This window comes from Ruoffia tabacinasalis, assembly GCF_042652985.1.
GTDB classification, from domain to species: domain Bacteria; phylum Bacillota; class Bacilli; order Lactobacillales; family Aerococcaceae; genus Ruoffia; species Ruoffia tabacinasalis.
In genome coordinates, this window is the sequence record NZ_JBHSHQ010000046.1 from 1 (window position 1) to 57,159 (window position 57,159).

At 38.2% G+C, this 57,159-nt stretch carries 61 protein-coding genes and 1 other annotated feature (1 of these 62 only partly in view); of the genes, 21 read left to right on the forward strand and 40 right to left on the reverse strand.

Translation table 11 applies throughout. From position 1 onward, the window contains the following. Nucleotides 1–99: 99 nt before the first annotated feature. Nucleotides 100–438: a hypothetical protein gene (locus ACFO5Y_RS07650; protein WP_197104189.1), complete on the reverse strand. Its 339-nt coding sequence runs from the start codon at nt 436–438 to the stop codon at nt 100–102. Next, nucleotides 416–1,735 carry a DUF1576 domain-containing protein gene (locus tag ACFO5Y_RS07655; RefSeq protein ID WP_231606858.1) on the reverse strand — a complete coding sequence of 440 codons (1,320 nt, stop codon included), beginning with the start codon at nt 1,733–1,735 and terminating at the stop codon, nt 416–418. Before ACFO5Y_RS07655 ends, ACFO5Y_RS07650 begins: the two co-directional genes overlap by 23 nt. Nucleotides 1,736–1,907: 172 nt before the next feature. Here ACFO5Y_RS07655 and ACFO5Y_RS07660 point away from each other — a divergent pair, with 172 nt between their 5' ends. Next, nucleotides 1,908–2,447, forward strand: coding sequence for an LOG family protein (locus ACFO5Y_RS07660; RefSeq protein WP_138404498.1), 540 nt, complete (start codon nt 1,908–1,910; stop codon nt 2,445–2,447). Nucleotides 2,448–2,825: 378 nt separating this feature from the next. On the opposite strand, the gene ACFO5Y_RS07665 is transcribed toward ACFO5Y_RS07660, so the two are convergent. Beyond that, nucleotides 2,826–3,794 carry an aromatic acid exporter family protein gene (locus ACFO5Y_RS07665; RefSeq protein WP_197104190.1) on the reverse strand — a complete coding sequence of 323 codons (969 nt, stop codon included), beginning with the start codon at nt 3,792–3,794 and terminating at the stop codon, nt 2,826–2,828. An 80-nt stretch (nt 3,795–3,874) separates the two neighbouring features. On the opposite strand from ACFO5Y_RS07665, the gene ACFO5Y_RS07670 reads away from it, so the two are divergent. Then, a complete protein-coding gene (locus tag ACFO5Y_RS07670; RefSeq protein WP_197104191.1) occupies nt 3,875–4,306 on the forward strand; it encodes an acyl-CoA thioesterase in 432 nt (143 codons plus the stop codon). Nucleotides 4,307–4,416: 110 nt separating this feature from the next. Here the strand turns inward: ACFO5Y_RS07670 and efp are convergent, their stop codons facing one another. After that, nucleotides 4,417–4,974 carry an elongation factor P gene (gene efp, locus ACFO5Y_RS07675; RefSeq protein WP_197104192.1) on the reverse strand — a complete coding sequence of 186 codons (558 nt, stop codon included), beginning with the start codon at nt 4,972–4,974 and terminating at the stop codon, nt 4,417–4,419. Between the two features lie 152 nt (nt 4,975–5,126). Between efp and ACFO5Y_RS07680 the strand changes: the two genes are divergently transcribed. Beyond that, complete coding sequence (locus ACFO5Y_RS07680) at nt 5,127–6,305, forward strand: pyridoxal phosphate-dependent aminotransferase (RefSeq protein ID WP_197104193.1); 1,179 nt, start codon at nt 5,127–5,129, stop codon at nt 6,303–6,305. Nucleotides 6,306–6,433: 128 nt separating this feature from the next. After that, entirely contained in the window at nt 6,434–7,171 is a 738-nt protein-coding gene (locus ACFO5Y_RS07685; protein ID WP_197104194.1) for a DUF4386 domain-containing protein, read from the forward strand. Here ACFO5Y_RS07685 and ACFO5Y_RS07690 read toward each other — a convergent pair. The 5 genes from ACFO5Y_RS07690 to ACFO5Y_RS07710 all read right to left on the reverse strand — a co-directional run bounded on the left by ACFO5Y_RS07690 (nt 7,139) and on the right by ACFO5Y_RS07710 (nt 11,328). After that, entirely contained in the window at nt 7,139–7,744 is a 606-nt protein-coding gene (locus tag ACFO5Y_RS07690) for a Crp/Fnr family transcriptional regulator (RefSeq protein ID WP_209494311.1), read from the reverse strand. The genes ACFO5Y_RS07685 and ACFO5Y_RS07690 overlap by 33 nt on opposite strands. Nucleotides 7,745–7,809: 65 nt before the next feature. Beyond that, complete coding sequence (locus tag ACFO5Y_RS07695; RefSeq protein WP_231606859.1) at nt 7,810–8,700, reverse strand: SIR2 family NAD-dependent protein deacylase; 891 nt, start codon at nt 8,698–8,700, stop codon at nt 7,810–7,812. Continuing rightward, a complete protein-coding gene (locus ACFO5Y_RS07700) occupies nt 8,700–9,476 on the reverse strand; it encodes a protein-ADP-ribose hydrolase (RefSeq protein ID WP_231606860.1) in 777 nt (258 codons plus the stop codon). The genes ACFO5Y_RS07695 and ACFO5Y_RS07700 overlap by 1 nt, the downstream gene beginning before the upstream one ends. Before the next feature lie 104 nt (nt 9,477–9,580). After that, a complete protein-coding gene (locus ACFO5Y_RS07705; protein ID WP_138404508.1) occupies nt 9,581–9,913 on the reverse strand; it encodes a glycine cleavage system H family protein in 333 nt (110 codons plus the stop codon). A gap of 251 nt (nt 9,914–10,164) precedes the next feature. Continuing rightward, the gene (locus ACFO5Y_RS07710; RefSeq protein WP_197104196.1) at nt 10,165–11,328 is read right to left on the reverse strand and encodes a hypothetical protein; all 1,164 of its coding nucleotides are present in this window, start codon (nt 11,326–11,328) and stop codon (nt 10,165–10,167) included. 89 nt (nt 11,329–11,417) lie between these two features. Here ACFO5Y_RS07710 and ACFO5Y_RS07715 point away from each other — a divergent pair, with 89 nt between their 5' ends. Further along, nucleotides 11,418–12,041 (forward strand): NUDIX hydrolase, encoded by a 624-nt coding sequence (locus tag ACFO5Y_RS07715; RefSeq protein ID WP_197104197.1) that lies wholly within the window; start codon nt 11,418–11,420, stop codon nt 12,039–12,041. 51 nt (nt 12,042–12,092) lie between these two features. Here the strand turns inward: ACFO5Y_RS07715 and epsC are convergent, their stop codons facing one another. The 8 genes from epsC to ACFO5Y_RS07755 form a co-directional block, all read right to left on the reverse strand. Beyond that, nucleotides 12,093–12,662, reverse strand: coding sequence for a serine O-acetyltransferase EpsC (epsC, locus tag ACFO5Y_RS07720; RefSeq protein WP_197104198.1), 570 nt, complete (start codon nt 12,660–12,662; stop codon nt 12,093–12,095). Then, entirely contained in the window at nt 12,646–13,566 is a 921-nt protein-coding gene (gene cysK / locus ACFO5Y_RS07725; protein ID WP_138404512.1) for a cysteine synthase A, read from the reverse strand. The genes epsC and cysK overlap by 17 nt, the downstream gene beginning before the upstream one ends. Nucleotides 13,567–13,880: 314 nt before the next feature. After that, the gene (locus ACFO5Y_RS07730) at nt 13,881–14,108 is read right to left on the reverse strand and encodes a hexameric tyrosine-coordinated heme protein (protein WP_197104199.1); all 228 of its coding nucleotides are present in this window, start codon (nt 14,106–14,108) and stop codon (nt 13,881–13,883) included. Between the two features lie 170 nt (nt 14,109–14,278). Beyond that, a complete protein-coding gene (locus ACFO5Y_RS07735) occupies nt 14,279–14,545 on the reverse strand; it encodes a type B 50S ribosomal protein L31 (protein WP_197104200.1) in 267 nt (88 codons plus the stop codon). A 211-nt stretch (nt 14,546–14,756) separates the two neighbouring features. Next, complete coding sequence (locus tag ACFO5Y_RS07740; RefSeq protein WP_138404520.1) at nt 14,757–14,945, reverse strand: glycine zipper domain-containing protein; 189 nt, start codon at nt 14,943–14,945, stop codon at nt 14,757–14,759. Between the two features lie 36 nt (nt 14,946–14,981). Further along, a complete protein-coding gene (locus ACFO5Y_RS07745) occupies nt 14,982–15,383 on the reverse strand; it encodes a GNAT family N-acetyltransferase (RefSeq protein ID WP_197104201.1) in 402 nt (133 codons plus the stop codon). Nucleotide 15,384: 1 nt separating this feature from the next. Further along, nucleotides 15,385–15,606 (reverse strand): YdbC family protein, encoded by a 222-nt coding sequence (locus ACFO5Y_RS07750; protein ID WP_197104202.1) that lies wholly within the window; start codon nt 15,604–15,606, stop codon nt 15,385–15,387. A gap of 15 nt (nt 15,607–15,621) precedes the next feature. Beyond that, on the reverse strand, nt 15,622–16,071 hold the full coding sequence (locus ACFO5Y_RS07755) for an aminoacyl-tRNA deacylase (protein WP_138404523.1): 450 nt from the start codon (nt 16,069–16,071) through the stop codon (nt 15,622–15,624). Between the two features lie 197 nt (nt 16,072–16,268). Between ACFO5Y_RS07755 and ade the strand changes: the two genes are divergently transcribed. Further along, nucleotides 16,269–18,008 carry an adenine deaminase gene (gene ade / locus ACFO5Y_RS07760; RefSeq protein ID WP_197104203.1) on the forward strand — a complete coding sequence of 580 codons (1,740 nt, stop codon included), beginning with the start codon at nt 16,269–16,271 and terminating at the stop codon, nt 18,006–18,008. A gap of 306 nt (nt 18,009–18,314) precedes the next feature. Here the strand turns inward: ade and rho are convergent, their stop codons facing one another. The 3 genes from rho to ACFO5Y_RS07775 form a co-directional block, all read right to left on the reverse strand. After that, nucleotides 18,315–19,580 (reverse strand): transcription termination factor Rho, encoded by a 1,266-nt coding sequence (gene rho, locus ACFO5Y_RS07765; RefSeq protein ID WP_197104204.1) that lies wholly within the window; start codon nt 19,578–19,580, stop codon nt 18,315–18,317. A 128-nt stretch (nt 19,581–19,708) separates the two neighbouring features. Beyond that, a complete protein-coding gene (locus ACFO5Y_RS07770) occupies nt 19,709–20,980 on the reverse strand; it encodes a UDP-N-acetylglucosamine 1-carboxyvinyltransferase (RefSeq protein WP_197104205.1) in 1,272 nt (423 codons plus the stop codon). 10 nt (nt 20,981–20,990) lie between these two features. Further along, nucleotides 20,991–21,821 carry a hypothetical protein gene (locus ACFO5Y_RS07775; RefSeq protein ID WP_197104206.1) on the reverse strand — a complete coding sequence of 277 codons (831 nt, stop codon included), beginning with the start codon at nt 21,819–21,821 and terminating at the stop codon, nt 20,991–20,993. Nucleotides 21,822–22,093: 272 nt separating this feature from the next. Between ACFO5Y_RS07775 and ACFO5Y_RS07780 the strand changes: the two genes are divergently transcribed. From ACFO5Y_RS07780 to ACFO5Y_RS07790, 3 genes are all read left to right on the forward strand, one after another. Then, complete coding sequence (locus ACFO5Y_RS07780; protein ID WP_197104207.1) at nt 22,094–22,801, forward strand: TraX family protein; 708 nt, start codon at nt 22,094–22,096, stop codon at nt 22,799–22,801. Between the two features lie 10 nt (nt 22,802–22,811). Next, complete coding sequence (locus ACFO5Y_RS07785; protein ID WP_197104208.1) at nt 22,812–23,399, forward strand: hypothetical protein; 588 nt, start codon at nt 22,812–22,814, stop codon at nt 23,397–23,399. 307 nt (nt 23,400–23,706) lie between these two features. Beyond that, nucleotides 23,707–23,898, forward strand: a complete 192-nt coding sequence (locus ACFO5Y_RS07790) for a hypothetical protein (protein WP_197104209.1) — start codon at nt 23,707–23,709, stop codon at nt 23,896–23,898. Nucleotides 23,899–23,977: 79 nt separating this feature from the next. Here ACFO5Y_RS07790 and fba read toward each other — a convergent pair whose 3' ends face one another. The 7 genes from fba to ACFO5Y_RS07825 all read right to left on the reverse strand — a co-directional run bounded on the left by fba (nt 23,978) and on the right by ACFO5Y_RS07825 (nt 31,228). After that, nucleotides 23,978–24,835, reverse strand: a complete 858-nt coding sequence (fba, locus tag ACFO5Y_RS07795) for a class II fructose-1,6-bisphosphate aldolase (RefSeq protein WP_197104210.1) — start codon at nt 24,833–24,835, stop codon at nt 23,978–23,980. A gap of 517 nt (nt 24,836–25,352) precedes the next feature. Beyond that, entirely contained in the window at nt 25,353–26,630 is a 1,278-nt protein-coding gene (locus ACFO5Y_RS07800; protein ID WP_197104211.1) for an MFS transporter, read from the reverse strand. 78 nt (nt 26,631–26,708) lie between these two features. Further along, nucleotides 26,709–27,347, reverse strand: coding sequence for an orotate phosphoribosyltransferase (pyrE, locus tag ACFO5Y_RS07805; protein WP_197104274.1), 639 nt, complete (start codon nt 27,345–27,347; stop codon nt 26,709–26,711). Nucleotides 27,348–27,372: 25 nt separating this feature from the next. Further along, nucleotides 27,373–28,089: an orotidine-5'-phosphate decarboxylase gene (pyrF, locus tag ACFO5Y_RS07810; RefSeq protein ID WP_197104212.1), complete on the reverse strand. Its 717-nt coding sequence runs from the start codon at nt 28,087–28,089 to the stop codon at nt 27,373–27,375. Between the two features lie 259 nt (nt 28,090–28,348). Continuing rightward, nucleotides 28,349–29,962, reverse strand: a complete 1,614-nt coding sequence (locus ACFO5Y_RS07815; RefSeq protein WP_197104213.1) for a CTP synthase — start codon at nt 29,960–29,962, stop codon at nt 28,349–28,351. 155 nt (nt 29,963–30,117) lie between these two features. Beyond that, nucleotides 30,118–30,768 carry a DNA-directed RNA polymerase subunit delta gene (gene rpoE / locus ACFO5Y_RS07820; RefSeq protein WP_197104275.1) on the reverse strand — a complete coding sequence of 217 codons (651 nt, stop codon included), beginning with the start codon at nt 30,766–30,768 and terminating at the stop codon, nt 30,118–30,120. 40 nt (nt 30,769–30,808) lie between these two features. Further along, nucleotides 30,809–31,228 carry a DUF1934 family protein gene (locus tag ACFO5Y_RS07825; RefSeq protein WP_197104214.1) on the reverse strand — a complete coding sequence of 140 codons (420 nt, stop codon included), beginning with the start codon at nt 31,226–31,228 and terminating at the stop codon, nt 30,809–30,811. A gap of 99 nt (nt 31,229–31,327) precedes the next feature. Here ACFO5Y_RS07825 and ACFO5Y_RS07830 point away from each other — a divergent pair, with 99 nt between their 5' ends. Together ACFO5Y_RS07830 and ACFO5Y_RS07835 are read left to right on the forward strand one after the other, a co-directional pair. Further along, nucleotides 31,328–32,182 carry a lipoate--protein ligase family protein gene (locus tag ACFO5Y_RS07830; protein WP_197104215.1) on the forward strand — a complete coding sequence of 285 codons (855 nt, stop codon included), beginning with the start codon at nt 31,328–31,330 and terminating at the stop codon, nt 32,180–32,182. 10 nt (nt 32,183–32,192) lie between these two features. Continuing rightward, on the forward strand, nt 32,193–33,590 hold the full coding sequence (locus ACFO5Y_RS07835; RefSeq protein ID WP_197104216.1) for an HD domain-containing protein: 1,398 nt from the start codon (nt 32,193–32,195) through the stop codon (nt 33,588–33,590). A gap of 792 nt (nt 33,591–34,382) precedes the next feature. Here the strand turns inward: ACFO5Y_RS07835 and ACFO5Y_RS07840 are convergent. From ACFO5Y_RS07840 to ACFO5Y_RS07860, 5 genes are all read right to left on the reverse strand, one after another. Then, nucleotides 34,383–35,573 (reverse strand): M20 metallopeptidase family protein, encoded by a 1,191-nt coding sequence (locus ACFO5Y_RS07840; protein ID WP_197104217.1) that lies wholly within the window; start codon nt 35,571–35,573, stop codon nt 34,383–34,385. A gap of 38 nt (nt 35,574–35,611) precedes the next feature. Next, a complete protein-coding gene (locus tag ACFO5Y_RS07845; RefSeq protein ID WP_197104218.1) occupies nt 35,612–36,484 on the reverse strand; it encodes a MetQ/NlpA family ABC transporter substrate-binding protein in 873 nt (290 codons plus the stop codon). Nucleotides 36,485–36,589: 105 nt separating this feature from the next. Continuing rightward, nucleotides 36,590–37,504 carry a MetQ/NlpA family ABC transporter substrate-binding protein gene (locus tag ACFO5Y_RS07850; RefSeq protein ID WP_197104219.1) on the reverse strand — a complete coding sequence of 305 codons (915 nt, stop codon included), beginning with the start codon at nt 37,502–37,504 and terminating at the stop codon, nt 36,590–36,592. A 23-nt stretch (nt 37,505–37,527) separates the two neighbouring features. After that, the gene (locus ACFO5Y_RS07855) at nt 37,528–38,460 is read right to left on the reverse strand and encodes a MetQ/NlpA family ABC transporter substrate-binding protein (RefSeq protein WP_197104220.1); all 933 of its coding nucleotides are present in this window, start codon (nt 38,458–38,460) and stop codon (nt 37,528–37,530) included. A gap of 28 nt (nt 38,461–38,488) precedes the next feature. Continuing rightward, nucleotides 38,489–39,412, reverse strand: a complete 924-nt coding sequence (locus ACFO5Y_RS07860; RefSeq protein ID WP_197104221.1) for a MetQ/NlpA family ABC transporter substrate-binding protein — start codon at nt 39,410–39,412, stop codon at nt 38,489–38,491. Between the two features lie 98 nt (nt 39,413–39,510). Beyond that, nucleotides 39,511–39,775 (reverse strand) — a binding site (T-box leader). 101 nt (nt 39,776–39,876) lie between these two features. On the opposite strand from ACFO5Y_RS07860, the gene ACFO5Y_RS07865 reads away from it, so the two are divergent. Next, the gene (locus ACFO5Y_RS07865) at nt 39,877–41,046 is read left to right on the forward strand and encodes an aminotransferase class I/II-fold pyridoxal phosphate-dependent enzyme (protein ID WP_197104222.1); all 1,170 of its coding nucleotides are present in this window, start codon (nt 39,877–39,879) and stop codon (nt 41,044–41,046) included. A gap of 495 nt (nt 41,047–41,541) precedes the next feature. On the opposite strand, the gene ACFO5Y_RS07870 is transcribed toward ACFO5Y_RS07865, so the two are convergent. Together ACFO5Y_RS07870 and ACFO5Y_RS07875 are read right to left on the reverse strand one after the other, a co-directional pair. Then, the gene (locus tag ACFO5Y_RS07870; protein ID WP_197104223.1) at nt 41,542–42,693 is read right to left on the reverse strand and encodes an NADH-dependent flavin oxidoreductase; all 1,152 of its coding nucleotides are present in this window, start codon (nt 42,691–42,693) and stop codon (nt 41,542–41,544) included. A gap of 30 nt (nt 42,694–42,723) precedes the next feature. Next, nucleotides 42,724–43,728, reverse strand: a complete 1,005-nt coding sequence (locus tag ACFO5Y_RS07875) for an LLM class flavin-dependent oxidoreductase (RefSeq protein WP_197104224.1) — start codon at nt 43,726–43,728, stop codon at nt 42,724–42,726. Nucleotides 43,729–43,905: 177 nt separating this feature from the next. Here ACFO5Y_RS07875 and ACFO5Y_RS07880 point away from each other — a divergent pair, with 177 nt between their 5' ends. The 3 genes from ACFO5Y_RS07880 (at nt 43,906) to ACFO5Y_RS07890 (ending at nt 45,992) form a co-directional block, all read left to right on the forward strand. After that, the gene (locus ACFO5Y_RS07880; protein ID WP_138404912.1) at nt 43,906–44,625 is read left to right on the forward strand and encodes a YebC/PmpR family DNA-binding transcriptional regulator; all 720 of its coding nucleotides are present in this window, start codon (nt 43,906–43,908) and stop codon (nt 44,623–44,625) included. Nucleotides 44,626–44,784: 159 nt separating this feature from the next. Next, nucleotides 44,785–45,264: a hypothetical protein gene (locus tag ACFO5Y_RS07885; RefSeq protein ID WP_197104225.1), complete on the forward strand. Its 480-nt coding sequence runs from the start codon at nt 44,785–44,787 to the stop codon at nt 45,262–45,264. A 131-nt stretch (nt 45,265–45,395) separates the two neighbouring features. After that, nucleotides 45,396–45,992, forward strand: coding sequence for a nitroreductase family protein (locus ACFO5Y_RS07890; protein WP_197104226.1), 597 nt, complete (start codon nt 45,396–45,398; stop codon nt 45,990–45,992). 44 nt (nt 45,993–46,036) lie between these two features. Here the strand turns inward: ACFO5Y_RS07890 and ACFO5Y_RS07895 are convergent, their stop codons facing one another. Together ACFO5Y_RS07895 and ACFO5Y_RS07900 are read right to left on the reverse strand one after the other, a co-directional pair. Then, on the reverse strand, nt 46,037–47,365 hold the full coding sequence (locus ACFO5Y_RS07895) for an MATE family efflux transporter (RefSeq protein WP_171031332.1): 1,329 nt from the start codon (nt 47,363–47,365) through the stop codon (nt 46,037–46,039). 164 nt (nt 47,366–47,529) lie between these two features. After that, entirely contained in the window at nt 47,530–48,555 is a 1,026-nt protein-coding gene (locus ACFO5Y_RS07900) for an alpha/beta hydrolase (protein ID WP_197104227.1), read from the reverse strand. A 201-nt stretch (nt 48,556–48,756) separates the two neighbouring features. Between ACFO5Y_RS07900 and rpmG the strand changes: the two genes are divergently transcribed. From rpmG to ACFO5Y_RS07915, 3 genes are read left to right on the forward strand one after another with little or no spacing between them, the layout of a single operon-like run. Beyond that, nucleotides 48,757–48,909: a 50S ribosomal protein L33 gene (gene rpmG / locus ACFO5Y_RS07905; RefSeq protein WP_138404917.1), complete on the forward strand. Its 153-nt coding sequence runs from the start codon at nt 48,757–48,759 to the stop codon at nt 48,907–48,909. A gap of 15 nt (nt 48,910–48,924) precedes the next feature. Continuing rightward, complete coding sequence (rpsN, locus tag ACFO5Y_RS07910) at nt 48,925–49,194, forward strand: 30S ribosomal protein S14 (RefSeq protein ID WP_197104228.1); 270 nt, start codon at nt 48,925–48,927, stop codon at nt 49,192–49,194. 22 nt (nt 49,195–49,216) lie between these two features. Then, nucleotides 49,217–49,327: a putative metal homeostasis protein gene (locus ACFO5Y_RS07915; RefSeq protein WP_197104229.1), complete on the forward strand. Its 111-nt coding sequence runs from the start codon at nt 49,217–49,219 to the stop codon at nt 49,325–49,327. 126 nt (nt 49,328–49,453) lie between these two features. Here the strand turns inward: ACFO5Y_RS07915 and ACFO5Y_RS07920 are convergent, their stop codons facing one another. The 4 genes from ACFO5Y_RS07920 to ACFO5Y_RS07935 form a co-directional block, all read right to left on the reverse strand. After that, nucleotides 49,454–51,172, reverse strand: coding sequence for an ABC transporter ATP-binding protein (locus tag ACFO5Y_RS07920; RefSeq protein ID WP_380706405.1), 1,719 nt, complete (start codon nt 51,170–51,172; stop codon nt 49,454–49,456). A gap of 76 nt (nt 51,173–51,248) precedes the next feature. Continuing rightward, on the reverse strand, nt 51,249–53,012 hold the full coding sequence (locus ACFO5Y_RS07925) for an ABC transporter ATP-binding protein (RefSeq protein WP_197104231.1): 1,764 nt from the start codon (nt 53,010–53,012) through the stop codon (nt 51,249–51,251). A 173-nt stretch (nt 53,013–53,185) separates the two neighbouring features. Beyond that, on the reverse strand, nt 53,186–54,262 hold the full coding sequence (locus ACFO5Y_RS07930; protein WP_197104232.1) for a HAMP domain-containing sensor histidine kinase: 1,077 nt from the start codon (nt 54,260–54,262) through the stop codon (nt 53,186–53,188). Then, nucleotides 54,259–54,933: a response regulator transcription factor gene (locus ACFO5Y_RS07935; RefSeq protein ID WP_197104233.1), complete on the reverse strand. Its 675-nt coding sequence runs from the start codon at nt 54,931–54,933 to the stop codon at nt 54,259–54,261. The genes ACFO5Y_RS07930 and ACFO5Y_RS07935 overlap by 4 nt, the downstream gene beginning before the upstream one ends. A gap of 589 nt (nt 54,934–55,522) precedes the next feature. Between ACFO5Y_RS07935 and ACFO5Y_RS07940 the strand changes: the two genes are divergently transcribed. The 3 genes in view from ACFO5Y_RS07940 to ACFO5Y_RS07950 are tightly spaced (at most 10 nt apart) and all read left to right on the forward strand, a layout consistent with a single transcriptional unit that may run on beyond the window. Continuing rightward, a complete protein-coding gene (locus tag ACFO5Y_RS07940) occupies nt 55,523–56,194 on the forward strand; it encodes a TetR/AcrR family transcriptional regulator (RefSeq protein ID WP_197104234.1) in 672 nt (223 codons plus the stop codon). Nucleotides 56,195–56,204: 10 nt separating this feature from the next. Further along, complete coding sequence (locus ACFO5Y_RS07945) at nt 56,205–57,107, forward strand: ABC transporter ATP-binding protein (protein ID WP_197104235.1); 903 nt, start codon at nt 56,205–56,207, stop codon at nt 57,105–57,107. Nucleotides 57,108–57,110: 3 nt separating this feature from the next. Further along, on the forward strand, nt 57,111–57,159 hold the beginning of the coding sequence (locus ACFO5Y_RS07950; RefSeq protein WP_197104236.1) for an ABC transporter permease. The gene runs 1,544 nt beyond the window's last position; 49 of the gene's 1,593 nt are visible here — the first part of the coding sequence; it begins with the start codon at nt 57,111–57,113; its stop codon lies beyond the right edge, outside the window.

The following is a 57,159-nucleotide window of genomic DNA, read 5'->3' on the forward strand; positions in this document are numbered from 1 at the left end:
TCGTTACTAACATTTTACACGAACCTGTTATGGGTTTCTTTATTTGTCGCACTTAATTTTACAATTCATCGTAAAAAAAAGAAGCCTCTGGGCTCCCTTTTAGTGATGCTTGCGTATCGCTTTCAGCATCATAATATTGTCTTCAAAATCATATTCGACAACATCGATTAGTGCTGATAAAATATCGACATGGAATTCGTCATCTCTTAAACCTAATAGGTCTTCGTAATACTCTTCCACTTCGGGTTGTTGAGTTGCTCGTAACTTTTCGATAACAAAATCGAGGTCGGAAGGTTCTGATTCGATCTGACCTGTGATTGTTATTTCACTTTGATGATCAAAGAGACCAAAGTGAATGTTTGCCTGTGTCATACCACTGTTGTAAAAGTAATCCAATAACTCATTCATAATCAACTTAATCTTTCGATATTCCCTCACGCATCTCATTCCTTTCCCTAATTCCGTCTAGGACAGGTACAACAGTAGCTGCCACGAAACCTCCAGCAAAGCCATTGTTATACAAGTTTAAACCTGCATGAGTTATACCCGTATTTGGAACTAACCCTGCATGTAATAATCCTACCAGAAATCCGGCCTTCCATCCATAGTGGCCTGCGATTGGAGCCAAAGTTGTCCCAAATAAGGCCGAAAGAAGTGATGCTGTTGAACTAGGTTCGTCTACTGCCATCATGACTTGCATGGCGAATATCCCAATTACAACGGGTGTTACGTTAAAGATATGCTTACCAAACGTACCAAAACCAATAACCGTTAAAACGCCACCTATCACGGCTCCTTCAAGCGTACCTCCTACAACCCAAACATAAGCTAAAGAGGCTAGACCTAAGACACCCATATTAATAAAGGTTAAGCCAACTCCATAATCCGTCACGAAGTCTGAGATTAAACGGCCTGAATCTTTCTTAAATATCCCATATCCTTTGAAAGACTTACCATTTAACATGAAACCAATAACAAGTAAAAAGAGTGAAAAAGCCACGAAGAATGCTTCAACTTCGATAATGGAATGAGTTTGTATAATCGGATCATAAGTCGTCGTTAAGTCAAATACTCGCATAATACTCGCGATAATCATACCTAAAACTCCAGCCGTAAAGCCCATATTATACAAATTATATCCTTGGTGAAAACGTAAGAAACTTGATCCCATTGGATGAATCGTAAAACCAATGAAGACTCCAACCAAAACTCCTAAAGGAACACTAACCCAATATGACAAACCTTGTCCAAAGGTAATAATACTTACAACTGGTGCTAAAGTCGTCGCAAATAACGATGTAAGTAGAAAGTTACCTATCGGCATATTCCGATATTGACTATAAAGCAGTGTTCCTAGTGTTATCGGAATTGAATTATATAAATTCTTACCAAAAAAGGCGAAGCCCATAACTGTAAATAAAGCCGCTACTAATGGGCCAGTTATCTTTGTAGAAAATCGCTTAATTGCCATCGCATTAATCAACATCAGTAAACCAGCGTTGACAAAAGTTGCACCGATTCCCCCTAATTCAAAGTAATCCGTAATCAGATTACTCGGTGAGGTTAAAATAGCTAAGAAACCATCCCATACTTGATTTAATGGATCTACTAACAAACCAAATAGGATAAATATTAAAGAAACTAAGTATAAAAAATTGGCCTTGACTGAATCTTCAGTGAAAAAATATTGAGTTATCTTTGCATTCATAACTGTTTTTTCAACCTCTTCTGCCATCCGAAACCTCCCATAAAATTCTAATACAAATATATTACCAATTCTCTATCTTTATCACAATAATTAATTATTAAAAAACACTAAATAGACACTTTTAAATTTGCTTCATATTTTCGGGGTATTTTCGTTATAATGAGGTTACGTATTTTATGCGAAAGAAAGGACGATGAGAATGAACATTACAGTTTATTGTGGCTCGAATCCTGGTAAAAATCCAAACTTTAGCTTAGCAGCCACTAAATTAGGAACTTGGATTGGACAACAAGGCCATGCGCTTGTTTACGGCGGTGGTATGAATGGTTTAATGGGAATTGTTGCGGACGCAGTGTTGGAAGAGAATGGTGATGTCCAAGGAATTATCCCAGAAGTGTTGCGAGGGATCGAAGTGAAGCACCCCAACGTTCAGAATATGGAGATTGTTCAAACAATGCCCGAGCGAAAAACTCGGATGATTGAGCTCGGCGACGCCTTTATTGCCCTCCCTGGTGGGGTTGGGACTTTAGAAGAAATTTCCGAAATCGTCTCTTTAACTCGCATTGGCCTCGTGAATAAACCGACAGTGTTTTACAATGTTGACGGATATTATGAGTCCTTGAAGGATCAGTTTGACCGGATGGTGCAAGAAGAGTTCCTCAAACTTGAAGTTCGGGAAATGTTCCTCTTTTCCGAATCACTTCAAGAGATCGATACGTTTATTCGTGAACATTCATAGGGGATGATGTGTCCTTGGGAATTTCTCAAGGACATTAAAACGCAAATCGTGGCCCTGAGATTTTCTCAGGGACATATAAACGCGAATCGTATCCCTGAAATTTTCTCAAGGACATATATACGCAATTCGTGGCCCTGAAATTTTCTCAAGGACATATATATGCGATTCGTGGCCCTGACATTTTCTCAAGGACATATAAACGCAATTCGTGTCTCTGAAATTTTCTCAAGGACATATACACGCAGATCGTGTCCCTGAAATTTTCTCAAGGACACTTCATCCTCAAAAATTACAATTATCCAAAACAAAAGACGACTCAACACTACAATTGTTGAGCCGCCTTGTTTTATACGCAGAGTTTGGCTGTAACCTCACTGATTAAAATTTGCGAATATGTTTATCTAAGTAAAATTTATGTTTAATTTCTAAAAAGCGCTCGAATTCAATCAGTATATGATATAAGAGTGCGCGTGTTTCAAATTCTTCTCGGTTTTTGGGTAAATCGCTGCTACGGTAATAGCTATACAATTCACTAATACTTTCTAATAAGCCTTTACCACTATTCGTTTGCGCAAATTCATCCGATGTGAGTTTAAACATATTTGCTAAGGTTGTATTTTGTTCTGTTCTTAATGAAATGTGATGTAAGGAATCAATCATCCGTTTTAATACATCTGCCTGTCTAGATCGCATTTGAGCGTAGCGAATGACGTAATCGTCTTTAGTGAATAATTGATTCTCATATTCGGACAAAGCCAGCTGTCTGAAATCTTCTATAGACTTGTCGACATGTTCTACTTCTGCCCGAATTAAAGGAATATCAAAATCATTTTCAAGTAATCTTTGATTAATTAATTCCAATACTACTCGGAAATTTTCTTCAATTTCTTTAATTCCTTTTTTTAATTTAGGTTTTTGATTTGGCATCCATAAATTAAATAAAATCGCCATACCAGCGCCAATTACCATAATTAACACACCGTTGAGTTGCCACTGCCAGGACACACTTTCTGCAATGACAAAGTGCGTGACCAAAACTGAAATCGGTGCGATCGCTGCTTGGAGATTCATGGTGTAAGCCACCGGTATAAAAATAAGTAAATACAGACCGAATGCCCATACTTGATACCCAAATATTAAAAATATGATGGTCGCAATCGCAAAAGCAAGTACCGTAGCGATTAAATAAGTCAGGGAAATCTGACGAGACGCTTTACGTGTATCTAGCAAAGTTAAAATCGTAATAATTCCTGTCGCCAGTGAGTTTTCTAAGCCGATAAATTGTGCGATGTAAATCGCGATGGTGGCCGCCAGTGTTATCTTTATTGTCCGAAGTCCAAGTGACATTCAATCCCTCCATTACATTCTGACTTTCTTTTATATATAATAGCATGTATACCACATTTTAAATAGGAGAGGTACTTACAATGATTTTTGAATATGAACATTTAATTCAGTTTTATGAAACAGATGCAATGCGCATTGTGCACCATTCCAATTATTTGCGTTGGTTTGAAGAAGCCCGTCTCGTTTGGCTATCTGATATTGGCTACAGTTATAAGCAAATGGAAGACGAAGGCATCATGATTCCAGTACTTTCTGCTCAAGTTGAATATAAACAAATGCTTGCTTTTGGCTCAACGGCTATCATTCGATTGCGAATATCTCACTTTACACCTGTAAGAATGACTGTTGAATATAAAGTATATAATAAAGAAACGGGCGATTTAACAACGACAGGATCAACGTCGCATTGTTTCCTAGATGCCGAAACTCAGCGTCCACTTTCTTTAAAACGTAAACATCCAGATATTCTTGCAGCATTTGAAAAAGCACAAGCGGATTCAAAAGAGGATTAAAGATAGTAAAAGAATAGCGCTCAGCATGAGACCATCCGGTACCATTGCTGGGCGCTTTGTTGTATTAGAAAAAAAAGACGAATCCGAAGATCCGCCTTAACTATTATTATTTACGCACGTTTTTGGTAAGTTCCTTCAGACGTGTTGATGATTAACGCTTCGCCAACTTCGATGAAGTCAGGAACGTTGACTACTAAACCTGTTTCCATTGTTGCTGGTTTACCAGATCCTGTTACTGTTGCACCTTTAATTGATGGTTGTGTTTCTTTTACCTTTAAAGTAACCGTTTGAGGTACTTCAACCCCGATAACTTCAGAACCGTAAAATTGGATTTTTACTTCCATATTTTCTAATAAGTATAATAACTCATCTTCAATTGAATCTACTGGTAATTCATATTGTTCATATGATTCTAAGTCCATGAAGAAAGCTGTTTCGTCCATGCTGTATAAGAATTGAACATCTCTTGTTTCAAGGAAAGCACGTTCGAATTTTTCGTCTGGACGGAAAGTTGTATCATAAGTCGCCCCAGAGCGAACGTCACGTAATTTCATACGCATAACTGTATTCCCTTTACCTGGTTTATGGTGACTTGCGCTTAATACTCGAATTAATTTTCCATCTTGAATAAATGTCATACCTGCTTTTAAATCTACTGCAGAAATCATTTCACATTCTCCTTTTATTATCTCTAAAATATTCCTTCTCATTATAGCATAAAATTTCTTATGGTATCGCTATCCTATAAAAATTCATTTAATAACCGCTAAAATTATGATAGACTATCTAAAAATGAACTTTAGATGAGGGATATATTAAAATGGAATTAAATAATTTATTCAATACTAACTTAACTAAAATTAAACCCAATGCCATTCGTGCCTTTGATGAAAGTGCCTCTCAAGTCGAAGGGATTATTAAATTGACTTTAGGCGAGCCAGATTTCAATACACCTGAACACGTCAAAAATGCCGGAATCAAAGCGATTCAAGACAACCAAACCGGTTATTTATCGACACCTGGAGATAACCGTTTACGCCAAGCAGCTGCAAATTTTGTTAAAGAAAAATATGACTTAGATTATCAATGGGAAGACGAAGTCATTGTAACTGTTGGGGCGACCGAATCGCTATCGACGGCACTTCAAACGATTTGTAATCCTGGAGATAAAATTATTGTTCCCTCGCCTTACTTTACTTTATATTCTTCAATTATTTACTTAGCTGGTGGTGAACCCATCGAAGTAGATACATCTGCCAATGATTTTGTTATGTCACCTGAGATGTTAAAAGATACGTTAGAAGAACATGGTGATGCTGTTAAAGGAATCATCTTAAATTATCCAACGAATCCAACGGGAGTAAACTGGACGGAAGAAGATGCAATAGCTTTCGCAGATGTCCTACGTGATCGTCCGATATTTGTCATTAGTGATGAAGTATACAGCGAATTAGTTTACGAAGAAGAACACGTATCGATTGCGAAATACATTCGCGAGCAAATAATTGTGATCAATGGCGTATCCAAATCCCATGCGATGACCGGCTGGCGTGTTGGCCTTCTGTTTGCCCCATCAAATATTATGAGCCAATTAGTGAAAGTCCACCAAAATCTTGTCACCACAAACTCAACGATTTCTCAATTAGCTGCTCGTGAAGCGTTGGAGAATGGCGTGAACGATGCCCAACCGATGCGAGAAAAATATATGATGCGCCGTGATTATATTTATGACTTTATGACACGCTTAGGTTTCAAAATCGTTAAGCCAAGTGGCGCCTTCTATATGTTCGCGCGTATTCCAGAAGATTTGGAACAAAATAGTATGGACTTTTGTCTAGACTTAGCCCACTCAGCTGCCGTTGCTTTCGTACCGGGCTCTGCCTTTGGTATCGGCGGCGAAAGTCATGTTCGCCTCAGCTATGCTGCCAGTATCGATGATATTAAAGAAGCGATGCGACGTTTAGAAGTCTTTGTCAAAGAGAAACGCGAAAACAAATAATAAAATAAAAGATGACTAGATTGAGAGAATCCTCTTTTCTAGTCATCTTTTTTCTATCTTAACTTAAGTCAATGCTCGGTGCCCTCTTTACTTGTAAACTGAATCTATACAATAAAGGAGGAAATAACATGCAAACAACACAAAAACGAGAACTATCGATGCGGCAAATAAGTCTCTTCATTGGTGTGACTTTAATCATTATGGCAATTGCTTCAGGCATCGCTTATGGTTATTTACATCCTACGATTTTTCAGGCAGATTCACAGTCTTTTAGTCCCGAACGCGTACAACCAACTTTAACTCTCTTAAGATTTGAAATACTTCTTTGGGTTGTCGTAATTGTCACGGATATCATCGTTGCTTGGGCACTTCATTTATATATGCGCCAATTTCACGAAAACCTCTCACTGCTCGCAGCTTGGTTGCGACTACTTTATACAGCTACTTTAGCAATGTCGATCGGTTATGTACTTCAGATTAGTGTCAGTTTAGAAAGTGTCGTTACCCAATCAAACGCGAACTTGGACGCTTTACTGCCGTCAATCGCTGCCGGGGAACAGGCTTTTAGCTTAGTTTGGGGCTTTGGCTTAATTATTTTCGGCTTGCATTTATTAGTTCTAGCTTATGTCGTATTGAAAGCAACACCGATACATAAAGTAATTGGTTATTTATTATTACTGGCTGGTGTGAGCTACATTATCATCCATACTTTAACTTTACTTGGACCAGACATGACAGCTCTGGCTTCACAATTAGAAGGCTTTTTAGCGGTCCCGATGGCTTTAGGCGAATTGAGTTTAGCACTTTGGTTTATCTTCAAAAAAGTCTCGGATTTAAAGGTTCAACCGGCGCTTAACGCGGCTTAATGATTCTGGTTTCATTCCAAGTAAACTAGCCAATTGATGTTGGGGAACGCGGTCAATGAGATTAGGACGAGTATCTAATAAATTTAAGTAGCGTTCTTGAGGTGAGGCACTAATGAAGCGGGCATTATTGTCTTGAATGTTTGCTAGGTCTTCTTCCATGAAGCCTCGCGTAATTTCAATTAATTTAGGGTATTTTTGAAACATCACATCTTCATTAATAAAATCACCGACGATCAATACAGAATCTTCGACACATTCAATTGAGTATTCTGAAGGTATTCTCTGGGTGTAACTTTTATAATTAATCGCTGTTTGTTTCTCCGTGTAGAAATTATAAGTGTTTTCTTCACCGGCTTCATCAATCGCAAACTGCCTTAAACAGCCTTGTAACACGAAGTAACATTCTTTAGATACATCACCTTGCCTAAGGAGTATTGTTCCTTGTTTATATGTTCTTACATCGATTTCGGAGCTTAGTTGTTCGACTTCTGCTTGAGTTAAAGTAAATCCTTTCAAAAATTCGGTTAAATAATCAGTCATTCCTTCACCTTCTCCCATTCTATATTCACCCATATATTACCACATTCAAATGCTAAAAAGCACTCGCATCACTGGGATACGAGTGCTTTATTCTATGTTTATTTGACCGCATCTAAGTCTTTAGCTTTGTGAATCGTATTAGCGATATCATGGGCTAAATGAACCGTTTGCGGGCGAATTGCTTTTGGAATTCGGTAATTTTTCTCATTCATTGTAACAAATAATGCTTTCTCGTTTGCTTCCGTCATTTCTTGGAAGGGATGTTTAATGAATTGAGGTGTTGTGTGTCCCACGCCAATTTCTAAAAAGACTACTTTTTTGCCTTCATTTTCTTTTAGAAAAGCTTCATAGCGGTCTTTTTGTGCATGGAAATCGCCATCTTCCACCATACCTTTTTCTTCATTTCGCTTGTTAATTTCAAAAGGTGCACCACATTCTGGACAGTGTGGTACTAATTCAGACGGAACTTTCATATTCGCTTGTTGCTCCACCATCTCACGAATTACTGAATCGTCGCGGTAAGTTTGTTGATGACAGTGTTTTGAACATTGCCATAAACCATACTCACCTTGAATGTGAAAGACATGGTCACTATCATAATCGGCTACATCAAAGGCATTATCAGCATTTGTTGTAATAATATGGTAATTGCGACCTTCTAACATGTCTTTTAAATCTAAGTAAGATTGCCCTACAGGTTGATCTAAATAGTTTAAGACAACGAAGCGACTTTGAAATGCCCAGTACTCTTCCACACTTTCAAAGTCGAACAGACTTGCTTGTAACATATCTAGTAGGCCGTACTTTTCAATGAAGTCAGGAAAGGCATCTGTAAAGCGCGACCCAATATATTTAAAGCCGTCTGCTGCTGACATTCCAGCTCCAATACCTACAACAATGGCGTCCGCTTCATCAAGCAATCCTTGTAACACTTGTCCATCTTCTAAAGTTCCTTGCTCTGCTTCAAGGGTCTTCCAATAATTTGTCATCATGCGTCTCCTTTAATTAATTTCTTTTGATATATCGCTTCATCTTCGTCTTCATACACATTGAATATCACTTTTAAATCTGTCTCATGTTCACTTAAATAATCACGAACCGTCTTAATCGCAATTTCCGCTGCTGGCTCATTCGGAAAGCCGAAGACCCCGGTTGAAATACAGCAGAAAGCAATACTTTCAAGTTGGTTCCGATCGGCCATCTCTAAACATGCTTGATATGTTTGGGTAAGTAACTTTTGATTGATTCTTGTCACTCTGCCACTGGCAGTAGGTCCAACAGTATGAATAATATAGTTGGCTGGTAAGTGATAGGCTGGAGTCAATTTTGCTTTACCTACCGGTTCCTTCTTCCCTTGTTCAGTTATAATTTCGTGACATGCAAGTCGTAAACGAATGCCCGCCTTTGTATGAATAATATTATCAATACAATTATGATTTGGGATGAAACATCCTAACAGCTCTGAATTGGCTGCATTCACTATACTATCAACCGCTAAAGTTGTAATATCACCTTTCCAAAGATAAATATTATCTCCTTCAGCTGGCGTTAAATCTTCTAAAGTTACTGCTTCTTCTTGATTATTATTTGCTTTTAGAAAGCGGTCCTCATGTTCTAAGTACTCTTCCGAGATTGCTTTTGGTGGACGGACATTGACCAAATGACGCCATTTCTTAAAAGTATCTTCCGATTCCTCAAGTGTAGGGGCATCATCTTCTTTTGATAAATATTGGACCATCCATTCAAGATCTGCAATTGCTTTCATTGACTCGTCCTTTCAATTTTACATTTTCCTAGATAAAGTAGACGCACTTAAGCAAAGGGCTTGGCCCCCACTTAAATGCGTCCATGTATTGCTTATGCTTACGCTTACGCTTCTTCTAAAGCATTGAATGCTTCTTCGTCAACGTTAGTTAATTTTACTAACCAGTTCTCATCTGCTTTCGCTGAGTTTAATAATTGAGGATTATCTTCCGCTGCTGTATTGCGTTCTACAATTGTTCCAGCAATAGGTGATGCAATCTCTAGTACTGTCTTCGATGCTTCTAAGTTTAAAATTGCATCATCCACTTCTAAGTTATCTTCTTGGTTAAATTCCACAAAACCAACGGTTCCAACATCATCTTGTAATTCTGCAGACATACTCACTGTATAGTTATCGCCATCTTTAGTAATTAATAAAAAGTTCCCAATTCTTTCCATAATAATCTCCTTTATTTCAACTGATTTATACGTATAGTTTTATATTTAATCTGTATTACTTTATATACAACACTGTATCATATCCAAGTTAAAACTGAAAGGGTTTTACACTCTTAAAGTAATTATCCCATGGTTTGGTTTTCCCTTAATTCAACTGTGATACAGTTTCAGGATTCTGTTGTATTTTTATAAGAACATTAAAAGCACTTCCTACACAAGTTTGCGCTAGGAAATGCTTAAATCATGGGTGCTTATTTCTTCTTGAATTTTACACCGTTTGCTTTTAATTGTTTAATGGTTTGTGGACCAATATGCTTAATAGCTAAGAGTTCTTTTTCTGTATAAGCCGAGAAATCCTCAACTTTTACAAGTCCCATTTCTTGAAGTGTAACCGCCGCATTGTGTACGACATCTGCCAGAACGGGTATTTCTAGATAGGACTTATAAGTAAATTGATTCGTTTGTGCTCGATATTGCTTTGACGCGCCTGTAAACGAAATAACTTTCTCATTCACATTCACACGCTCATGCGGTTCTGCTGCTTCATATTCCTCCAACATCCAGTCAAACAAATACTCTGAGCTAACTACGACAGGTAAAATATCATTTAACGCAACCGCAATAGATTCAAAGGAATTCATTTGGAAATGATCAGCTTCACCAAAACCTAAAATTAAATCCATTGGCCAAGAGTCGTCCATAAATAATTGAAAAAGATTGTCATTTGCTTCTTCTAAATCTAAGAATAAATCTTTAGCATACGTCAAATTATTAGTCAAAACTGCCACAACAAGCAATGGAATAATCATTCGATCATCTTCACTCGCTGGGTAAGGCACTTCTGAGAACAGTTCATAGGCACTTTCGAAGTCATATGTCCGGCAATAAATCGACATAATATAATATCGTGACCCTAAACTATCCATCTCGTCAATCTCATATAAACTTTCAAAATGTTCTAATGCTTCTTCTAACAAGCCTTGTTTAAATAGAATCACCGCTAACATATACTTTAATCTTAAGTAAGGGCGTTCTTCGTAATTAAGCCAACCGACTTGACCTGTTTCTTCCCATTTATGAAATGCTTTGATTTCCAGTTTACGAATTTGTTCAATTTGTTCAACTAAAGATCCTTCAATGAGTTCTAAATGGGCGTTCCAGTTTTCTGGCCACAACTCAATCGCCTCGCGTAATAAAGCCTTGCGTTGTTTCTCATCACCGATACTCATTGAGAGTTCAAATAATTCTGCTGATTCCATTTCTGGTGTCGATTCTATCTCATTCTCAAGCTCACCATTATTATAGAATGACATAAATGTTTCAACTGCTTTTTCAATACTTTCAAATTCATCTCCATACTGGTCAATAAATTGCTGTAACGCACGAAAAATGTTATCATCGTTACCAAAAGACATAACTCTCACCTCATTTCAGATATTAGTTATAGTATACCGTTAATCGCATCATTTTAACAATATTTTAGAGAGAGTAAAAGGAGAGAAATATGAAGAAAATTCGACAGATTATCCAACAGTATGATGCTAAAGCACTAGGTGTTCAAAGAGGTTATGCCGTTTTACTCCCGCTAATAAAAGTGAAGAATGAATGGCATGTGTTGTATGAAGTTCGCAGTAAACATATCTCACAACCAGGTGAAACTTCTTTCCCTGGGGGACGCATTGAAACGGATGAATCACCTGAAGAAGCCGCTGTTCGTGAAACGATGGAGGAGTTAAATATCCGACGTGAGAACATTACCCTCTATGGGGAAATCGATTATATTATTGCTGCCAATCGAATTATTTATTGTTACGTTGGAGAAATTACTGGTGTGGCCTTTGAAGATATTTATCCAAATATTGAAGTAGAAAGATTGTTCACAATTCCTTTAGACCAGTTAATGGAAAACAAACCCACTTTTTATCAATTGAGTTTTGAGTATACACAAAATCAGGGTAAGGAAGAAAATCAGGAATTTCCATTTCATCTAATTAAGCAAGGTGAAAAATATCCCTTTAATGAAGTCAAACAGAAAATTCCTTTTTACCATTTTCCTGATGAAGTTTTATGGGGTTTTACCGCAAATTTCACTGACCGATTTATTCAAATTATTAAAGACGGCCAATAATGTACACAAAAGACGTTCAATCTCCAATAGAGAGACTGAACGTCTTTGTTTTTAAATTTGATATTCCCCGATACGGTTCCAATTTTTATCATGAAGAATAATACGAGCAGGCACGCCTACGGCGGTTGCATACGGTGGGACGTCTTTTAATACGACGGCACCGGCACCAATTTTGGCGTGATGACCAACAGTAATGTTACCTAGTAAAGTCGCGTTAGCTCCAATTTCAACATCATGTTGAATTGTTGGATGGCGCTTCTTACCTTTCTCATTCCCTGTTCCACCTAAAGTCACTCCGTGGTAAAGCTTAGCCCGGTCTCCCAGAATCGCTGTCTCACCAATAACCACACCCATACCATGATCGATAAAGATCTTCTTACCGAGCTTTGCGCCGGGATGAATTTCTATCCCTGTTTCAGTTCGAGACACTTCTGATAATTTGCGTGCTTCATAAATTTCACCTTCTAAGTAAAGTTTATGCGCTTCTAAATGATTTTTAACTGCTTTAAAGCCTGGGTATAAGTCAGTGACTTCCTCTACGCTTGTTGCGGCAGGGTCATTTTCATAAATGTATTGCGCGAGTTCAAGGGCTTCTTCGCTATAATTATTCTGCTTGTCCATCGCCGAAAAATCCAGAAGATAAGTAGCGTTCTCCACTATCTGGTAATACAACGACTACTTTCTTACCTTTCCCTAATTCTTTTGCTAAACGTAATGCTACTGCATAGTTCGCTCCAGAAGAAAATCCAGCTAAGATCCCTTGTGACTTCGCTAACTCAACAGCTGTATTAATCGCTTCATCGTTCGATACTGTCTCAATCTTATCAATGACAGACTGGTCAAGGATTTCTGGAATAAAGTTCGCTCCTAAACCTTGAATCTTATGCGATCCTGCTTCTCCTTTTGTTAAGATTGGTGAAGCTTCTGGCTCCACTGACCAGATAACTGTTTCTGGATTATTTTCTTTTAACACGCGTCCTACACCTGTAATTGTTCCTCCAGTACCGATACCTGCAACGAAACCATCCACATCCGGAACATCTTCTAATACTTCACGGGCAGTTGTTTCTTCATGTGAAGTTACGTTTGCTTCGTTTTTAAATTGACCGAAGATAGGTGCGTTTTTCTCTTTAGCAATTTCTTCCGCTTTTTCTCCTGCTAAACTCATTCCACCTGAAGCTGGTGTTAATACTAATTCTGCTCCATAAGCTTGCATTAGTTTACGACGCTCAACACTCATTGAGTCTGGCATTACGATAATTACTTTAATACCTAACGCTGCTCCAACCATTGCTAAACCAACACCTGTGTTACCACTTGTTGATTCAACGATTGTTCCACCTGGTTTTAGTTCACCTTTATCTAATAAATCTTGAATGATGTATTTTACAGGGCGGTCCTTCACTGATCCACTTGGATTATTCTTCTCAAGTTTTACATAAACATCTGCATAAGAATCATCTAGACCGTTGATTTTCACTACGGGTGTATACCCAATTGCGTCGACAACATTTTCAAATAACATATATAAATCCTCCTAATAATTTAGTTTAAATTTCAATCAAATATCTATTAGAATGGTAACGTTTTAAACGCTTAAAGTCAACGTAACTGCTCATTAGACTTTCATTATTGACCTTTAAAAAAGCGAAGGCAGGCATTGAGTTAAATGCAATGACGGGATAATGGGTCGCAAGTGTGAATTGTGTCCTTAAGATTTTTCAAGGGCTTAAAATCATAAATCGTGTCCCTGACTTTTTCTCAAGGACATTATCTGACCAAAAAAATCCTCAACAATGTAGTTAAAATAACTACAATTATTGAGGATCATACTGTCTCTTATTTCCAATAGTTGTTAGCTGCTGCAACTGTTTGGAAGTTAATCGCAACTACTTGCGAAGCGAATGTTAAACTGTCGGGATTATTTGCATAAATAGGACGTAATTTTTTTCTAATTTCAGCATCAGGTTGCGTCATCCCGACAGCTTTACGTGCAAGTTTCATTGCGAGGTCATACCCTTCTTCAGGTGTTTCAGTGATTAAGCTTGGTAACCATGATTCAGTCATCTTTACCATCCTCCTATTGTTTGATAGTTTAAATATACCAATCATTGACTTCAAATTTATTGACGTGCGTCAAGTTTTTTCCTAAAAAGTTAGCCAAAACGAAAAAAAGACTCACTGCACTTGGCAGTAAGTCTCTTGAAACGTTGTTGAAACAACGTTCATAACTATAATTAGTCTTGTTTTGCGTTTTTGTCTGCAAAACCGAATTTTTTGTTGAAACGGTCCACACGTCCATCGGCTTGCGTGAATTTTTGACGTCCTGTATAGAATGGATGAGAATCTGAAGAAATCTCAACACGGATTAATGGATATGTGTTTCCATCTTCCCACTCTACTGTTTCATCTGATGTTTTTGTAGAACCTGATAAAAATTCAAAACCTGTTGATGTATCACGGAAAACTACTTGTGAATATTCTGGATGAATTCCTGCTTTCATATGTCTACTTCCTTTCTGCCGTGATCTATATGCTAAATCACAGTTAATTATTATGCATCTGCGTGCAACATCAGTATAATACCACGATTGATATTTGATTGCAAAGACTTTTTTTATTTTTATTCTTTTTTATTTTTATTCTTTTTAGTCAATTTTTATTCACCTATAGTGTTGATCAACGACATATAGTACCTGATGACTGTTCAATAGTTTACTTCTCTTTATCTTTTTCTTTTGGGTCCCTATTGATTGAGCTAAGGGCAGCTCCAAAGGCTACGCCTAATGCAATCCCTATTCCAATATTGTCCATCATTATCCCAAAAGCAACTCCTAAGGCTATACAAATTCCCATCCACATCCCAGTATTACCTTTGTTATCGCTCTTCTTCTGTTTACTCATGATAAAGTCCTCCTCGACTTTTTCATCTCAAGCACGCTACATTGAGAAACCTAACGCACCAGTTTCATTGAATTCCTTCATTCCTAGTGACTGATAAAATGCTTTCGTTGCAGGTGAATTCTCAGTAGTTAATATAATCTGCTTTGCGTATCGGATCTCTTTTAACATCTTTTGCATTAAATACTTTCCGATTCCTTGCCATTGATAATCAGGATGGACCAAAACATCTTGAATATAAGCAATGTATACACCGTCGCCTACGACTCGAATCAAGCCAATTAGACGTTCTCCGTCCCAAGCTGTTAAGTAATGCTTGGCTCCTTCGAGTAAACTCGTTAAGTCCGGATTATCTTGTGTATAAGCGCTCCATCCGACACTTTCATATAAATGAAGCAGTGCCTCGTGGGTAATATCGACTTTCTTTTGGTATTCAATCATTTTATAGATCCATCTTATTTAATACATCGCGAAGTACTCTTAATTCTTCTTCTGTAAGAGTCAGACCTTTCCCCATTTTGTCGTAATCTGGACTCCAGTCACGTATATCAAATTTGGGTTCACGTTCATTCCAACTCACTTTTGTTAATTCTTTTGACCAGCCTTTCGCATTCTCACTTAATTGGCCGTAATGTTCTATAATTTCAAATTTAAAATCTGCCATACTATCTCTCCTCTATTATGCTGTCGCAATATCTGCGAGTTCAAAATTAATTACTGCCACTAGATCTCTTGGGTTTACTTCCACTGAGAAACCGACTTTTCCTCCACTGAATAAAATCAGTTCATACTCCTTCGCCGATTCATCTAGCACGGTCTTAAATTGCTTCTTCATCCCAATGGGTGAGCAACCTCCATGCATGTAGCCAGTGAGTGGAAGTAATTCTTTTTCTTTAATCATATGAATATTTTTTTCGCCAACAGCTTTAGCTGCTTTTTTTAAATTCAATTCTTGCGTTACTGGAACAACGAAGACGTAATGTTCACCCGATTTTCCTTGTGTAACAAGGGTTTTGTAGATGGGCGACTCGACCTTTAATTTGTCTACATCTTCCCATTGATAGCCAGTATACTCGATTTTATTTTGCTCAAGCACACGCATTACATTTGTTTTATCCTTTTTCGCCATTTTATCACCTGTCTTAGGCTTCTTTACAATCTTATTATACCGGAAATGCCAACTACTATAAAATAAGAACAACTTATTCACTTCAGGGAATAACACGAACAATGATATTTATTTTGTGCTTATTATCCGCGTATCATTGAAAGGAAGTCCATCTATTGTCTATTATAGATAAAAGTTATTTTTCAAGGGAGGATTTCATGAATAAAGCATCACTAAAACATTTAATCGACGTGGCAGCAGGGCGAACATCGGCGGATCTCGTCATTAAAAATGCACGAATTGTCGATGTTTATCAAGGGCAATTAATTGAAGGGGATATTGCGATCACAGAAGGTGTCATTGCCGGCATTGGTGGCGATTATGAAGGAAAAGAGGTTCACGACTTATCAGGTAAGATTGTCGCACCTGGATTAATCGAACCGCATATTCATGTCGAATCATCCTATGTGACTCCAGAAGAATTTGCACGGTTATTAGCGATTCATGGGACAACAACGGCCCTCGCAGACCCACATGAAATCGCTAATGTGGCTGGCATGGACGGATTAAGTTACATGATTGACGCATCTCAGAGTGTAGGGATTGATATCCGTTATATGATGCCTTCTTGTGTGCCGGCAACGAATATGGAAAACTCCGGCGCCGTTATTACTGCCCAAGATATGGTTCAACCAATTATTGACGGGCAAGTTGATGGTTTAGCTGAATTTATGAACTTTCCAGGTATTATTAATAATGAGGATAGCGTCATTGACAAAGTGATGGTGGCTCGTGAGCACGGTAAACGTATCGATGGGCATAGCCCGATGGTTACAGGTAAAGATTTGAACGCTTACATTGCTGCTGGGGTGGAAAATGATCATGAATGTACAACGATTGAAGAAATGCATGAGCGCCTAAGTCGCGGTATGTATGTCTTCTTACGTGAAGGGTCTGTGACACAAAACTTGCGCATGCTACTCAAAGGAGTCACTTCTCACAACAGCCGTCGCTGCCTTTTATCTGGTGACGATGTCCAAGCAAAGACACTTTTAGAGTTAGGTCACTTAGATAATTGTTTACGAATTTGTGTTGAAGAAGGTCTGGATCCAATGACTGCTATTCAAATGGCAACAATTAATACCGCTGAAGCCACACGTCTGCGTGACCGTGGAGCGATTGCGCCAGGTCTGCGTGCGGATTTAATTGTATTTGATAGCCTTGAAGACTTCACAGTTCAACGCACTTATGTTGAAGGAGAGTTGGTTGCTAAAGACGGCGAATATTTAGTTCCGATTCAGCGCGCCAATTATGAAGTCGTTGAAGCGAGCGTGAAGTATAAAGATTTTAGCGAAGAGCGTTTAGTCTTACCTTTAGAGTCTGACACTGTCCGTGCCATCGAAGTCGTTGAACAAGAAGTGATTACCAATGAAGCGATTATTCAAGTGGACCGCGATGCTGATGGGAATTTTGTATATAATCCTGACATTCCAGTAGTTAAAATTGCTGTGATTGAGCGCCATCACTTAACTGGCAATGTGAGTGTGGCTCTATTAAAAGATTATGGAATTAAATACGGAGCCATTGCTCAATCGATTGCACATGACAATCATAATGTGGTTGTTGCGGGAACAAATGATTCTGATATGGCTTTTGCTGTGAAAGAATTGGAGCGACTTCAAGGTGGTGTCGTGTTAGTTAAAGACAGTCAAGTAATTGCTGATTTCCCACTTCCAGTGGGCGGCTTGATGAGTGATTTAACAGCCGAAGAAGTGATGGCACAACAAGATGCCATTAATAAAGTTGCACACGAGGAGTTACAGATTTCTCATACTGTTGATCCAATTATGACTTTAAGCTTTATGCCACTTTCTGTAATTCCTGCACTTAAAATTACAGACATGGGCTTGATTGATGTAACAAAATTTGAATTTGTTCCAGTATCAATTTCGGAATAAACTCTTATAGAGACAAGCAACTGCTAACTGGCAGATTGCTTGTTTTTTGCGTTCGAGTTGTTGCCTGGGACTTAAGGGTTGGTATAAAGCGTCACTTTGAATTCCCATAGTATCGCTTTCCGACTAAAAGCGTCACTTTGAGTTTCCATAGTGTCGCTTTTCAACTAGAAGCGTCACTTTGAGTTCTCATAGTATCTCTTTGAGACTAATAGCATCACTTTAAGTTCCCATAGTGACGCTTTTCCCCATTTACCAGTCCAAACAAAAAAGCGACATCATTTTCATGACATCGCCCTTGAATTTCGATTATTTTTGGACTAATTTTTCAATTTGTCCTAAGAATTCTTCGTTAGTATCTGTGTGACGGAGAATTCCGATGAGTTGATCAGTGTATTCAAGAGAATTTCCGACCATCATTTTGCGGAACTTCCAAATCTTGTCTAACTCTTCTTCCGGAATCAGTAATTCTTCTTTACGTGTTCCTGAACGTTGAATATCAATCGCTGGGAAGATACGGCGTTCTGCTAGTTGGCGAGATAGGTGAATTTCCATATTCCCTGTCCCTTTGAATTCTTCATAGATCATATCGTCCATACGGCTACCCGTATCAACTAAAGCTGTCGCCAAAATAGTTAATGAACCGCCGTCTTCAATATTACGCGCTGCTCCAAAAAAGCGTTTTGGGAAGTAGAATGACGCGGGATCTAACCCACCACTTAATGTACGGCCACTTGGTTTAACTACTAAGTTGTAGGCACGAGCAAGGCGTGTGATACTATCCATTAATATAACAACATCTCGGCCATCTTCAACTAAACGCATGGCACGGTCCAAGACTAATTCTGCAATACGAATATGGTTCTCAGGTTTTTGGTCAAACGTTGATGAAACCACTTCACCATTCACGCTACGTTCGATATCTGTTACTTCTTCTGGACGCTCATCGATTAACATCACAATGAGTTCTGCATCAGGATAATTATGCGAAATCCCATTAGCAATGCTTTTTAATGTTGAAGTTTTACCGGCTTTAGGTGGTGAAACAATTAGGCCCCTTTGTCCAAATCCAATCGGTGAGAACACATCTATTAAACGGTTACTGATTGCATTTTGCTTGTACTCTAATTTAATTTGTTCTTCTGGATATAATGGCGTTAAACTTGGGAAGTGATCGCGTTCTTTCGCTTCTTCTGGGTCTTTACCATTCACGGTTGAAATTTGCATCAAACCGTAATAGCGCTCATTTGATTTTGGTGGACGCGCTGGGCCGGCTACTTTATCCCCGTTTCTTAAATCAAAACGGCGAATTTGTGAATTTGAAATATAGATATCTTCTTGACTCGGCGAGTAGTTAATTGGACGAATAAAACCAAACCCATCCCCAGGTAAAATATCTAAAACTCCTTCAACTTGGAAGAAGCCTTGTTTCTCTTCTTGTGTACGCATAATCGCTAAGGCTAATTCTTTTTTACTTAATTCACTATAGTTAGGGATTTTAAGTTCGCGGGCGTAACCATAGAGCTCTTTTACATCTTTATTTAATAATGTTGGCAATGAAAATGCATCTGTCATTTTATCAGTTCCTTTTCTTTACTTGAATGTTTGTGGGGAGTTTGTTTTGTGGGCGAGTGGGGGTGATTTGAATACAAAAATATATTTGGACAGAGTTTAATTGATCTGCCCAAATATAGTCATGTTTATTATTCTTCGACAGTGTCGTCTTCAATCATTTCAATATCGGCACCAATAGCTTTTAATTTACCTACGATGTCAGTATATCCACGTAAGATATTGCTTACACCTGTGATGACTGTCTCGCCATCAGCGATTAAAGCAGCAATTACAAGACATGCACCTGCACGTAAATCACTTGCGCGAACTGGGGCACCTTGGAGTTTTGATGGGCCACTAATGCGGATAATATCGCCATCTACTTTGATATTTGCACCCATACGATTTAATTCTGGAATGTGTTTCACTCGTTGTGGATAAATTGTATCCATAATCGTTCCTTCACCGTAAGCTTTTAAAAGTAATGGTGTGAAAGGTTGTTGTAAGTCAGTCGCAAAACCAGGGTATGGTAATGTTTTAATACTAACCATATTTAAGTTTTCAGATTTCTTGATGTCAATCGAATCTTCACCAATCTCCATCATGGCACCCATTTCGTCTAATTTAGCAATGTAACTTTCGATATGCTCGTAAATAACGTTTGTAACACGGACATTTTCACCCATTGCGACTGCCGCTGTAATGTAAGTACCCGCTTCAATGCGGTCTGGAATGATTGTATGGTTGGTACCATGCATTTCGTCGACACCTTCAATACGGATCACGCTTGTTCCAGCACCACGGATATTTGCTCCCATTTTGTTCAGAAGTGTCACAACATCGATAATTTCTGGCTCACGTGCCGCATTTTCGATGATTGTTTTTCCTTTAGCGCGGACAGAAGCTAGAATCGCGTTGATTGTTGCTCCCACTGAGACAACGTCCATGTAAATTCTTGAACCTTCTAGGCCATTTGGCGTTGATAAAGTAATCACACCAAATTCGTCTTCAACCGTTGCTCCAAGTGAACGGAAAGCTTTAATATGTTGGTCAATTGGACGAGGTCCTAAGAAACATCCTCCAGGTAGTCCGATAACACCTTCACCAAATTTCGATAAAGTTGCTCCCATAAAGTAATAAGATGCACGTAAACTTTGGATTTTTCCTGTTGGCATTGGAATTGACACCATATCTGTTGGGTCAATCATTAGTGTATTATTTTTAAATTCGGTTTTTACATTAAATTCAGCAAGGATTTCAAGTAATGAGTGAACATCTTGAATATCTGGCACGCCTTCAAGTACAACTGGTGAATCAGCGATAATTGCGGCTGGTATTAGTGCCACCGTACTGTTTTTTGCTCCGTTAATTGTAATTTCGCCGTTTAGAGGTTTTCCTCCACGAATAACTAATTTTTTCATGTTTCGCTCCTTAATTCGTTCTGTCTTGTATATTATTTTTAATTGCTTTATTTATTTCGTTCAAAATCGCCCATTGGCGCTTGTCATCTAGTCCAGCAAGTATTAGTGCTTCCTGAAGGAGACGATGAATTTGTTTCACGTTCATCCCCGTACGACGTTCAACTAGTTCATCACTGACATAAATTACTTCGTGAGCCACGATATTTCGGACATATTTTTCAATATGTCTTAAAGAAATGGCTTTCGCTCTCACTTCGTCATTTCTACTATGATCGTCAATGAGTTTTAATAAATGACTCGAACTTACATAATGCTTATAATTGAAGCGGTCGCCGTAATATTTTGTAAAGGTCTCAGCCACTTTATTCGCTTCTTCCTCCACTTTTGCTTGCTTCCATTGTAAACCACGATAAACCGGCTTTCCTTCAACGGTTTCCTTGACAATTGGTTGGATATATTGACTTAATTCCGGCATAAAATCTTCTTCGATAATTAAGCGCAGTAAATCAACCAACAACGGACTGAGTGCACGAAAATAATCCATATATTCAGATCGTTCAAATTGAACATTCATATAATGTGCATAGCTATACACTCGGCGTTCTAGGTATGTGGGCTTGAGTAAATATTGGCGGTCTACTTGGGGAGCTAGTTGCTCAATTTCTCGAATATTTACATCTAGAAAAGCTTGAGCAAGCTGAATTGAGTGAGTAAGGTAGGAATCGTTCAATGCAGTATTCTCTTTTATATAAGATAATAACGGTCGATATTGATTATATTCCAACATATGATCAATCAACGTCATTTGAGTGTTACTTATGATTGGGGAAGGTTGTATCACGGATTCATTCTCCTTAAATTTTATATAGTAGAAGTATATCACAACGCTTCTAATAAATTAACATTCTTGTTTTATGATTCTAACATAAGCCCGGAATCCTTCAAAGAAAGGACTACTATATCCATGTTTTTCTTGTTAAAATATGTATAATTCCTCTAATTGAACATTAGAGTGTTAAAAATATTTTCTATACAGTACCATAACTTAATTACTGTTATGTAAACATTGTATTTCAAAATGAAGGATTTGACTCAGAAAGGATACTTTATCATATGGAAGCTTTAAATAAGCCTCAGAATACGTTTATAAATAGTGCGACCATCAAAATCATTGCGATGGCTTCGATGTTAATTGATCACTTAGGTGCTTTCGTGCTCCTACCCTGGTTGCAAGCGGGGAATGGTCAAGCTAATTTCGAAATATGGAACTCCGTGTACACCGCAAGTCGGGCAGTCGGTCGGCTCGCTTTTCCGTTATTCTGTTTTTTAATTGTCGAAGGCTTTCAGCATACAAGGGATGTGAAAAAGTATTTAAAACGTCTCGGTATCTTTGCGCTAATTTCTGAAATTCCTTTTGACTTAGCGAGATCGCATACATTCTTTGATTTTTCTGGACAGAATGTGATGTTCACCTTATTTAGTGGGCTGTTTGCTATTTGGTGTATAGAAAAATTTGAGCAACCCATTTACCGCTTTGTGGGAGTTGTGCTCTCCTTAGCATTTGTCTTCATCTTGGACACAGATTATTCTACTTTAGGCGTATCCGTTATTATTATTCTGTATGTCCTACGGGATTTTCGGTTATTCCAATCCCTTTTTGGTGCTTTTGCATTTATCGGCAGTTGGTTTGCGATGCCTGCTTTCATTATTACCTATTTTTACAATGGTTTAAAAGGAAATCTCAGCTCCAAAGCATTCTACTGGTTCTATCCAGTTCATCTATTACTTTATGCACTGATAGCATATTTATTATTATCTTAGGAGGAAAAATATGAAAATAAATTATCCTATTAATGGTACAGAAGAAGAAATCAAAGAAGTTGAAAAAATTTACAAAGATTACCCTGAATTACCTTACATCTCACCAGAACGTAATCTAAAAAAATGGTTCCGTGATTTAGACTTAACAAGCGAAACGCGTGTCCCCTTGCGCAGTATGCAACGTACTGAAGAAGGCTTATTACCGGGAGATATCATCTTAATTTGGCGAATTTCTTTAAGGACATTCACAAACGAATCAGTGATGCCGAAATACTTTGAATATGATTACGGCATTAACGCTCACCAATCTTTAAAAGACTTAATCGAACACGGTTATGTGGTTCAAGAGTCGCCTTATGAATCAATGGATCACGTCACAGCCACTTTGTTGAAAAGCTTATTAAAAATGAAAAATGTTAAAGGCTATTCAAAATTAAATAAAACAGGCTTAATGGAAGAAATCAAAAAGCATTATTCCAATGAAGAATTAGATGAATACTTCGATGTTCGCGGCATGCGTTTAACTGATTCTGGTAAAAAAGCTTTAGAAAACAATCAATTTGTGATTGATAAACATCCAACAAAACCAGGTTATTAAAAAAGTTTTAGTGTTAGCGAGAGAAATCTTGCTGGCACTATTTTTTAGGTAGTTTTTTGGTGTACTTGAGCCAAATGGCAAAGTTATTTGGCTTGAGTTAGACCAACTAGAGACAAACCACATAACCATTTGGCTTGAGTTAGACCAACTAGAGACAAACCGCATCACCATTTGGCTTGAGTTAGACCAACTAGAGACAAACCGCATCACCATTTGGCTTGAGTTAGACCAACTAGAGACAAACCGCATCACCATTTGGCTTGAGTTAGACCAACTAGAGACAAACTGCATCACCATTTGGCTTGAGTTGGACCAACTAGAGACAAACCACATCACCATTTGGCTTGAGTTAGACCAACTAAAGACGAACCGCATCACCATTTGGCTTGAGTTGCCCGAACTTGAGACAAACCGCATAACCATTTGGCTTGAGTTGGATCAACTAGAGACAAACAGCATCACCATTTGGCTTGAGTTGCAATTTATTCTCTATCTATAAATTATCAGATAGAAAAACCCGTTCCAACCAAGATGAATCTCGGTTCGAACGGGTTTAATTTAGTATTGGGAATGAATTATTAAGCTTTGTTTGAAGATCCAAACATATCCATTGTTTCTTTAGTTGTCGCAATAATTGCATCTTTACCAGGTGCGATTACTTTACGTGGATCATAAACTTTATCATCCGTGTTTAATTTTTCACGAACAGCTTTCGTCCATTGTTGTTGCAATTCAGTGTTAACGTTAATCTTAGCATGTCCAAAGCCAATTGCTTTTTTAACTTGGTGCTCTGGAATTCCTGATCCACCATGTAATACTAATGGAGTACCTGTAGCTTCAGAGATTTCTTCCATCTCTTTGAAACCTAATTGAGGCTCACCATCGTAAGTTCCGTGAACTGATCCTAAAGCAGCTGCTAATGCATCAACTTTAGCTTCTTGAACGATACGTACACATTCAGCTAAATCAGCATAAGCAACTCCACCGATAACTCCGTCTTCTTCTCCACCAACAGTTCCAACTTCACCTTCAACTGAAGCTCCGTGCTCGTGAGCATAGTCAACAACTTGTTTTGTCATCGCAATATTGTCATCGATTGGGTGATGAGATCCGTCAATCATTACCGATGAGAAACCAGCGTCAATTGCGTCTTTACATGTGTCAAATGAAGATCCGTGGTCTAAGTGTAGAGCAACTGGTACTGTAATGTCCATTGTTTCCATTAAAGCGTTAACCATTGCTGCAACAACTTTAGTTCCACCCATATATTTAGCTGCACCTTCTGATACACCTAAGATAATTGGTGAGTTGTTTTCTTTTGCAGCTGTTAATACAGCTTGAGTCCACTCAAGGTTGTTAATGTTGAATTGCCCTACAGCGTACCCTTCTTCTTTTGCTTTGTTTAACATATCTGTCATACTTACTAAACGAGTCATACTTAAAATTCCCCCTATAATGTTATTTTATACGTTTATTATACTCCAAAAACCGCGCTATTGCTAGTAAATAAGCAGATTGGCGCTATGGCTTGATTTGTAGGCATTTTAATTGAACTTTTTTCACTTATTCATTTAAGGGGTTAAATTTGATTAGAGATTATTTTGTCATTTTTGATGATTTGATAATATAAAATACTGGCGGTTGGTTTTATTTTCACTAAATATTAAAAAAAGTGCTTAGCTTATGACAGAGTGTTAGTAGAGGTACAGTAGTATCAGGACGACGGGTCGCACATGATACCGTTGGAGCGTAGCGACTTACAGAATCAGTAGATCAGCGAGACGGAAGCTCAATCACAATATAACGCCGAAGTGATTAGCTAGAGTCGTGCCACTACGGTCACCGAAATTAACACTCTGGAATAAGCGGGATTACCATTATATTCTTTTCAATATTAGTTCCCAAAAACTTAAAAAGAACCTAGCTTTTCAACTAGATTCCTTTAATAAATTTTTATGCTTCAGCTAAGCGTTTGTTGTTTTTAACTGTTGACGTACTTGTGTCAATATCCACTTTATTGTCCAATGTTTTATAATTATTAGCCTTCAATTGAGGTAATGTAATCATGAAACCGAAACTGATAATGTACAGCCCCGCTAAGAAAAGCATTACTAAAGGTACACCTGACATATCTAAGATGTAACCAATGATGACTGATGAGAATCCCCCAACAGCACGTCCCACATTCAAGATTGTGTTATTCGCAATCGCACTGATTTTGTAAGAGTATAAGCGTGTAATAACCGCTCCGTAACCTGCGAACATCCCGTTCACAAAGAATCCAACGATAGCTCCACCGATTAAGATTGATGTTGAGCTATTAGCAAAAGTGAATAAATATACTGCCACAGCAGAACTTATTAAGAAGATTCCGTAAGCTAAGCGTGGGCCAATGCGGTCTAAGATTTGCCCGAAGACAAACATTCCGATACACATACCGATGATTGTTGCGATCATCCAAGTTGAAGAACCACTGACACTGACGCCAATATTTTGTTGCATCATTGTTGGTAACCAGTTCATCATACCGAAGTAACCGGCGATTTGAACAGTTGTCATAACCATTAAAACGATTGTTTGATACGATGTTTTTCGGTCTTTGAATAAATCTTTAATGCTACCTTGTGCTGATTCATTATCTTCATCTGAATAACTTTCAATATGTAATTCTTCTTCCTTAACTGTACGACTCACCCAAACTACGATTAAAATTGGAAGTAAACCGAATAGGAATAGTCCGCGCCACCCGAATATTGGAGCAATCAATCCTGCAAGTAGGGCTGAAGAAATGGAACCGATTTGGCCAACAATTCCGTTTAATGAACTGATGCGTCCCATTTTTTCACTTGGCACGATTCCGGCCATGATTGAGATCGCCACACCATATTCACCCCCAACACCAATCCCGGCAATAAAGCGCATTGCGTATAAGTAATAGATATTATTTGTAAAGAAGATTAACCCTGTGGCAATTGAAAAGATTAAAATTGTCCATTTAAAAACTTTTAGTTTGCTGTAACGGTCTGCTAAGATTCCAAATAAAATTCCTCCGAACAACATACCGAAGTTTGTAATAGTCGCAATCCACCCTGCTTGTGCTCCTGAGATACCTAATTGAGAAATGATTGTAGACATCGAAAAGGCTAGGAACATAACGTTTAAATCATCGGTTCCTGACGCGACAATGGCTGATAATAAAGCGTTACGTTGTGATTTGTTTAAGTTTTTCATTTTGTATAATCTCCTTTAATGAATGCTCTCGGCATTCTTTATTAAAATTGTTATAGATGACTATAGGGACAGAGTTTTCTATGCTTCAAATTGTTTTGACCATTTTGCTGGATCTTGATACCACTCGACTAACGTGTCATAGTAGGCTTTTAATTTCGGATCGCTGACAGCATATTCTACTAGTTCGCGGTAGTTTGTTAATGTTTCAAGTGAGAATTCAACTTCACTAAATGCTTTTTGTCCGCTTTCTAACATATAGTTAAAGATTGCGGCGCAACCGATAACTTCACCTCCAGCCTGCTCTACTTTTGAAGCGGCATCCAATACACTTCCACCTGTACTAATTAAATCTTCGACCATGACAACTTTGCTGCCTGGTTTAAGGTAGCCTTCGATGGCATTTTCCTTTCCATGGTCTTTCGCACTTGATCTGACGTAAATCATTGGTAGGTTTAAGAGATTAGCAACAAAGGCCGCATGCGGAATACCGGCAGTGGCAGTTCCGGCGACGACTTCAACGTCTTCAAATTGAGTTTTAATTAAATCTGCTAAAGCTTGTTCGATAAAGTCACGTGTTTCTGGGAAACTCATGATTAAACGATTGTCACAATAAATTGGAGCTTTGAGTCCACTTGCCCAAGTGTAAGGTTGGTCTGGTTTTAAGTTTACGGCTTCAATCGCGAGTAATTTTTCTGCTACTTGTTCTGATACTGACATATTCAAATGATTCATTCCCCTTCAATTATTTTAATTCAGCTTGCCATTCTTTCAAGATATATCGATAGGCTTCTACTGGGTCAGTTGCTTGCGTGATGGGTCTTCCTACAACGATGTAGTCACTACCGTTTTTGGCTGCATCTCTAGGTGTCATAATCCGTGTTTGGTCGTCGTTTAATTTTGAAGTCAGACGAATGCCAGGTGTGATAGTTAGAAATTGGTTTGATGTTGCTTCTTTGATGATTGAAGCTTCTAATGGCGAGCAAACAACGCCATCTAAGCCTGCATTTTGTGTGAGTGTCGCATAATTTTGGACACTGTCTTGAATGGGTCCTAAGATTTGTTGTTCCTCATTCATTTGAGTTTGCGAAGTTGAGGTGAGTTGTGTCACTGCGATTAGTAAGGGTTTGTGGTTATTCACTGCTCCTTCTTCTAGGCCTTCTTTGGCTGCTTGCATCATCTTTACTCCGCCACTGGCATGCACATTTACCATATCGACCCCACTTTGAGCGAGTACTTTCATAGCACTTTTGACGGTGTTTGGAATGTCATGTAATTTTAAATCAAGGAACACGCTATGCTCTTCTTCTTTTAAATATTGCACAAAATCCATCCCAGTTTTGTAAAATAGTTCCATACCGACTTTTAAATTTAAAGATTCATTTTTAAATAGATTTAGCAAAGCGATGGCTGCCTCTTTAGTGGCGAAATCTAGCGCAATGATTGGTTTTTGTTTATCCATTATCTCACCTTTCATTCATTATTTTTAATCGAGAGTACAAAAAAACGACCGATAACAGATCATGTTACCGGTCGTTTACGACGTGAAAGAGTGCATAACGATAGTGTTCCCCTTACATTGTACAAAATGGGTTCACTATTAATCTCTATAAAATGCCTATAAAGAAATCAGTTAGCAACACTTTCGCGTCTCACGGAACACGATTAAAGCTTTACTACTTTTATGGAATTATAGTGATTATTTACACCAATGTCAATTGTTATTTGCGATTGTTTTGATGTTCTAAACTTGCTTCAATAAAGCCTTTAAAAATTGGTTGTGGACGGTTTGGACGTGAAGTGAATTCTGGGTGGAATTGCGGTGCCACAAAGAATGGGTGGTCTTTCAATTCAATAATCTCAACTAACTTCCCGTCAGGACTCACACCTGAGAATGACATACCGTGTTCGCTTAAAGCTTCACGGTACTCATTATTGAATTCATAACGGTGACGGTGACGTTCTTCAATCATTTCGCTTCCGTCGTATAAGTCACGAACTAATGAGCCTTCTGATAATTTTGCAGGGTATAGACCTAGACGTAATGTTCCACCTAAAGTCATATCTTCTGTTTGATCTGCTAATAAGGCAATGATTTTATGTGGTGATTCTGGGTCTAATTCTGAAGAATGTGCCCCTTTTAAGCCAACAACATTACGTGCAAACTCAACGGTCGCTAATTGCATACCTAAACAAATACCAAAGAATGGCACTTCTTCTTCACGAGCATAACGAATGGCTTCAATCTTACCTTCAACACCACGTTCACCAAAGCCGCCTGGCACTAAGATACCATCAACATCTTTCAAGTAAGAATCTACGTTGTCCGCGTTAATATCTTCAGCATTTATCCAAGATAATTCGATATCACTATTGTGGTAGAATCCGGCATGTTTTAAGGCTTCTACTACTGATAGGTATGCGTCAGGTAATTCAACGTATTTACCTACTAGACCAATTTTTACTTTGTTTTCTAGATGTAGAACGCGTTGTTCTAATTCTCTCCAACCAGTCATATCTGCTTCAGGTAAATCAAGACCAAAGTAATCTAAGACTAATTGGTCCATTTTTTGCTCTTGTAAACTTAATGGGATTGTGTAAAGTGTTTCAACGTCACGTGATTCAATCACCGCATCCGTTGTTACATCACAGAATAGAGCTAATTTATCTTTAATGCTTTGTGGTAATGCCTCTTCAGTTCTCACTACTAAAATGTTAGGCTGAATACCTAATGAACGTAATTCTTTCACACTATGTTGTGTTGGTTTTGTTTTTAATTCTCCTGCTGCTTTTAAGTAAGGAATTAAAGTTGTGTGAATGTAAAGAACATTTTCGTGTCCGATTTCTGTACGCATTTGACGTAGTGCTTCAATAAACGGTAGTCCTTCAATATCTCCAATTGTTCCACCGACTTCAGTGATAACAACGTCAGCGTCAGTTGTTTCTGCTGCACGCATAATTTTGTCTTTAATTTCGTTTGTCACGTGTGGTATAACTTGGACGGTTGCGCCATTATATTCACCTTGACGTTCTTTACGTAGAACTTCATCGTAGACTTTACCGGCTGTGACACTTGAGTATTCATTAACATTAATGTCGATAAATCGTTCATAATGGCCTAAATCTAAGTCAGTTTCTGCTCCATCATTTGTTACAAAAACCTCTCCATGTTGATATGGACTCATTGTACCTGGGTCAATGTTTAAGTATGGATCGAATTTTTGAATATTAACTTTCAATCCCCTGTTTTTAAGTAAACGTCCTAAAGACGCAGCGACGATACCTTTACCAATTGATGACACAACGCCACCTGTAACAAATATATATTTTGCCATTATTGTAAGCTCCTTTTTATATATTTTCGGGATATAAATAGAAAAGCCCCCTATTCCGATGGAATAGGGGTGCTAATTAAGTAGATTGACCTTCCTCTTGAAAGGTGCCCAATTTAGATAATACGATAACTTTGTCGTTTCGTCAATAAAAAATTTTAGTCTTCGTCTTCTTCCTCGAAAACTTCCTCTTCTTCATCTTCAAAATCGTCATCATCGATATCGTCATCAAAGTCCTCGTCGTCTTCATCAAGTTCTAGATCATCGTCACCTAGCTCAGATAAATCACGTGCATAGACACCAAGTTCTTGGTTGTCGTCTTCGTCATCTTCTTCGTCTTTAACGATTGGAACAACTTCTTCGACTTCATCTTCTTCATCGTCAAAGTCTTCTTCATCATCATAGATATCATCTAGATCTTCTGGATCATCATCGTTGTAGTCAATCATGTCGTCATTTTCGTCAAACGCATTTAGTTTGCGTTTTTTCTTGCGTCTGCGACGACGTGGTAAATCTTCATCATCAATTGAACTTACAATTTCTTCATCGATTGAATCGATGGGATACCAAGCGCGTAGTCCCCAACGGTTATCTCCTAATGAAATGAAGCGTCCATCAATATTGATGTCTGTATAAAAGCGTGTCATTTTCGCTTCCATCTCTTGTTCGCTTACATTTAAATAGTCTTGAATCGCAACCATTAATGCAGTGAAATCATAGACATCACCTGTCTCTTCAAGAATCGCATGTGCAACTTCAATCGAAGAAAGTTCTTCAATATTTTCATTCTCAAATTGTTTTAAAATCAAAGCTTCCACTTCCTTCCTCGTATTCTAATATATTACCGATTTAATTACGATAATGCAATTGAAATTCATAGTCTCCAAGCGGTTCTTCGTTAATTAATACTTGGTATTGAATCATTAACTTCACACCTGTTTCTGTTTCAGAAAATTGAACTTTTTCGGTCTCAACTGCTAATTCCCATAGCCCTTGCGGTGTCATATAGGATGTATATGTTTGTTTAAATGGATTAAACGTTAATGTATATTGCGGTTGTTTAATCTCTGCTATCAGATGCCCTGCGTCACGTTGAGTATACCACTTTACTTCAATTGGAATATCTTCGCGGTCGACGTAGGAGATTTTTGAAAAAGTCTTTAAATCAACTAACTCTCCTTTAGTCTCTAACAACCATTCATCTTTATGAGCTTGCTTATGATAGCGAATCTTTTGATCAACTTCAAGATAAATATTTTTTCTCTGCACATTTTCACCACACAATCTATAGTTATTTACTATTATAATCGATTTTTTGTTATAATTATACATAACTATAAAATAATTACAAAATGAAGGAAGGTTTCTATGCTTTCAAATCAAGAATATATATCATCCCAACAATGGCTTGTATTTTCAGAACAAGACAATCCATCAAAAAGGGATCCAAACAGTGCACTCAGTTACCAAGACAGCTTCATCCGCTGGGTTCCAGCTCTAAACGATTACGCTCGTAAACCTTATGGTGTCGTACACTTCTATCCATTTGACTATCCAGCTATCCTACTTGGGGCAAAAGATACTCGTCTGCCAGAACTGGGCAATGCGAATAATTATCTCGTTGACCTTGGTTACACACTAGTTCAACGTCCTCATGGTGGCTTAGCTGTTGTTAATGATCCGGGTGTCATAAACTTTGGACTGGTGAGTGATAATCGTCATTTTGACTTATCGATTGATCATGCTTACGAGCAAATGGTTGCTTTAGTGGCGCAGTCCTTAGAGTCATTCGGCGTAAAAGTAGAAAGCTATGAAATTCCAGATTCTTATTGCCCTGGTAAATACGACTTAGTTGTCAACGGGAAAAAAATTGGGGGCATTGCGCAACGTCGCTTCAAATCTGGTGTCACAACGGCTGCTTACTTAAGTGTCAACGGTGACCAACAAGCGCGTGCTGAATTAATCCAGGCTTATTACCGTACAGGTGAAGCGGGTAGTGACTATCCTTTAATCAATCCTAACTCAATGACAACGATTGAAGCAGTGATCGGTGAACCAATCCAAGTCGCTGAATATCAAAAATTAATAATTTCAACGATGGAAAAATACGGTTCACTGACTCAAGGCGACTATGAAAACCCTGAATTAAAAGCTTTATACGAAAAAGCTTTCGACAAGACAACCGCTCGGTCATACAAAATCCAACCTGATCAATTACCTTAAGGAGTTAATGATGGCTACTTATAATGAAAAATATCAATTACAAATCTTGCCTCGAGAGAAAGTATTTCGCGATCCCGTTCATGACTACATTCATATTCAAGATTCGATTATCTTAAAGTTAATTGATACGGTCGAGTTCCAACGTCTGCGTCGAATTCGTCAACTTGGAACGTCTTCTTACACTTTTCACGGTGCAGAGCATAGCCGTTTCAACCATTCTTTAGGTGTGTATGAGATTACTCGTCGCATCATCAACAATTTCGTACGTAATTATCCTAGTCTCGAAGCCGGTGATGGCTTATGGGATGATAGCGAACGCCTTGTTGCCTTATGTGCGGCACTTCTGCATGATATTGGACACGGACCCTTCTCACATACGTTTGAAGGAATTTTCGATACCGACCATGAAATTGTGACTCAAAAAATTATTATGTCGCCCGATACTGAAATTAACCATGTATTGAAGTTAATGGGTGATGATTTTCCAGAAAAAGTAGCCAGTGTCATTAATAAAACTTACCCTAATCAACAAGTCGTGCAATTAATCTCTAGCCAGATTGACGCTGACCGAATGGACTATCTAATTCGCGATGCCTATTATGCTGGCGTAAGTTACGGTGCTTTTGATATTACTCGAATTTTGCGTGTCATTCGACCGTTCAACAATCAAATTGTCTTTGATTTCTCAGGGATGCACGCAGTTGAACACTACATTGTGAGTCGCTATCAAATGTATATGCAAGTGTATTTTCACCCAGTTTCTCGCGGAATGGAAGAAGTGTTGCGGAACTTACTTGCCCGTGCAAAATATTGTTACGACCAAAAACCGGAATCAATGAAACATTCCATTGATTTGTTGATTCCTTTCTTAGAAGGTGAATGGGATTTAGAAGACTATTTACGTCTAGATGACTACGTTTTAAGTAGTTATTTCTCACATTGGTTACTTGAAGATGATGACATCTTGAAAGATTTAGCTTACCGCTTCTTAAACCGAAAACCGTTCAAGTCACTCTTATCGAGCGATGACCAACGTGATGAACTAACATCTTCGATTCAAAATGAAATGCTGGCAGAAGGCTATGACCCAGAATACTACTTTGGGGAAAATAGCTCCTTCGACTTGCCTTATGATTTCTATCGCCCTGACTCAACAAGTACGCGCACGCAAATTGATTTCTTAACAAAACAAAATCAAGTCGTCGAATTGTCACAAGTCAGTGCCTTAGTGCAATCCTTAACCGGAGTGCCGCGTGGTGAGCAACGCTTGTATTATCCACGTGAAGTCTTGCATACGATACTGAAAATCTCTGAAGCAGATTTAACCCCTGATCAGGAAAAAATAATCGCAGCTTATAATGAAGAAACGAATGATGTAACCTTTAATATTCAACAGAGATTATTTTAATATTTATGGCTTGGAATAAAGCTTATTCCCCAGCAATTTTGGTTGTATAACCGGAATTGTTGGGGATTTTGTTTGTGGTGGGGTGTGAGCGTGTCCCTGACATTTTCTCAAGGACATTTTTTCGTGTTTCGTGTCCCTGAGATTTTCTCAAGGATGGTTTGGTGCCTTGAATATTTCTCAGGGATCCTTTTCGGCGTTTTGCATCCCTGAGATTTTCTCAAGGATGGTTTGGTGCCTTGAATATTTCTCAGGGACAATTTTTCGTGTTTCGTGTCCTTGAGATTTTCTCAGGGACATTTTTTCGTGTTTCGTGTCCTTGAGATTTTCTCAGGGACATTTTTTCGTGTTTCGTGTCCTTGAGATTTTTTCAGGGATGGTTTGGTGCCTTGATAATTTCTCAGGGATCCTTTTCGGCGTTTTGCATCCCTGAGATTTTCTCAAGGATGGTTTGGTGCCTTGAATATTTCTCAGGGATCCTTTTCGGCGTTTTGCATCCCTGAGATTTTTTCAAGGATGGTTTGGTGCCCTGAATAGTTCTCAGGGATTCTTTTCGGCATTTTGCATCCCTGAGATTTTCTCAAGGATGGTTTGGTGCTCTGAATAGTTCTCAGGGACCTTTTTCGGCATATTGCATCCCTGAGATTTTCTCAAGGATGATTCGGTGCTCTAAATAGTTCTCAGGGATCCTTTTCGGCGTTTCGTGTCCCTGACTTTTTCTAAAGGACACATTTTCCGTACACCTAATTTTCCCTACCAAAAAAGGATACGTCACAATGACGTATCCTCAATAATCTAAGCTTGATTCAAGTAATCTAATGCGAATTCAACGTGGAAGGATGCCATGATTGGTAATACATCTTCATCTAAATTGAATTTCTCGTGATGCAAACCGTATGAAGTTTCTTCAGAGCTACTTACCCCAACGCGGGCATATGTTCCTGGTATCTTTGTTAAGAAGTCCGCAAAGTCATCTGAGCCCATACTTGGCTGGCTTTGTTTGATGACGTTTGCTTCTCCAACAATTTTCGCTCCAGCACGTTGGGCACGTAATGTTGCATCCTCGTCATTAATGTTTGGAGCTGCAGCCGGATAGTTTTCAAACTCAATCGTTGCCCCAAATACTTTCGCAATATCATGAGCAGTTTCTTCTATCTTAGCTAAAAAATGTTCGCGTGTTTCATGACTTAATGTACGTAATGTCCCCTCGATTTTTGCATGATTGGAAACAATATTATAACGCGTACCTGAAGTGAATTTTCCAATTCCAATTACTGCTGGTTCTAAGGGATTCAGTAAGCGGGATACTAAGTTTTGTAATTCCGTTACAATATTTGCTCCGGCAGCTAAAGCATCAACGCCAGTATGTGGGCGGGCAACATGGGCACTTTTACCTGTGACATTGATTGTAAAGATATCACAAGATGCCATGGTAGGACCTGACACTGCTTGAATGGTACCGACTGGTAAGGCTGGTTCTACATGCATACCAAACACTTGACCTACGCCATCTAATAGACCACTTTCGATAAATTGGTACGCACCGCTCCCAATTTCTTCTGCTTGTTGGAAAGCCACTAAGACAGTTCCAGCAAACTGTTCACGGTGTGATGCTAAATAAGCAACCGCACCAAGAAGCCCTGAGTTGTGGGCGTCATGACCACACGCATGCATAATCCCTTCATTTAATGATGGGAAGTCATGACTAGTCGCTTCAGTGATTTCTAAGGCATCAATATCCGCACGCAGTAATACTTTTCGCTCGCGTTGGCTTTGGGTCGAATCATTCTTTGTTCCTGTAATCGTCCCTAAAGTTCCTGTTTCACCGACTTTTCCAAAAGGAATATTGAGATCCGTAAGTATTTCTTGGATTTTCTCAGCTGTTTTAAATTCTTTTAAACTAGGTTCTGGGTGTTGATGGAAATGACGACGCCATGTTACGATTTGTTCTTTATTTGCTTGAATTTCTGGAATAACTTGTACCAATTTAGTTCCTACTTTCTATTGCCTTTATTACTTAGTTTCTACTCTGCCACTTCTGTGACCGTTTGATTCTCGATATCAACGTCGTATTCTCTGAATACTGGGATTAATGAACCGTCACTTGATTCTTTAATAATTTCTGCGATTTCATCTGTTTGGAATAACTCAACGATTTTTAAATATAATGGGTTGTCTTTGTCTTCTTCACGGGCTGCAATCACATTAATATACATCGGATTCACATTATCTAAATTATGAGCATCCGCAAAAATCGCATCTGAAACTTTAAGTCCTGCATCTGAAGCAAAACCAGTATTAATAATTGCCGCATCAACATCTTGCAGTACTACAGCTGCCATCGCTGGGTCTAATAATTCAAACTGTAAATCTTTGGGATTATCTAGAATATCTTTCTCTTCTGGGAAAATGCCCGCCGCCTCATCAACATCAATTAAGCCCGCAATTTCTAAGGCTTGAAGCGCGCGTCCATAAGTTGATGGATCGTTTGGAATCGCTATCGTTCCGCCATTTGGAATATCTTCCACTGACGTGTGTTTATCAGAATATAAACCTAAAGGCGTAATTAATGTATTCCCTATCGGTGTAATTGTTCCATTATTTTCATCATTCCAAGAAAATAGAAACGGATACCCTTGCGTAGCGTTTAAATCTAATGAGCCATTTTGTAAGGCTTCATTTGGTTGATTGTAATCTGAGAATAGCACAAGTTCAATTTCAATGCCTTCTTGTTCTAATGCATTTTCAACGACAACATTCCAATAGTCATAAGCATTTGAACTGGCTAAGCCTATCGTTACTTTCTCACCTTCAAATTCCCCTTGGGCAGAAGCTTGAGTCGGTAAAAAGCTTGCGATAGTAATGATTGCTAAGAATGAATATAATAATTTTTTCATTGTGGACCTCCATTTTTTATTAAAAAAAGCGCAAGTAAAGTCTACAACCACTTTCTTCATTGTAACTTACTTACGCTTTAAGTTTGTTTCTTTTAAAGTGTTTGACTATTCAGCCGATTCTTCTGACTCTTCTGATTCTTCCGTTGTTTCTTCTGATTCTGATGAATCTGATTCTTCTTCGCCTTCTTCAGTCCATGCTGGAACATCTCCACCGTTACTTGCTTCAGCTAATTTTTCAGCGACTTCGTCTGTTTGGTATAATTCTACAACTTTAGCAAATAATTCGCTGTCTGCGTTGTCACCATTTACTGCGATAATGTTTTTGTAATCATCTGGTAAGTCTGCAGGATTTTCTGCATCTAGAAAGATAGCATCTTCAACACTTAAACCAGCGTCTAAAGCAAATGTGTTGTTAATGACTGCTGCATCCACATCTGGTAAAGCTTGCGCAATTTGTGCTGCTTCTAATTCTTCAAATTGAATATTTAATGGGTTATCAGTTACATCTGCAACCGTTGGTAAAATACCTGCTTCATCATCGACTTCGATTAGGCCAGCTAATTCTAAACCTAATAATGCACGTCCACCATTTGTTGGGTCGTTAGGAATTGCGATCACTGCGTCTTCTGGAATCTCTTCAATTGAAGTAATTGATTCAGAATACACTCCTAATGGTGTAACATATGAGAAACCTAAAGCTTCTAGGTTACCATCATTTGCTTCATTCCATTCGTTTAAGAAAGCTACGTGTTGGAAAGCATTTAAATCTGTTGATCCGTCTTGTAAAGCAACGTTTGGTTGAACATAGTCTGTAAATAATACTAATTCAAGTTCAATACCTTCTTGCTCTAAGGCTTGTTCTGAAACAAATTCCCAAACTTGTTCTTCTGCTTCACTTACGACACCAACGGTTACTGTTTCGCCTTCAAATTCACCTTGAGCTTGAACTGCTGAAGTTGCTCCAACTAAAACACTACCTGCTAATGATAATACACCTAATGATTTAAAGAATTTTTTCATGATAAATCTCTCCTTTTTTATGTTTATTCAGTATCTTCTTCTGTTGATTCTTCGCTTGATTCTTCAGTTGACTCTTCTGATCCATCCGTACTTTCAGCAGACTCATAGCCTTCCCAAGCTGGAATACTTCCACCGTTACTTGATTCAATAATCACTTCCGCTACGTCAGCAGTTTGGTATAGTTCTACGATTTTTAATAGTAATGGACTTTCAGCATCTTCAGAACGTGCTGCAATAATATTACGGTAAGTATCACTTAACTCTTCTGGTGTATCTGTATCTACGAAGATAGCATCTTCTGTTACAGATAAACCTGCGTCTTCTGCATGACCTGTGTTAATAATCGCTGCTGCAACATCTGGTAGTGATTGTGGAATTTGAGCTGCATCTAATTCGATAATTTCTAGATTTAATGGGTTCTCAGTAATATCATCAATCGTTGGTAATACGCCTACAGCGTCATCCACTTCGATTAGTCCAGCGATTTCTAAGGCAAGTAAAGCACGCCCACCATTTGTTGGGTCATTAGGAACTGCGATACTGTCGCCATCTACAATTTCTTCTACCGATGTAATTTTGTCTGAGTATAAGCCCATCGGTGTCACTAATGTAAAGCCTAAGTTGACTAGATCTTCGTCGTTCGCTTCGTTCCAGTTTTCTAAAAAGGCAACGTGTTGAAAGGCATTTAAATCTAAAGACCCATTCGCTAAGGCTTCGTTCGGTTGGTTATAGTCAGTTAATAGTGTGACATCAATCTCAATACCTTCTTGTTCTAAAGCTTTATCAGCTACATAGCCCCAAACTTCTGCACCATTATCTCCAACAACACCTACATTGACTTTCTCGCCTTCAAATTCTCCCGAACTTTCTTGTGCAAATGCCACTTGAGTAGCTGGCGCTAGAATGAGTGAACTCGTTAAGGCAACTTTTCCTAACTTCTTAAGTAATTTTAACATAGCACTTTTCTCCTTTTATCTTTGACTATTAAGCATCTTCTTCCGTTGACTCTTCGCTACTTTCCTCTTCACTTGTTTCTTCGCTGCTTGCGTCTTCAGCATTTTCTCCAATCACTGGCGCATTTTCCCAGGCTGGTTTGTCACCATTGTTAGTTGTGTCATATAAAGCTTGAGCGACCTCTTCTGTTTGATAGTACTCAACGATTTGTAAATATAGGGCGTTGTCTTGGTTTTCTTCAAGAGCTGCAATGACATTTCGGTAAGCTTCATTTAATTCTTCTGGATAATCCGCGTCAACGAAAATGGCTTCATCTAAGCTCAGTCCCGCATCTGTTGCGAAGTTTAAGTTGATGAACGCTGCTGCAACATCTGGTAATGATAAAGCTAATTGAGCTGCATCTAATTCTTCAAATTCCAAGTTTAATGGGTTATCAGTAATATCATTGATTGTTGCTAAAGGTCCCACTTCATCATCTACTTCAATGACACCCGCCAATTCTAAACCAAGTAAAGCACGTCCACCGTTTGTTGGATCATTTGGAATAGCAATTGTATCGCCTTCTTGTAAGTCATCTAAAGATTCGATGTTTTCTGAGTATGCACCCATAGGTGAAACAAAGGTATAACCAATTCCAGTTAAACTTCCGTCATTCGCTTCATTCCAGTCATCTAAAAATGCTACGTGTTGGAAGGCGTTTAAATCAAGGGAACCGTCTTGTAAAGCAATGTTTGGTTGAACATAGTCACTGAATAAAACTAAATCAACGGTGATTCCATCCGCTTCTGCTTTCTCAACAACGACATCCCAGACTTCTTCTGATGGCCCAGGTACAATCCCGACCGATACTTCTTCCCCTTCAAATTCACTTTGTGCTTGTACCGGAGCACTTGCACCGACTAATAAACTTGCTGCTAATCCGACAACACTTAAACCTTTTAACCATTTTCTCATTTCTATCTCTCCTTGTTTACTAATATATTGACCGTTCTATTATTTGACAAAAAATGACTTGCGACATAAAATTAACTACAAAAAAACTCCCATCCTATGAAAAGGACGAGAGTATAAACTTCGTGTTACCACCTTAATTTGTCATTTCATCACTGAAATAACCTCTACCAGTACATTTGTTTAAAATACAATAACCATATACTGTGGCATCTCTAACGGGTGCATCCGTTCATCCTTATTGCGTTACGCATTCAGAATGACCGCTCAGTAGCCATTTTCAACCGATCGTCACTTACTCACTTTCACCAAGCGTGAGCTCTCTAAAAAGTTTGATTGATTTACTTTCCACATCAAAGCGTTTTATTTATCTGTTGAGACTATAATAGTACACAAATTTTACTTTGTCAAACATTTTATTAAAAAATATGTTAGACTTAAGCATATTATTAGAGGAGTTGATGAGAATGGATTATAAAAACATTAATAAACACTTACTAAACACGTCGGAGAATCTCATCCGACTTTTTAACGACCAAATCAGTCACATTGAAGATTTGTTATTTTTCAATGTTGGTGAACCGGATTTTCCGACACCAGAAAATATTAAACAAGCAGCAATCAAATCAATTAATGCCGACCAAAGTTTCTATGCCCATTCTCGTGGGGTGTATGAGTTGCGTGAAGCGATTCAACGTTACTTGAAACGTAAATATGACTTGGATTATTCACCAGATGATCAAATCATCGTCACAGCGGGGGCAACCCAAGCTTTATACCTGGCGGTGACGGGCTTAGTTAATCAAGGAGACGAAGTGTTAGTCGTTGATCCTAACTATGTTATCTATAATACGCAAATTTCTTTATCCGGCGCAAAAGCTGTTGCCATTGATGTTAGTTCAACTCAATTTAAGTTAACACCTGAATTATTAAAAGCAGCGATTACAGATAAGACAAAGGCCTTACTTTTAAATCACCCGACAAACCCTACGGGAGTTACTTATACTCATGATGAAATTCAAGCCTTAGCTGAAGTCATTAAAGAGCATCAAATTTATGTCATCTCAGATGAAGTGTATTCAGAATTTAGTTACGGTTCTAAGCATACATCGATGGCAAAATTTGTACCTGAGTTGACTTTATTAATTAATGGAACGTCAAAATCTCATGCAATGACTGGCTGGCGATCTGCTTTCCTAGCCGGACCTGCGGATTTAATTAACTCTATCTACCCACTACATCAGTCAGTTCTGACAGCGATTAGTACTCAAATTCAATACGCTAGTATCGAAGCCTACGACAATAGCGATGCCGAAATTCAACGCATGTTAGAAGATTATCAAGCACGCCGTGATTTTTTTATCGAAGGGTTAAGTGAATTGGAATATGACTTCATTATTCCTGAAGGTGCCTTTTATCTTTTCAGCAAAATCCCAGCTTGGTATGAAGGTGACGATTACCAATTCTGTCTAGATTTAGCCCATGAAGTTAAAATCGCTGTCACACCTGCTCAAATATTTGGTGAAGCAGGTCGCGGACACTTTAGAATCAGTTATGTTTCAAGTATGGCCAATTTAAAAACACTACTTGAACAACTTAAAGCTTTCGAAACGTCTTATAAAGAAAAGAAAGCATAGGAATAGCAAAAGCACTCAACGCGGGTTGAGTGCTTTTTTGTGATTTTGATTAAATTAGTATTCGTATTAAATTCGAGTACTCGATTAGAGCTAAACACGCACTCGTTTCAGATTCGAGTACTTGATTAGTGCTAAACACGCACTCGTTTTTAATTCGAGTACTTGATTAGAGCTAATCACGCACTCGTTTTTAATTCGAGTACTTGATTAGAGCTAATCATGCAGTCGTTTCAATTTCGAGTACTTGATTAGAGCTAATCATGCAGTCGTTTCAATTTCGAGTACTCGATTAGAGCTAATCATGCAGTCGTTTCAATTTCGAGTACTCGATTAGAGCTAAACACGCAATCGTTTCAGATTCGAGTACTCGATGAGAACTTATAATGGTCTTATGAACGTGGACAACCAGAGACTCACTGATTTCTTTCGCAGACTATATTTATTTCTATCATAATAATCGCAGTCATGCTTTGTCCGCTACTCTATAGTCAAGTCTCACTTTTCAATTTGTTCGATCGTTTCTTTTGGAACGGACCCGTTCCCTCTCAATGCCCCAGCCATTAAATAAAATCGCTCCGGTAAGGCTAGGTCTGAAACGTCTTCTGCATCTAAAGAAATAGAATCATCAGCGCCTGCTTTCAATTTCTGCATTAAATCTGGCTCGACAATCGCTGCTGACCCCATCGCAAGAATATCTACATAATTCAAAGCTTCGAGCAACTTATCTGGACTCGTTAAGTCCCCTGCTCCAATGAGTAATGTACGATCCGCTAATAATTCGTGGACAACTTCATTAATTACTTCCCCTTTATGCTCACCGAGACGGGCTTTGTTTTTAAAGCCATTGGGTCCAAATTGAGATACATGAATATAATCCACACCTAATTCAGCCACTTGATCGATTAAATATAAGGCGTCATCAAAGTTATAGCCGACTACCTCACCGTGAATTTCTTCTGGACTTATTCGATAACCAATGATGAAGCCATCATTAGCGTATTCACTGACTACTTCTTGAACAGCTTTCACTACAGCTAAAGGAAAGGCAGCTCGTTTCTCTCGGCTTCCGCCCCACTCATCGTCGCGTTCGTTTGATAATTCTGAGAAGAATTGTTGAATTAAATAATGATTCGCCCCATGAATTTCAACTCCATCAAAACCGGCTTCAATTGCACGTTTAGTAGCATCTGCAAAGTACTGCACAAATTCATAAACTTCCTCATTCGTCATACCTGTGACCGGGTAGTCTAAGAAAGCAAAATCTTTCGTACTTGGTCCATAGACTTTGCCTTCATCTTGATAGGTATACTTGGCTTGTCGACCAGGATGGAAAATCTGAAGCATCGCTTTTGCACCCTTTGCTTTCATAGCGTTGGCTAATTTCTTCATTCCAGGAATGTGCTCATCTGATTGGATACCCAAGCCGTAACCAAAGGCATTTCCATATGGCCCAACATTCGCAGCTCCGGTTAATAATAAGGATCCTGTTTGACTGCGTCGTTCAAAATATTTTAGATCATCTTCACCGACAAAACCTTCGTAAGTTGACCCTACTGCCACCATCGGCGCCATCGCGAATCGCGATGAAAGCTGACTGCCATTAGGTAGATTTACAGCTTGGAATAGTCTTTCAAATTGTTGATTCATTAAAATTAGATTCCTCCTTTAAGGTTTGCTTTATATTTTATTGAACATTTTCGCGAGGTGTTTGTATGAATTTAAGCGTTCGTTCTCACCATGAATTGGTGCATAAACCATTAATTCATCGATACCTAATAATTGTTGTTCTTCCTCTAAGATAGATTGAACTTTCTCAGGTGTTCCTTTAATTATGAAGCGTTTATCATAATGATTATTTAAGAAATTTAATTCTTGTTCAGAATATTTATAATCTTTCAGCTCTTCGGGACTGACATTTTTAATCATACGTCCGCGTGACAAGGCCAATTGTGATAGTTCCATAGGTTTAGCCAAGTAATCAGCTTCTTCTTGTGTATCAGCCACGACAATTAAGTAACTGACCATCACAGATGGTTTTTCAAAGAAACGGCTCGCTTGAAACTCATTGCGGTACTGTTTGAATACTTCAGGGTCTGTTTCTAAACCAAAGAATTTCGCAAAACTATAGCCTAAGCCCATTTCTCCCGCTTTACTTGCAGATTGACCAGAAGATCCTAACATCCATGGTTGTGTTAAAGTCAATGTTCCTTGTGGCATCGCGTTCGTTCTTCCATAATAGCCATCTGCCTGTTGGTCTGATAAGTAATCCAGAATGATTTCAATCTTATCGTATTGATCATCGAAAGAGTTAGGCTTTCCTTGTGCCAGTGCAACAATTTCATTCGGTCCACTTCCGGGGGCACGTCCAAGTCCAATATCAATGCGGTCGGGAGCTAATGCTGTTAAAGTTTTGAAGTTTTCTGCTATTTTCAATGGTGAGTAGTGCATAATCATTGTTCCACCCGTACCTAAGCGGATTTTTGATGTCACCGCAGACATATAAGCTGCTAATAATTCTGGTGATGAGCTTGCGTGGGTCGGTGAGTTATGATGCTCTGCAAACCAATAGCGTTTGTAATTTAACTTTTCTATCTCTTGAACAAAGCGCTTTGTTCGCTCAAATGCTGCCTCAGGGGTTTCTCCGTCATTTAATGTTACTAAATCGTGTACGCCTAATTCCATATATAAATCGTCCTCTCATATTGAATATTCTTATCTTCATTGTAACAAGTGAATAGAGAAAAAGATTGTTATATGCTTTAAATTTAAGGGAATACTGCTTTGTCCTAGTAGCTATTTTACAATTAAGTGGTTTCATTATATGATTACTTAGATGATACTAACAAAAGGAGTGATTAGATGGCTGGGCATTCAAAATGGAAAAATATACAAAAACGAAAAAATGCACAAGATTCTAAAAAAGGGAAAATCTTCCAAAAGCTATCCCGTGAAATTTATGTAGCTGCAAAAAATGGTGGCGATCCAGATATGAATCCGTCACTGCGTCTCGTACTTGATAAAGCAAAAAGTGCGAATATGCCAAACGATAACGTTGAACGTGCAATTAAACGTGCAACCGATTCGGCTGATGGTGCTAATTATGATGAAGTTGTTTATGAAGGTTACGGACCGGGCGGGATTGGTGTCTTAGTTTATGGACTAACTGATAACCATAACCGTACAGGAACAAATATCCGTACGGCTTTTAATCATAATGGTGGTAACTTAGGTGAGAAAGGTTCTGTTGCTTTCCAGTTTGAACGTAAGGGGTATATTGCGATTGAACGTGAAGGATTAGAAGATGACGAAGATACATTAATGATGAATATTCTTGAAGCTGGCGCGGAAGATATGGAGCTGTCAGATGACGTTGTGGAAGTTTACACGGCGCCTACTGATTTTACTGCTGTTCGCGACGCTTTAGCTGAAAATTACACATTAGCGCAGTCCGAATTAACAATGAAACCAAATATTTCTGTGCCACTTGATGAGGCACTTGTCGAAGAGTTTGAAGCTATGATCGATATTATCGAAGATGACGATGATGTCACAGATGTTTATCATAACGCCGAGTATTAATAACCTTTTATAACATGAGACCAGTGAGGTGCGCATGCATGTTGCTGGCCAATTTCTTTACTCATTTTAAATGGATAATTGCACATTCATCCATATCAATAGCAGTCTACTTCGATTAGCTTTATACTTTAATAAAGCTATTTGAAAGAGGTGTTTGTAATGGAAACTTACTTTAAAATCAAAAGAGGGAAATTAGCTACAGCTATTTTCTTAATTATCGGCTTAGTCTTTACTTGGAATGGAGCCACATTTTCTCTTGTCCTTTTCCCGATGCTCGGCCAAGACAACTTTGATAATCAGTTAAGTATTATTGCGTTTATCCCCCTGATTTTTTTAATCATTGGACTCATTCTTTTGGGTTACTCGATTTATTCAATCGTCAACGCAACGTATATCACGGCTAGTGAGGATACAATTCAATATCACAAGGAGACTTATGATGTTAGTCGTATTCATCGTTTTGTCTATCGTTCTCGCTTTATTCGAAGAAAACGCGGAAATGATCATACTGAAGAAATCGTCATCGAAGGTGAAGATGGTGCGATGATTATGAATATTACGAATAAAAACATGCGGACTAAGAAAGTTCTAGAATTAATCAGGGAACATTATCCAAATATTCCCCTCATTACGGAATAAAATTTACGAACTAATCGACAATTTCGCCTTTGTGTCTATTATCTCGAATTAGAGGTTTACATTCATTCAAACACCCTTTATAATATAAAAAGTAAGTTAATTATTTAGAAATAGAGGAGAATTTATTTATTATGGCAGAATTTAAAAATGTAATCAAAAACCGTCGCTCAATCTACGCTTTAGGTACAAACAGCGAGTATTCAATCGAAGAAATCGTTGCAACAATCCGTGAAACTCAAAAAGATGTTCCTTCAGCTTTCAACAGCCAAACATCACGTTTAGTTGTTTTAACTGGTGAAGCAAACACTAAACTTTGGAACTTAATCTTAGATGTTCAAAAAGAAGTTTTAGACCAAGCAACTTGGGACTTCATGTCACCAATTATGGAAGGTGCTAAAAACGGTATCGGTACAGTATTATTCTTCGAAGACCGCGATGCAGTAGCTAAAATGCCTACTCAAGGTCAACGTACTGAAGCTTACAAACAAAACAACTCAGCTAACTCACAATACGCTACTTGGTTAGCATTAGCTGAAATGAACTTAGGTGGATCACTACAACACTTTAACGTAGGCTACGAACAAGGATTTGACAAAGGAATCCGTGAAATGTTCGACCTACCAGAATCATACGAATTAGTGGCTCAAATGCCATTTGGTTCAGTTGAACAAGGTGCTGGCGAGAAAGAATATATCGATTCAGAAGTACAAGTTCAATTAATTAAATAATTTAAACAACAAACCCCCATCATTCAGTTGATGGGGGTTTTTACTTACGCTAGTCTGCTGAGTGACTTACGTAAAATATATAATGCGAATATAAATGTCATAACTTCAACAATCATCATCGTGAGCCACACACCGATGAGGTCAAACCACAAGGCCATCACAAGTAGCACCGGAATGATTAAAATAAAACCACGCAGTGCCGATAAGATAAGCGAAGATCTCGCTTGATTGATCGCTGCCAAATAATAAATCACAACAAAATTCATTCCCGTAAATAAGAATGACATAAAGTATAATGGAATCCCTTGAAGCGCAATCAGTGCCATCTCTTGATTTTGTTCACTATTAAAAATTGCTACTAACCCGTCTGGGAAAAAGAAACCTATCCCAAAAATAATTAAACTAAGGAATACCGCCGCAATGAGCGCAAGTTTTAACACATGTTTTAATTCTTTCGAATTTCCTTGCCCTAAGAACTTACTTGCTAGTGGTTGAAAGCCTTGACCTAAGCCTGTAAATAAAGCAATTACTATAATATTAATGTTGGCAATAATTGCATAGGCTGATACAGCAATATTTCCAACCAATCTTAATAAGACAATATTGAATAAAAACATCACGACGGCCGAAGAAAACTCGTTAAAGAATGAAGAAAAGCCTAGACTCACAATGTCTTTAAGTTTCTTAATTTGCATACTTACTTTATTAAAGTGCAAGTGATGATCAATCCTGTGCCAATGTAAAGTTGCTACTAGAATCGACGTTATTGGTGAGAATACCGTCGCAATTGCCGCTCCTTTTAACTCCATTTGTAAAGGGAATATAAAGATATAGTCTAATACGATATTCACTAGCCCTCCAGTTAGCATCGCAATCATCGCAAGACGTGGATTATTATCATTTCTTAAAAATGAAATAAAGACAAAATTGACCATAAACAGCGGTGAAAAGAACATCAATATATCATAATAGCTTTTCGCTAGAGAATAAGTCCCTTCATTCGCACCTAAAAATCGCAAAATGGGTTCCGAGAATAGACTCGTCATCGCCGCAAATGCAATTGCAGCACTAATTGTAAACATAAATGTCATATTAAATAAACGGTTCGCATCAGCAAATTGCTTCTTACCAAGGGCAATCGCAAATAAAGTTGCCCCACCAATTCCAAACATCCAACCAATCCCATTAAATACATTAACCATTGGTAATACAATATTTAAAGCTGCTATACCCCGTGAACCGACACCATTTGCGATAAAGAATGTATCCGCAAAGATAAACAGCGATTGTCCCATCATACTTAACATCGCTAAGGATACATATTGCATAAACTGCTTTCGCGTCCTTGACGCTTGATTACTCAGACCTACCAAATTCATTTCCTCCTCAAATAAAAAAGACTCCCTCCCTTTTGTTTCTAAGACCTACACAAAAGGAAAAGAGCCTACTATTTCATCCGGTGATAAAATAATTGCTTTGCTTTAATTACAAGCATTGTAGCAACTTCATATTTTAAAGTCAAACCTCTCCGGATTTTTTAATTGGGTTGTTTTGAAAAGTAATTATCGACAGCGTATTTGAATGTCGCAAGTAAATGAGCTCGCGCTTCTTTCGCAATTGGCGTATTTGGTTGAATGATATCAAATGCATGATACGCCCCTTCAAATAATTTAAAATGCACTGGCACACCAGCCTCAAGTAAATGACTAATATAGCTGACTGTTTCATCGAAGAAAGGCTCCATTGTTCCAACATGTGTATAAGTTGGCGGTAAATTTGAATAATCTGTCGCTTGTGCTGGTGAAGCGTAGATAGGTAGGTTTTCTGCTTGGTAATCAGGACCTAAATACATCTTCCAAGCAACTTCATTATATTGGCTGTTCCATACTGGGCTATTCTCTATTTGCGCTGAAGCTGTCTGTCTACTTGCATCTAACATAGGGTATAAAGGGATTTGAAAGGCAATATTCACTTCGCCGCGATCCCTTGCTAATAGGGATAAAGCTGCAGCAAGGCCTCCTCCAGCACTATTTCCGCCAATAAATAATTGGTCCAATCGAACCCCATATTCGAGTGCATGTTCTTTTAACCATTTTAAAGCTAAGTAAGCATCTTCTAAAGCTGCAGGATAAGGTGCGTCGCCAGATAATGTGTAATCGGGTGCAACGACAACGGTTCCGCTTACTTCAATAAAGTCATCAATAAGACTTGCATCCTGCTCCGGTGCACCTAGTGAGTAGCCACCCCCATGAAGCCAGAGTAGCCCGGGTGCTTTATCAATTGAAGCATCCCATTGTTTACCAGATTGATTAAGGAAAATTTCTTTATTCGATTGCATCCGTTCACGCGGACGAAAGACGCATAATCGAAGCAGCGATCCATCTTTACGTGGAATCCACACTTCTCTTAAGCGATTGGGTCCCGAGTATTTACCATATAAAGCTTTTTGAGAAAAACGCCCTAACTTTTTCATTTTTCGTTGATTCATCTTAGGTTGTAAACGACGAATCCACTTTCCTACTTGACGTAATTCTGGATGGAGCATATCTGTCGTTATTTTCATAAACTTCGCCTCCTTGTAAGTTTATTGTACTGCACTTTATCCCAAGTTGCATTTGATACGATTTATTCGTTTGAGGAAATGATATAGAGAACGTGTTTTTCTAATAGGATTGGATTTTTAATTGACATCTTTGACCAATCCTGATATTATGGTTAAATAGTAATCATTACTATTTGTAATTTTAAATAAAAGGAGTACACCATGCGTATTAATATTTTAATGGAAAGCAAAGAAACTGGCGAGCGTTTATACTTAACAACGAAAAATCGCCGTAATAACCCGGATCGACTAGAATTAATGAAGTATTCACCAAAATTAAGACGTCGTACTTTATTCACTGAAGTTAAAAAATAAGGAGGATTTACATACTTGGCTAAAAAATCTAAACAAGCAAAATACGAAAAACAAATCGCACTAGTAGAACAATATGCAGACTTACGTCGTGAGTTAAAAGCTGCGGGAGACTATGAAGGTTTAAGTAAATTACCTATTGATTCAAACCCTAACCGCTTAAAACTGCGCGATAACGTCGATGGTCGTCCACGTGGTTACATGCGAAAATTCGGAATGTCACGTGTAAACTTTAGAAAATATGCACACCTTGGGCAAATCCCAGGTGTTCATAAAGCCAGCTGGTAATTAAAGCAAGGAGCGAATATTAATGGGAGCAATGAATGCATCACGCGCTTATCGTCACTTAAAAAGTCCAAATATTAAAACTCGCAAACGCGCGTTAAAATTAATTAAAGAAGCAAAACGTAAAAAGAATTAAAGTTGTGATACACCTTGTAGACCGATTGGTTTATGAGGTGTTTTTTGATTTTTCACATACAAATACCCCCTAAACTCATAACTGAATTTAGGGGGTTCGTTAAATATTTTCGATAAATTTATCTACTTAAGCTGCTTCGAACTGACTATTATAAAGCTTCGCGTAGAAAGTTCCTTGTTCAAGTAAATCATCATGGGTACCGCTCTCGATAATATCTCCGTCTTTCATGACTAAGATAAGATCGGCGTTCTTAATCGTAGATAGACGGTGAGCAATAATGAATGACGTTCGCCCTTCCATTAGTTTATCCATCGCATTCTGAATATTTAATTCCGTACGTGTATCTACGGAACTGGTTGCCTCGTCTAAGATTAACATCGGTTTATCTGCAATCATTGCACGCGCAATCGTTATTTGTTGCTTCTGTCCTTCGGAAAGACTGACTTGATCATTCAAGACTGTATCATAGCCATCAGGCATTGTTGTAATGAAGTGATGTAAGCCAACCGCTCGACTGGCTTCTTCTACTTTTTCATCGGATACATTTTCAACAGAATAGACGAGATTCTCTCGCACCGTACCATTGAATATCCAAGTATCTTGTAGAACCATACTGAATTGACTACGTACATCTTCTCGTTTCAGCTCATTCGTTGAGACGCCATCAATCTTAATGTCACCACGACTCACATCGTAAAAGCGCATTAATAAATTAATCATCGTTGTCTTACCTGCACCAGTTGGACCGACGATGGCGATTTTTTCTCCAGCGTTTGCTTTGGCAGAGAAATCATGAATCACTGTCTTGTCTGAACCTGGATAACTAAATCCAACATTTGAGAATTCGACGTTTCCTTCGATAGTTGATAATTTTGCTGTCTTACCACTTTCATCTTCCATTTCAGTCGATTCTAGCATATCGAATACACGTTCACCTGCGGCTGCCGTCGATTGAAGTGACTGAGCAGCTTGGGCTAATTGGCTTAATGGTTGTGTAAAGTAGCGTACATACATAATGAAAGCTACAATAACACCGAATGAAATTGATCCATTAAACGCAAGCATCGCACCGACGATACAGACCGCCACATAACCAAAGTTTCCGATGAAAGTCATGATTGGCATCATTAAACCAGACAGACTTTGGGCTCTGAAGCCACTGGTTTGTAAGTTTTTATTAATCTGTATAAATGATTGACGCGCATCATCTTCACCGTTATATACTTTAACAATCGTCTGGTTCGTATATATTTCTTCAATATGACCATTAATTGCACCTAAGTCATTTTGTTGACGTGAAAAATATTTCTGTGATTGACTCATAATTAACATCATTAAACCAATACCAATTAAAGTTGCGAGTACCGCTGTTGCTGTCATAATTAAATTTGTTGTTAACATCATAATTAATGATCCGACTAACATAGTCGTTGCGGTAACAAGTGTTGAGATACTTTGATTGAGTGATTGAGCAATTGTATCAATATCGTTTGTCATTCGAGACAAAATATCTCCCGTTGTATTATTATCAAAATACGCTATTGGTAATTTATTAATTTTTTGTGATAAATCTTGGCGTAATTTTTGAGAAATCCGTTGGGTAACTTCTGCCATAATTAAGCCTTGAACTAATGACAACAATCCACTCAACCCATAGAAACCAACTAAGGTGAATCCAATGGTTCTAACTGCATCCATATCGATACCTGTAACAATACCGGCGGTAACAATATCGGTGAGTTCTGATAATTTATCTGGTCCAATCAGTGTTAAGACTGTCCCAATCACGGCACTCATTAGTGCAATAATTCCAGCTGTCCAGTAAGATCGAAAATAATTAAGCATCTTACCCCAAGTCGCTTTAAAGTTATTTGCTTTTTGGCCAGAAGCTTGGTTACTTTGATTTCCTCCACGTGTTCTATTATTCATTGGCTAATTCCTCCTTCGATAGTTGTGAATAAGCAATTTCCTGGTATTCAGCGGAAGTTTTCATTAATTCATCATGTGTCCCATTTCCAACCATCCGACCTTTATCTAAAACGATAATCCGATCTGCATCTTTAATTGTTCCGATACGTTGGGCAACAATTAATTTAGTTGCATCCGCACAGTCTTTACGAAGTGACTCACGAAGCTGCCGGTCAGTCTGGTAGTCTAAGGCAGAGAAGGAATCATCAAAGATAAATATTTCTGGTTGTCTAGCAATCGCACGAGCAATGGACACCCGTTGTTTCTGACCACCCGAAAGATTCGTCCCACCTGGTGTTACTTTCGCATCATAGCCACCTTCTAGCTTCTCAACGAATTCGTTAGCTTGCGCTGTGTAAACTGCTTCAACTATATCTGATTCTAAGAATCCGTCCTTACCATTATCACCATAAGCGATATTTGATTTAATCGTTCCATCAAATAAGCGCGCTTTTTGCGTAACATAACCAATTCGGTTATGAAGGGCAGCTTGTGTATAGTCTTTAACATTAATCCCATCCACTAGGACCTCGCCTGAAGTCGCTTCGTAAAGTCGAGGAATTAAGTTTATCAATGTACTTTTACCAGAACCAGTCGATCCGATAAAAGCAACCGTCTCCCCTTGATTTGCAGTGAACGAAATATCTTCGATGACATAATCCTCAGCATCTGGATATTTGAAACTCACTTGTTTGAACTCCACTGTACCTTTTTGAGCATTTGGAGCTTCAGTCACTTCCCCATCTATGATGGTTGGTTTAGTTTCTAATACTTCTTGAATACGTTGAACCGATACCGATGCACGTGGAACTAAGATGAAGATAATAATCAACATCATAAAAGCCATCACAATCTGCATCGCATAAGAAGAAAAGACAATCATGTCAGAGAATAAAGTTAACTTCATATCAAAACCAGCATTGTTAATAAGAATCGCACCAATCCAGTAAATAGCTAAGGTCAAGCCACTCATGACAAGTTGAATACTCGGTTGCATGAATGACATCACACGACTGGTGAATAAGTGCGTATTCGTTAACTCAGTGTTCACCGTATTGAATCTTTCCTCTTGAAAATTCTCCGCATTGTACGCACGAACAACTCTCAGTCCGGTTAAATTCTCACGTGTCACCCCATTTAATCTATCTGTTAACCCTTGAAGTGATTTGAACTTAGGCATTGCTAAGAAAATCGCAATCCCAACCGTTAACATGAGGAAAACCACCGCAACCCCAGTCGCAAATGACCATTGCCAACTCTTTCCAGAAATTTTCACCATCGCCCACACAGCAATAATTGGCGCTTTTATAATCGCTTGCAGACCCATAACAATCAACAATTGTACCTGATTGATATCGTTCGTCGAGCGTGTAATTAAGCTGGATGTTGAAAACCCAGAAATCTCTTCCATTGAAAATGAAAGAACTTTATCGAAGAGTTTAAAGCGAACAATTGCTCCGAAATTAGCTGCAATTTTAGATGCTAAAACCGCTACAGCGACAGCAGAAATCAAACTTCCGAACGCACATAACAGCATCATGCCACCCGCAGCATAAATATCACTCATCTGGCTCCCCTCAGTCTGAACCAACATCGTGATTTCACTCATATAATCTGGCAATTTCAGATCCAACCACACTTGAATCACTATGAAGACAAGGCTTAAGCCAGCCAGTAGTGCTTCTTTCATTGTTAAATTTTTAAATATTTTTAACATAAAATACTCCCCTCGATGCATTATTTATTAGTTAAGACAAGAAAGACGTACTTATCTCCAAAGCAAACCCTCGGAAATAGTACGTGACAGTACCCATCATAACTTTCTAGTTCTATACTATCTTTCTACCATTAAATGAATCTAAACAAAAAAATGCTGAGTCCTCTCAGCATTTACCCATTCTTTTGTTCTTTAGGCAAGACGACAATGAATTTCGTCCACTCGTCATTACTCTCAACATTTATATTCCCTTTATGTAATTCGACGACCCTTTGAGCAATCGATAAACCAATCCCGAATCCTTCACTTGCATGAGAAGTATCTGCTTGCCAGTATTTATTAAAAATCCTTTCCTGGTCTTCTTCAGAAATCTTAGTTCCATAATTTGTTATTTCTACGGTTAAATAATCATCATTGGCTTTAATCGTTGATTTTACTGGTGTTTGTTCCGGGGCGAATTTAATTGAATTATCAAATAAGTTTATCCAAATTTGCTTAAGTAACTCTTCATTCGCTTCAATCATGTGCTCATCGAACTCCGGCATCATAGTTAAGTCTTTCTTGGCCCATTTTTCTTCCAATAAAACCATTGAGTTTCTCAATTGTTCCGATAAATTAAACTCGGTAACATCAGTTAATATGGTCTGATTCTCAACTTTTGTTAAATCTAACGCATTCGTCGCAAGATCTGCGAGTCGACTTCCTTCATTAACAATTATCTTTAAATATTCATCTTGTTTTTCTTTTGATAAATTTCCTTTTTGAACGAGTTTTGCAAATCCTCGAATTGAAACAATGGGCGTCTTGAATTCATGGGAAAAGTTATTCACAAAATCCGAGCGTAACATCTCAGTATTAGACAACTCTTCAGCTAAATTATTAAAACTCTTTGATAAGTCTTTCCCAACTTGACTGCGTCCCAAATGAATTCTCGCATCATAATTCCCATGAGCTAGCCGGTCCATTCCCTCAATTAGTATATTGACTGGCTTTAATGGAAACGCACTAAGTATAGCTGCCACAAATGTTCCAATCACAATACTAATGAGCGCAAATAATAATATTGGATATAATATACTTGGGCTTTGAATATGAGTTTGAATGATTCCAGTATGCGCAAGTAGATAGATTAATAAGCTAACAATGGCCATCGTAATGACCATAATAATAAAGACAATCGCGGAGAATATAATTGTCAGCATCGTTCTAGGCAATAGTTTCCTTTTTCTAAGCAATTTCTTTCTTGTCATACGCGCTTCACCGCCCGATAACCTAAGCCGCGAACGGATTCAATGTCAAACTCTGGCCACTCACCAAATCGCTTACGAAGCCTTGCGACGTGGACTGTTACTGTCTCCCAACCTGTATCACTGTCCACTCCCCATATTTCATCCATTAATTGGATACGTGTATAAATTTTCCCTGGATATGATAAAAGCATATAAAGTAATTGAAATTCTTTTTGTGGCAAAGTATGTACTTCATTTAAACGAGACACCATTAATTTGTCATAATCTAGAGTGACTTCGCCAATATTAATTTCTCTTTCAGTTGCAATTTTGGCACGACGAAGAAGAGCCTTAATTCGAAGAAGCATTTCCTCCTCATCTACCGGCTTAATCATATAATCGTCCGTCCCAGCAATAAAACCTTGCTTACGATCGATTGGCAACTGCTTAGCAGATACCATTAAAATAGGTAAGTCATTTTTCATTTCTCGTAATATTTTAGTGAACTCATAACCATCCATATTAGGCATCATAATATCCAACAAGACTAGATCAATATGTTGATTTTCCATCAGATCAAGGGCATCTTGACCATCTTCTGCGGTAAAGACTTTATAATTTTCTTCTTCTAAAACTGCTCGCATTAATTGGCGTGTGTTTTTATTATCATCTACAACTAAAATTTGGAACATCCCAATCACCTCATTACTAATTATAGTCGATTAAGTTAACTAGAGCTAAACTTATGGGCGCGGAGTATATATTTTAAATACCAATCCCCCCTGTCATGATCTGACAAAGGGAGTTGGAGTTTTAATAGGACAGGTCATGTTGTGACAGGGGAGTTAGACTGTTAACGGAACGGGTCATGTTGTGACATGGGAAATTAAACGCCTAACAGGACGAGTCATCTCATGACAGGGGAAATTAAACCTCTAACGGGACAGGTCACCACATGACACGGGATATTAAACGGCTAACGGGACACGTCACCATATGACAAGGGAAATTAAACGCCTAACAGGACACGTCACCACATGACAAGGGAAATTAAATGCCTAACGGGACACGTCACCACATGACACGGGAAATTAAACAGCTAACGGGACGGGTCATCACATGACAGGGGAAACTAAACGTCTAACAGGATGGGTCACCATATGACACGTCCCATTAAACTTTATTCAAGTTATTAAACAAATATAATTGACCATCCTGGTCATTATTGTTAGAATAAAAATAAGTTGACCAGTGTGGTCATTAATAGAAAGTAGGTGCTTTATGTTTGAAAGCCAGCAGTTTAATCGCATTGATGGTGCAAAGAAAGAACGCATTTTGAATGCAGCTTTTAAAGAATTTGCTGAGAAAGGGTTTGACGATGCCTCAACAAATCGGATTGCTAAGGAAGCGAATATTAGTAAGGGGAGTTTGTTTAATTACTTCAATAACAAAGAAGGTTTGTTTAAGTATTTAATTGAATTATCTTTAAAACGCATTGATACCATGTATTTTCAAAAGGTAAATTATGACATTACGGATATTTTTGAGCGGATCATTCATTTTTCAGAAATAAAAAATCAAGAATACCCTAGATTTAAAGATACGTTTGACTTTCTAGGTCATATTTTTGTAAATATTTCCCGCTACACAGCTATATATGAGGGGTTAGCAGAGGCAAAGCAAGCGATTGAAAAGCAAGTGGATACTGTCTTAAATAAAGACATTGATTTAACAAAATTCCGTGAAGATATTGATGCAAATAAGGCATTGAATTTGATATATTGGTCGATTGAAGGTTACCGCAGTAAGCTTGTGGCACAATTTTCCGATACGGATTTTACAGCGATAAATCCATCAGATTTAACACCACTTTATGATGAATTTTTCGATTATATTCATTTATTAAAGACAGTATATTACAAACCAACATACGTTTCTGACAGCTCTAAATAAGGAGGATAACATGTCAAAAGTCATTGAAGTACAAAATTTAACAAAGAACTTTGGAAAATTCACAGCCTTAGATAAAGTTAATTTGAATGTTAATAAAGGTGAAATCCATGGTTTTATTGGACCAAATGGTGCCGGTAAATCAACCACGATTCGAGTTCTATTAGGTATGTTAAAAGCAGATTCGGGACAAGTGAAAGTGTTTGATCAAGATGCTTGGAAACAATCCGTTGATATTCATAGACGCATTGCTTATGTGCCAGGCGATGCGAATCTTTGGCCAAATCTCACGGGTGGTCAAACCATTGACTTATTACTGAAGATGCATGGGAGTCAGGTGAATCAAGCACGTCTGGATGATTTAATTCAACGCTTTGAACTTGATCCGACCAAGAAGAGTCGGACTTATTCTAAAGGGAACCGCCAGAAGGTTGTTTTAATCGCCGCTTTTGCAGCAGATGTGGATTTATATATCCTAGATGAGCCCACTTCTGGTCTGGATCCGTTAATGGAACGGCTTTTCCAAGAACTGGTCTGTGAAGCGAAGGAAAATGGGAAAAGTGTACTCTTATCGAGTCATATTCTATCCGAAGTGGAACGTCTGTGTGACAGTGTTTCGATTATTCGTAACGGGCAAATTATTGAGTCAGACACACTCGATGAGTTGCGCCACTTAACTCGAAGTAAATTAACAATTCAAACGGAAAATCCTGTAACTGATTTAGCTCAGTTAGAAGGCGTCCATGATTTAGTGGAGATGGACGGGAATCAATACCAGATGCAGATTGAGAGTCAAAAACTCAATGCGATTATGCAACATCTCTCAGACTTTAATTTAGTTAAGTTGGAAAGCCAACCACCGACGTTAGAAGATTTATTCTTACATCACTACGAGAATCCGCAAGGAGGTCAGTAGTTTATGTTCACACAGCTTTTTAAAGAGACTGGCCGGATTTTTAGTTTGTTAT

Bases quoted from the DNA above. Each gene is read 5' to 3' on its own strand.
- ACFO5Y_RS07830 (WP_197104215.1), top strand. From the start codon at position 31,328: ATGCTTTCAAATCAAGAATATATATCATCCCAACAATGGCTTGTATTT.
- ACFO5Y_RS07855 (WP_197104220.1), bottom strand. From the start codon at position 38,460: ATGTTAAAATTACTTAAGAAGTTAGGAAAAGTTGCCTTAACGAGTTCA.
- ACFO5Y_RS07915 (WP_197104229.1), top strand. From the start codon at position 49,217: ATGGGAGCAATGAATGCATCACGCGCTTATCGTCACTTAAAAAGTCCA.
- ACFO5Y_RS07885 (WP_197104225.1), top strand. From the start codon at position 44,785: ATGGAAACTTACTTTAAAATCAAAAGAGGGAAATTAGCTACAGCTATT.
- ACFO5Y_RS07845 (WP_197104218.1), bottom strand. From the start codon at position 36,484: ATGAAAAAATTATTATATTCATTCTTAGCAATCATTACTATCGCAAGC.
- ACFO5Y_RS07935 (WP_197104233.1), bottom strand. From the start codon at position 54,933: ATGTTCCAAATTTTAGTTGTAGATGATAATAAAAACACACGCCAATTA.
- ACFO5Y_RS07750 (WP_197104202.1), bottom strand. From the start codon at position 15,606: ATGGCAGATTTTAAATTTGAAATTATAGAACATTACGGCCAATTAAGT.
- ACFO5Y_RS07785 (WP_197104208.1), top strand. From the start codon at position 22,812: ATGAAAATAAATTATCCTATTAATGGTACAGAAGAAGAAATCAAAGAA.
- pyrE (WP_197104274.1), bottom strand. From the start codon at position 27,347: ATGTCAGTATCAGAACAAGTAGCAGAAAAATTACTCGCGATTGAAGCC.
- ACFO5Y_RS07680 (WP_197104193.1), top strand. From the start codon at position 5,127: ATGGAATTAAATAATTTATTCAATACTAACTTAACTAAAATTAAACCC.
- ACFO5Y_RS07800 (WP_197104211.1), bottom strand. From the start codon at position 26,630: ATGAAAAACTTAAACAAATCACAACGTAACGCTTTATTATCAGCCATT.
- ACFO5Y_RS07770 (WP_197104205.1), bottom strand. From the start codon at position 20,980: ATGAAAAAATTAGTTATTCGTGGAGGAAAACCTCTAAACGGCGAAATT.
- ACFO5Y_RS07835 (WP_197104216.1), top strand. From the start codon at position 32,193: ATGGCTACTTATAATGAAAAATATCAATTACAAATCTTGCCTCGAGAG.
- ACFO5Y_RS07745 (WP_197104201.1), bottom strand. From the start codon at position 15,383: ATGATTGAATACCAAAAGAAAGTCGATATTACCCACGAGGCACTGCTT.
- ACFO5Y_RS07920 (WP_380706405.1), bottom strand. From the start codon at position 51,172: ATGCTTAATTATTTTCGATCTTACTGGACAGCTGGAATTATTGCACTA.
- fba (WP_197104210.1), bottom strand. From the start codon at position 24,835: ATGACTCGTTTAGTAAGTATGACAGATATGTTAAACAAAGCAAAAGAA.
- ade (WP_197104203.1), top strand. From the start codon at position 16,269: ATGAATAAAGCATCACTAAAACATTTAATCGACGTGGCAGCAGGGCGA.
- ACFO5Y_RS07900 (WP_197104227.1), bottom strand. From the start codon at position 48,555: ATGAAAATAACGACAGATATGCTCCATCCAGAATTACGTCAAGTAGGA.
- ACFO5Y_RS07710 (WP_197104196.1), bottom strand. From the start codon at position 11,328: ATGTCTTTTGGTAACGATGATAACATTTTTCGTGCGTTACAGCAATTT.
- ACFO5Y_RS07860 (WP_197104221.1), bottom strand. From the start codon at position 39,412: ATGAGAAAATGGTTAAAAGGTTTAAGTGTTGTCGGATTAGCAGCAAGT.
- ACFO5Y_RS07740 (WP_138404520.1), bottom strand. From the start codon at position 14,945: ATGAGTAAACAGAAGAAGAGCGATAACAAAGGTAATACTGGGATGTGG.
- ACFO5Y_RS07690 (WP_209494311.1), bottom strand. From the start codon at position 7,744: ATGGGTGAATATAGAATGGGAGAAGGTGAAGGAATGACTGATTATTTA.
- ACFO5Y_RS07670 (WP_197104191.1), top strand. From the start codon at position 3,875: ATGATTTTTGAATATGAACATTTAATTCAGTTTTATGAAACAGATGCA.
- pyrF (WP_197104212.1), bottom strand. From the start codon at position 28,089: ATGGATAAACAAAAACCAATCATTGCGCTAGATTTCGCCACTAAAGAG.
- ACFO5Y_RS07875 (WP_197104224.1), bottom strand. From the start codon at position 43,728: ATGGAATTAGGCGTACACGATTTAGTAACATTAAATGACGGAGAAACC.
- epsC (WP_197104198.1), bottom strand. From the start codon at position 12,662: ATGGACAAGCAGAATAATTATAGCGAAGAAGCCCTTGAACTCGCGCAA.
- cysK (WP_138404512.1), bottom strand. From the start codon at position 13,566: ATGTTATTTGAAAATGTTGTCGACGCAATTGGGTATACACCCGTAGTG.
- ACFO5Y_RS07945 (WP_197104235.1), top strand. From the start codon at position 56,205: ATGTCAAAAGTCATTGAAGTACAAAATTTAACAAAGAACTTTGGAAAA.
- ACFO5Y_RS07660 (WP_138404498.1), top strand. From the start codon at position 1,908: ATGAACATTACAGTTTATTGTGGCTCGAATCCTGGTAAAAATCCAAAC.
- ACFO5Y_RS07890 (WP_197104226.1), top strand. From the start codon at position 45,396: ATGGCAGAATTTAAAAATGTAATCAAAAACCGTCGCTCAATCTACGCT.
- rho (WP_197104204.1), bottom strand. From the start codon at position 19,580: ATGACAGATGCATTTTCATTGCCAACATTATTAAATAAAGATGTAAAA.
- ACFO5Y_RS07940 (WP_197104234.1), top strand. From the start codon at position 55,523: ATGTTTGAAAGCCAGCAGTTTAATCGCATTGATGGTGCAAAGAAAGAA.
- ACFO5Y_RS07730 (WP_197104199.1), bottom strand. From the start codon at position 14,108: ATGACTGAATCATGGTTACCAAGCTTAATCACTGAAACACCTGAAGAA.
- ACFO5Y_RS07735 (WP_197104200.1), bottom strand. From the start codon at position 14,545: ATGAAAGCAGGAATTCATCCAGAATATTCACAAGTAGTTTTCCGTGAT.
- ACFO5Y_RS07665 (WP_197104190.1), bottom strand. From the start codon at position 3,794: ATGTCACTTGGACTTCGGACAATAAAGATAACACTGGCGGCCACCATC.
- ACFO5Y_RS07865 (WP_197104222.1), top strand. From the start codon at position 39,877: ATGGATTATAAAAACATTAATAAACACTTACTAAACACGTCGGAGAAT.
- ACFO5Y_RS07870 (WP_197104223.1), bottom strand. From the start codon at position 42,693: ATGAATCAACAATTTGAAAGACTATTCCAAGCTGTAAATCTACCTAAT.
- ACFO5Y_RS07655 (WP_231606858.1), bottom strand. From the start codon at position 1,735: ATGGCAGAAGAGGTTGAAAAAACAGTTATGAATGCAAAGATAACTCAA.
- ACFO5Y_RS07685 (WP_197104194.1), top strand. From the start codon at position 6,434: ATGCAAACAACACAAAAACGAGAACTATCGATGCGGCAAATAAGTCTC.
- ACFO5Y_RS07815 (WP_197104213.1), bottom strand. From the start codon at position 29,962: ATGGCAAAATATATATTTGTTACAGGTGGCGTTGTGTCATCAATTGGT.
- ACFO5Y_RS07925 (WP_197104231.1), bottom strand. From the start codon at position 53,012: ATGTTAAAAATATTTAAAAATTTAACAATGAAAGAAGCACTACTGGCT.
- ACFO5Y_RS07700 (WP_231606860.1), bottom strand. From the start codon at position 9,476: ATGAAAGCAATTGCAGATCTTGAATGGATGGTCCAATATTTATCAAAA.
- ACFO5Y_RS07880 (WP_138404912.1), top strand. From the start codon at position 43,906: ATGGCTGGGCATTCAAAATGGAAAAATATACAAAAACGAAAAAATGCA.
- ACFO5Y_RS07850 (WP_197104219.1), bottom strand. From the start codon at position 37,504: ATGAAAAAATTCTTTAAATCATTAGGTGTATTATCATTAGCAGGTAGT.
- ACFO5Y_RS07755 (WP_138404523.1), bottom strand. From the start codon at position 16,071: ATGGCGAAAAAGGATAAAACAAATGTAATGCGTGTGCTTGAGCAAAAT.
- ACFO5Y_RS07705 (WP_138404508.1), bottom strand. From the start codon at position 9,913: ATGGAAAGAATTGGGAACTTTTTATTAATTACTAAAGATGGCGATAAC.
- ACFO5Y_RS07715 (WP_197104197.1), top strand. From the start codon at position 11,418: ATGAAGAAAATTCGACAGATTATCCAACAGTATGATGCTAAAGCACTA.
- ACFO5Y_RS07930 (WP_197104232.1), bottom strand. From the start codon at position 54,262: ATGACAAGAAAGAAATTGCTTAGAAAAAGGAAACTATTGCCTAGAACG.
- rpmG (WP_138404917.1), top strand. From the start codon at position 48,757: ATGCGTATTAATATTTTAATGGAAAGCAAAGAAACTGGCGAGCGTTTA.
- efp (WP_197104192.1), bottom strand. From the start codon at position 4,974: ATGATTTCTGCAGTAGATTTAAAAGCAGGTATGACATTTATTCAAGAT.
- ACFO5Y_RS07780 (WP_197104207.1), top strand. From the start codon at position 22,094: ATGGAAGCTTTAAATAAGCCTCAGAATACGTTTATAAATAGTGCGACC.
- ACFO5Y_RS07695 (WP_231606859.1), bottom strand. From the start codon at position 8,700: ATGACAAATTATTGGAAGACCCTTGAAGCAGAGCAAGGAACTTTAGAA.